55 protein-coding genes and 1 pseudogene (2 of these 56 cut by a window edge) are annotated in these 54,948 nt (G+C 64.0%); 36 read left to right on the top strand and 20 right to left on the bottom strand.

Annotated features, from left to right (window positions below):
* The 5 genes from ACFFP0_RS06430 to ACFFP0_RS06410 form a co-directional block, all read left to right on the top strand.
* Positions 1-545, top strand: partial view of an amino acid ABC transporter permease gene (locus ACFFP0_RS06430; protein ID WP_377258738.1) — the 3' portion only. 112 nt of this gene lie to the left of the window's left edge; 545 of the gene's 657 nt are visible here — the last part of the coding sequence; its start codon lies off the left edge, out of view; the stop codon is at positions 543-545.
* Positions 546-596: 51 nt separating this feature from the next.
* Entirely contained in the window at positions 597-1,400 is an 804-nt protein-coding gene (locus ACFFP0_RS06425) for a transporter substrate-binding domain-containing protein (RefSeq protein WP_377257786.1), read from the top strand.
* Between the two features lie 21 nt (positions 1,401-1,421).
* Entirely contained in the window at positions 1,422-2,213 is a 792-nt protein-coding gene (locus ACFFP0_RS06420; protein WP_377257784.1) for an amino acid ABC transporter ATP-binding protein, read from the top strand.
* Positions 2,214-2,276: 63 nt separating this feature from the next.
* Positions 2,277-3,182, top strand: coding sequence for a 2-hydroxyacid dehydrogenase (locus tag ACFFP0_RS06415; RefSeq protein ID WP_377258735.1), 906 nt, complete (start codon positions 2,277-2,279; stop codon positions 3,180-3,182).
* 14 nt (positions 3,183-3,196) lie between these two features.
* Entirely contained in the window at positions 3,197-3,520 is a 324-nt protein-coding gene (locus tag ACFFP0_RS06410) for a hypothetical protein (RefSeq protein ID WP_377257782.1), read from the top strand.
* Positions 3,521-3,561: 41 nt separating this feature from the next.
* Here ACFFP0_RS06410 and ACFFP0_RS06405 read toward each other — a convergent pair whose 3' ends face one another.
* On the bottom strand, positions 3,562-4,578 hold the full coding sequence (locus ACFFP0_RS06405) for a LacI family DNA-binding transcriptional regulator (protein ID WP_377257780.1): 1,017 nt from the start codon (positions 4,576-4,578) through the stop codon (positions 3,562-3,564).
* Between the two features lie 131 nt (positions 4,579-4,709).
* Between ACFFP0_RS06405 and ACFFP0_RS06400 the strand changes: the two genes are divergently transcribed.
* The 7 genes from ACFFP0_RS06400 to ACFFP0_RS06370 all read left to right on the top strand — a co-directional run bounded on the left by ACFFP0_RS06400 (position 4,710) and on the right by ACFFP0_RS06370 (position 11,529).
* The gene (locus ACFFP0_RS06400; RefSeq protein ID WP_377257778.1) at positions 4,710-5,744 is read left to right on the top strand and encodes a Gfo/Idh/MocA family protein; all 1,035 of its coding nucleotides are present in this window, start codon (positions 4,710-4,712) and stop codon (positions 5,742-5,744) included.
* A gap of 12 nt (positions 5,745-5,756) precedes the next feature.
* Positions 5,757-6,659 carry a sugar phosphate isomerase/epimerase family protein gene (locus ACFFP0_RS06395; RefSeq protein WP_377257776.1) on the top strand — a complete coding sequence of 301 codons (903 nt, stop codon included), beginning with the start codon at positions 5,757-5,759 and terminating at the stop codon, positions 6,657-6,659.
* A gap of 67 nt (positions 6,660-6,726) precedes the next feature.
* On the top strand, positions 6,727-7,959 hold the full coding sequence (locus tag ACFFP0_RS06390) for an ABC transporter substrate-binding protein (RefSeq protein ID WP_377257774.1): 1,233 nt from the start codon (positions 6,727-6,729) through the stop codon (positions 7,957-7,959).
* Between the two features lie 115 nt (positions 7,960-8,074).
* Positions 8,075-8,977: a carbohydrate ABC transporter permease gene (locus tag ACFFP0_RS06385; RefSeq protein ID WP_377257772.1), complete on the top strand. Its 903-nt coding sequence runs from the start codon at positions 8,075-8,077 to the stop codon at positions 8,975-8,977.
* The gene (locus ACFFP0_RS06380) at positions 8,974-9,801 is read left to right on the top strand and encodes a carbohydrate ABC transporter permease (RefSeq protein ID WP_377257770.1); all 828 of its coding nucleotides are present in this window, start codon (positions 8,974-8,976) and stop codon (positions 9,799-9,801) included. Before ACFFP0_RS06385 ends, ACFFP0_RS06380 begins: the two co-directional genes overlap by 4 nt.
* Positions 9,798-10,871, top strand: coding sequence for an ABC transporter ATP-binding protein (locus tag ACFFP0_RS06375; protein ID WP_377257768.1), 1,074 nt, complete (start codon positions 9,798-9,800; stop codon positions 10,869-10,871). The genes ACFFP0_RS06380 and ACFFP0_RS06375 overlap by 4 nt, the downstream gene beginning before the upstream one ends.
* A 307-nt stretch (positions 10,872-11,178) precedes the next feature.
* Entirely contained in the window at positions 11,179-11,529 is a 351-nt protein-coding gene (locus ACFFP0_RS06370; RefSeq protein ID WP_377257766.1) for a hypothetical protein, read from the top strand.
* A 159-nt stretch (positions 11,530-11,688) separates the two neighbouring features.
* Here the strand turns inward: ACFFP0_RS06370 and ACFFP0_RS06365 are convergent, their stop codons facing one another.
* From ACFFP0_RS06365 to ACFFP0_RS06350, 4 genes are all read right to left on the bottom strand, one after another.
* The gene (locus ACFFP0_RS06365; protein ID WP_377257764.1) at positions 11,689-12,309 is read right to left on the bottom strand and encodes a helix-turn-helix domain-containing protein; all 621 of its coding nucleotides are present in this window, start codon (positions 12,307-12,309) and stop codon (positions 11,689-11,691) included.
* Positions 12,299-12,484 carry a hypothetical protein gene (locus ACFFP0_RS06360; RefSeq protein ID WP_377257762.1) on the bottom strand — a complete coding sequence of 62 codons (186 nt, stop codon included), beginning with the start codon at positions 12,482-12,484 and terminating at the stop codon, positions 12,299-12,301. Before ACFFP0_RS06360 ends, ACFFP0_RS06365 begins: the two co-directional genes overlap by 11 nt.
* A gap of 344 nt (positions 12,485-12,828) precedes the next feature.
* Positions 12,829-13,017 (bottom strand): hypothetical protein, encoded by a 189-nt coding sequence (locus tag ACFFP0_RS06355; protein WP_377257760.1) that lies wholly within the window; start codon positions 13,015-13,017, stop codon positions 12,829-12,831.
* A 452-nt stretch (positions 13,018-13,469) separates the two neighbouring features.
* On the bottom strand, positions 13,470-14,519 hold the full coding sequence (locus ACFFP0_RS06350; protein ID WP_377257758.1) for an isopenicillin N synthase family dioxygenase: 1,050 nt from the start codon (positions 14,517-14,519) through the stop codon (positions 13,470-13,472).
* Between ACFFP0_RS06350 and ACFFP0_RS06345 the strand changes: the two genes are divergently transcribed.
* The 4 genes from ACFFP0_RS06345 to ACFFP0_RS06330 all read left to right on the top strand — a co-directional run bounded on the left by ACFFP0_RS06345 (position 14,518) and on the right by ACFFP0_RS06330 (position 19,799).
* A complete protein-coding gene (locus tag ACFFP0_RS06345; protein ID WP_377257756.1) occupies positions 14,518-14,763 on the top strand; it encodes a hypothetical protein in 246 nt (81 codons plus the stop codon). The two genes, ACFFP0_RS06350 and ACFFP0_RS06345, sit on opposite strands and share 2 nt — an antisense overlap.
* Positions 14,764-14,841: 78 nt before the next feature.
* Positions 14,842-15,399, top strand: coding sequence for a TetR/AcrR family transcriptional regulator (locus tag ACFFP0_RS06340; protein WP_377257754.1), 558 nt, complete (start codon positions 14,842-14,844; stop codon positions 15,397-15,399).
* A gap of 105 nt (positions 15,400-15,504) precedes the next feature.
* On the top strand, positions 15,505-16,644 hold the full coding sequence (locus ACFFP0_RS06335; protein WP_377258732.1) for an efflux RND transporter periplasmic adaptor subunit: 1,140 nt from the start codon (positions 15,505-15,507) through the stop codon (positions 16,642-16,644).
* Positions 16,644-19,799 carry a multidrug efflux RND transporter permease subunit gene (locus ACFFP0_RS06330; RefSeq protein ID WP_377257752.1) on the top strand — a complete coding sequence of 1,052 codons (3,156 nt, stop codon included), beginning with the start codon at positions 16,644-16,646 and terminating at the stop codon, positions 19,797-19,799. The genes ACFFP0_RS06335 and ACFFP0_RS06330 overlap by 1 nt, the downstream gene beginning before the upstream one ends.
* A gap of 174 nt (positions 19,800-19,973) precedes the next feature.
* On the opposite strand, the gene ACFFP0_RS06325 is transcribed toward ACFFP0_RS06330, so the two are convergent.
* The 8 genes from ACFFP0_RS06325 to ACFFP0_RS06290 form a co-directional block, all read right to left on the bottom strand.
* On the bottom strand, positions 19,974-20,183 hold the full coding sequence (locus ACFFP0_RS06325; RefSeq protein WP_377257750.1) for a hypothetical protein: 210 nt from the start codon (positions 20,181-20,183) through the stop codon (positions 19,974-19,976).
* Positions 20,184-20,498: 315 nt separating this feature from the next.
* Positions 20,499-20,726: a hypothetical protein gene (locus ACFFP0_RS06320; protein ID WP_377257748.1), complete on the bottom strand. Its 228-nt coding sequence runs from the start codon at positions 20,724-20,726 to the stop codon at positions 20,499-20,501.
* 91 nt (positions 20,727-20,817) lie between these two features.
* Positions 20,818-21,513, bottom strand: a complete 696-nt coding sequence (locus ACFFP0_RS06315) for a TfuA-like protein (RefSeq protein ID WP_377257746.1) — start codon at positions 21,511-21,513, stop codon at positions 20,818-20,820.
* The gene (locus ACFFP0_RS06310) at positions 21,510-22,661 is read right to left on the bottom strand and encodes a YcaO-like family protein (RefSeq protein WP_377257744.1); all 1,152 of its coding nucleotides are present in this window, start codon (positions 22,659-22,661) and stop codon (positions 21,510-21,512) included. Before ACFFP0_RS06310 ends, ACFFP0_RS06315 begins: the two co-directional genes overlap by 4 nt.
* 20 nt (positions 22,662-22,681) lie before the next feature.
* Positions 22,682-22,900 carry a hypothetical protein gene (locus tag ACFFP0_RS06305; protein ID WP_377257742.1) on the bottom strand — a complete coding sequence of 73 codons (219 nt, stop codon included), beginning with the start codon at positions 22,898-22,900 and terminating at the stop codon, positions 22,682-22,684.
* A gap of 26 nt (positions 22,901-22,926) precedes the next feature.
* Positions 22,927-24,741, bottom strand: coding sequence for a peptide antibiotic resistance protein (locus ACFFP0_RS06300; protein WP_377257740.1), 1,815 nt, complete (start codon positions 24,739-24,741; stop codon positions 22,927-22,929).
* Between the two features lie 12 nt (positions 24,742-24,753).
* Positions 24,754-25,194, bottom strand: coding sequence for a helix-turn-helix domain-containing protein (locus ACFFP0_RS06295; RefSeq protein ID WP_377257738.1), 441 nt, complete (start codon positions 25,192-25,194; stop codon positions 24,754-24,756).
* Positions 25,195-25,382: 188 nt separating this feature from the next.
* Positions 25,383-26,297: a hydrogen peroxide-inducible genes activator gene (locus tag ACFFP0_RS06290; protein ID WP_377257736.1), complete on the bottom strand. Its 915-nt coding sequence runs from the start codon at positions 26,295-26,297 to the stop codon at positions 25,383-25,385.
* Positions 26,298-26,508: 211 nt separating this feature from the next.
* Between ACFFP0_RS06290 and katG the strand changes: the two genes are divergently transcribed.
* The 11 genes from katG to ACFFP0_RS06235 all read left to right on the top strand — a co-directional run bounded on the left by katG (position 26,509) and on the right by ACFFP0_RS06235 (position 41,155).
* Positions 26,509-28,692, top strand: coding sequence for a catalase/peroxidase HPI (gene katG / locus ACFFP0_RS06285; protein WP_377257734.1), 2,184 nt, complete (start codon positions 26,509-26,511; stop codon positions 28,690-28,692).
* Between the two features lie 418 nt (positions 28,693-29,110).
* Entirely contained in the window at positions 29,111-30,049 is a 939-nt protein-coding gene (gene pip, locus ACFFP0_RS06280) for a prolyl aminopeptidase (protein WP_377257732.1), read from the top strand.
* Positions 30,046-31,854, top strand: coding sequence for a prolyl oligopeptidase family serine peptidase (locus tag ACFFP0_RS06275; RefSeq protein WP_377257730.1), 1,809 nt, complete (start codon positions 30,046-30,048; stop codon positions 31,852-31,854). Before pip ends, ACFFP0_RS06275 begins: the two co-directional genes overlap by 4 nt.
* Before the next feature lie 27 nt (positions 31,855-31,881).
* Positions 31,882-33,312 (top strand): M20 family metallopeptidase, encoded by a 1,431-nt coding sequence (locus ACFFP0_RS06270; protein ID WP_377257728.1) that lies wholly within the window; start codon positions 31,882-31,884, stop codon positions 33,310-33,312.
* Positions 33,313-33,390: 78 nt separating this feature from the next.
* On the top strand, positions 33,391-35,007 hold the full coding sequence (locus ACFFP0_RS06265; RefSeq protein ID WP_377257726.1) for an ABC transporter substrate-binding protein: 1,617 nt from the start codon (positions 33,391-33,393) through the stop codon (positions 35,005-35,007).
* A 13-nt stretch (positions 35,008-35,020) separates the two neighbouring features.
* Entirely contained in the window at positions 35,021-36,097 is a 1,077-nt protein-coding gene (locus ACFFP0_RS06260) for an ABC transporter permease (RefSeq protein WP_377257724.1), read from the top strand.
* A gap of 7 nt (positions 36,098-36,104) precedes the next feature.
* The gene (nikC, locus tag ACFFP0_RS06255; RefSeq protein WP_377257722.1) at positions 36,105-37,037 is read left to right on the top strand and encodes a nickel transporter permease; all 933 of its coding nucleotides are present in this window, start codon (positions 36,105-36,107) and stop codon (positions 37,035-37,037) included.
* Positions 37,030-37,896, top strand: coding sequence for an ABC transporter ATP-binding protein (locus ACFFP0_RS06250; protein WP_377257720.1), 867 nt, complete (start codon positions 37,030-37,032; stop codon positions 37,894-37,896). The genes nikC and ACFFP0_RS06250 overlap by 8 nt, the downstream gene beginning before the upstream one ends.
* Positions 37,893-38,681 carry an ABC transporter ATP-binding protein gene (locus tag ACFFP0_RS06245; protein ID WP_377257718.1) on the top strand — a complete coding sequence of 263 codons (789 nt, stop codon included), beginning with the start codon at positions 37,893-37,895 and terminating at the stop codon, positions 38,679-38,681. The genes ACFFP0_RS06250 and ACFFP0_RS06245 overlap by 4 nt, the downstream gene beginning before the upstream one ends.
* The gene (locus ACFFP0_RS06240; protein ID WP_377257716.1) at positions 38,678-39,703 is read left to right on the top strand and encodes a serine hydrolase domain-containing protein; all 1,026 of its coding nucleotides are present in this window, start codon (positions 38,678-38,680) and stop codon (positions 39,701-39,703) included. The genes ACFFP0_RS06245 and ACFFP0_RS06240 overlap by 4 nt, the downstream gene beginning before the upstream one ends.
* 93 nt (positions 39,704-39,796) lie before the next feature.
* Positions 39,797-41,155: an MmgE/PrpD family protein gene (locus ACFFP0_RS06235; protein ID WP_377258729.1), complete on the top strand. Its 1,359-nt coding sequence runs from the start codon at positions 39,797-39,799 to the stop codon at positions 41,153-41,155.
* 7 nt (positions 41,156-41,162) lie between these two features.
* On the opposite strand, the gene ACFFP0_RS06230 is transcribed toward ACFFP0_RS06235, so the two are convergent.
* Both ACFFP0_RS06230 and ACFFP0_RS06225 read right to left on the bottom strand, forming a co-directional pair.
* Positions 41,163-42,089: a LysR family transcriptional regulator gene (locus ACFFP0_RS06230; protein WP_377257714.1), complete on the bottom strand. Its 927-nt coding sequence runs from the start codon at positions 42,087-42,089 to the stop codon at positions 41,163-41,165.
* Between the two features lie 239 nt (positions 42,090-42,328).
* Positions 42,329-42,526: pseudogene (locus ACFFP0_RS06225) on the bottom strand (cyclic nucleotide-binding protein); the annotation flags it as partial.
* 2 nt (positions 42,527-42,528) lie between these two features.
* On the opposite strand from ACFFP0_RS06225, the gene ACFFP0_RS06220 reads away from it, so the two are divergent.
* From ACFFP0_RS06220 to ACFFP0_RS06180, 9 genes are all read left to right on the top strand, one after another.
* The gene (locus ACFFP0_RS06220) at positions 42,529-42,819 is read left to right on the top strand and encodes a hypothetical protein (protein WP_377257712.1); all 291 of its coding nucleotides are present in this window, start codon (positions 42,529-42,531) and stop codon (positions 42,817-42,819) included.
* A gap of 49 nt (positions 42,820-42,868) precedes the next feature.
* Entirely contained in the window at positions 42,869-43,903 is a 1,035-nt protein-coding gene (locus ACFFP0_RS06215; protein ID WP_377257710.1) for an ABC transporter substrate-binding protein, read from the top strand.
* A gap of 5 nt (positions 43,904-43,908) precedes the next feature.
* Positions 43,909-44,718 carry an ABC transporter ATP-binding protein gene (locus ACFFP0_RS06210; RefSeq protein ID WP_377257708.1) on the top strand — a complete coding sequence of 270 codons (810 nt, stop codon included), beginning with the start codon at positions 43,909-43,911 and terminating at the stop codon, positions 44,716-44,718.
* Positions 44,718-45,554, top strand: a complete 837-nt coding sequence (locus ACFFP0_RS06205; RefSeq protein ID WP_377257706.1) for an ABC transporter permease — start codon at positions 44,718-44,720, stop codon at positions 45,552-45,554. Before ACFFP0_RS06210 ends, ACFFP0_RS06205 begins: the two co-directional genes overlap by 1 nt.
* An 88-nt stretch (positions 45,555-45,642) precedes the next feature.
* On the top strand, positions 45,643-47,001 hold the full coding sequence (locus ACFFP0_RS06200; RefSeq protein WP_377257704.1) for an FAD-dependent oxidoreductase: 1,359 nt from the start codon (positions 45,643-45,645) through the stop codon (positions 46,999-47,001).
* Positions 46,998-48,158, top strand: a complete 1,161-nt coding sequence (locus ACFFP0_RS06195) for a CaiB/BaiF CoA transferase family protein (protein WP_377257702.1) — start codon at positions 46,998-47,000, stop codon at positions 48,156-48,158. The genes ACFFP0_RS06200 and ACFFP0_RS06195 overlap by 4 nt, the downstream gene beginning before the upstream one ends.
* The gene (locus tag ACFFP0_RS06190) at positions 48,155-48,928 is read left to right on the top strand and encodes an enoyl-CoA hydratase-related protein (protein ID WP_377257700.1); all 774 of its coding nucleotides are present in this window, start codon (positions 48,155-48,157) and stop codon (positions 48,926-48,928) included. The genes ACFFP0_RS06195 and ACFFP0_RS06190 overlap by 4 nt, the downstream gene beginning before the upstream one ends.
* 36 nt (positions 48,929-48,964) lie before the next feature.
* Complete coding sequence (locus ACFFP0_RS06185; RefSeq protein WP_377257698.1) at positions 48,965-49,888, top strand: LysR family transcriptional regulator; 924 nt, start codon at positions 48,965-48,967, stop codon at positions 49,886-49,888.
* Complete coding sequence (locus tag ACFFP0_RS06180) at positions 49,885-51,219, top strand: amidohydrolase family protein (RefSeq protein WP_377257696.1); 1,335 nt, start codon at positions 49,885-49,887, stop codon at positions 51,217-51,219. The genes ACFFP0_RS06185 and ACFFP0_RS06180 overlap by 4 nt, the downstream gene beginning before the upstream one ends.
* Here ACFFP0_RS06180 and ACFFP0_RS06175 read toward each other — a convergent pair whose 3' ends face one another.
* The 5 genes from ACFFP0_RS06175 to ACFFP0_RS06155 form a co-directional block, all read right to left on the bottom strand.
* The gene (locus ACFFP0_RS06175; protein ID WP_377257694.1) at positions 51,220-52,110 is read right to left on the bottom strand and encodes a dihydrodipicolinate synthase family protein; all 891 of its coding nucleotides are present in this window, start codon (positions 52,108-52,110) and stop codon (positions 51,220-51,222) included.
* A 17-nt stretch (positions 52,111-52,127) separates the two neighbouring features.
* A complete protein-coding gene (fdxA, locus tag ACFFP0_RS06170) occupies positions 52,128-52,475 on the bottom strand; it encodes a ferredoxin (RefSeq protein ID WP_377257692.1) in 348 nt (115 codons plus the stop codon).
* A gap of 130 nt (positions 52,476-52,605) precedes the next feature.
* Positions 52,606-53,775, bottom strand: coding sequence for an alpha-D-ribose 1-methylphosphonate 5-triphosphate diphosphatase (locus ACFFP0_RS06165; protein WP_377258726.1), 1,170 nt, complete (start codon positions 53,773-53,775; stop codon positions 52,606-52,608).
* Positions 53,762-54,508, bottom strand: a complete 747-nt coding sequence (locus ACFFP0_RS06160; RefSeq protein WP_377257690.1) for a phosphonate C-P lyase system protein PhnL — start codon at positions 54,506-54,508, stop codon at positions 53,762-53,764. The genes ACFFP0_RS06165 and ACFFP0_RS06160 overlap by 14 nt, the downstream gene beginning before the upstream one ends.
* A gap of 14 nt (positions 54,509-54,522) precedes the next feature.
* Positions 54,523-54,948 carry the 3' portion of an ATP-binding cassette domain-containing protein gene (locus tag ACFFP0_RS06155; protein ID WP_377257688.1) on the bottom strand. 402 nt of this gene lie beyond the right edge of the window, so 426 of the gene's 828 nt are visible here — the last part of the coding sequence; its start codon lies beyond the right edge, outside the window — the gene reads right to left on this strand; its stop codon occupies positions 54,523-54,525.

Genomic DNA, 54,948 nt, shown 5'->3' with positions numbered 1-54,948 from the left:
TCGCGCTGGCGCGTGTTTCGGATGTGAAATGGCCGCGGCGTCTCGCGACGGGCTTCATCCGCGTCTTCCAGGGCACGCCGCTGCTGATGCAGCTTTTCCTGGTCTTCTTCGGGCTGAACATCTTCGGCTTCGGCATCAATCCGTGGATCGCCGCGGCGATCGCCCTCACGCTGCATGCGAGCGCGTTTCTCGGCGAAATCTGGCGCGGCTGCATCGAGGCGGTGCCGTCCGGCCAGCGGGAGGCGGCGACCGCGCTCGGGCTGCGCTACTACAACCGCATGCGCTACGTGATCCTGCCGCAGGCAAGCCGCGTCGCGGTGGCGCCGACAGTGGGTTTCCTGGTGCAGCTCATCAAGGGCACCTCGCTCGCGGCGATCATCGGCTTTACCGAGCTGACGCGCCAGGGCCAGATCATCAACAACGCGACCTTCAGCCCCTTCCTCGTCTTCTCGACGGTGGCGGCGGTCTACTTCGTGCTGTGCTGGCCGCTGTCGGTGCTCGCGCGGCGCATGGAACTGAGATTTTCCCGGGCGACGACACGCTGACGGGACCCCAGCCGGAGGGAGGCAGCCGGCACAACAGAAAGGGTAGGAAAGATGAATATTTCCAGACGCATGGTGGTGGCCGCGATCGGTGTGGGCCTGATGGCCGGCGCCATGGCCTCGACGGCGGCCGCGCAGACCGTCGAAAGCATCAAGTCCGCAGGCACGGTGAAGATCGGCATGCTGGTCGACTTCCCGCCGTTCGGCATCATGAATACCTCCAACGAACCGGACGGTTATGACGCGGACGTCGCCAGGCTGCTCGCCAAGGAATGGGGCGTGAAGGTGCAGATCGTCCCGGTCACCGGCCCGAACCGCATTCCGTATCTGCAGAGCAACCAGGTGGACCTGCTGGTCGCCTCGCTCGGCATCACCGAGGAACGTGCCAAGAGCGTCGACTTCTCGCAGCCCTATGCCGGCATCTCGATCGGCGTGTTCGGCGCCAAGGACATCAAGGTTTCCAAGCCGGAGGACCTTTCCGGCAAGACGATCGGCGTCGCCCGCGCCTCGACGCAGGATACCGGCGTGACCAGCATCGCGCCTCAGGACGCCAGGATTCAGCGTTTCGACGACGATGCGACCGCTATTCAGGCCCTGCTGTCCGGCCAGGTGCAGCTGATCGGTGTCTCGAACGTCGTCGCCGCCCAGATCGAGAAGGCCGCGCCCGGCCGCTTCGACCAGAAGCTCCAGCTCAGCCAGCAGGTCCAGGGCATCGCCGTCCGCAAGGGCTCGGCCGGGCTGTTGACTGCTGTCAACGCCTTCGTCGACAAGGTCAAGGCCGATGGCGAACTTGGCAAGATCCACGAGAAGTGGCTCGGCACGCCGCTGCCGGATTTCGTGGCCAACGCAAAGAAGTAAGGACCGGAGGGAGTTCCTCGCATGACTGAGGTAAAGGCAGACGCACCGGCCGCGGCCAAGCGGGGAGCTTCCGACACCGTTTCCCCCTGGGCCGTCCGCATGGAAGGCGTCAACAAGTGGTATGGCGAATTCCACGCGCTGAAGGATATCGAGCTTTCGGTGAACCCGGGGGAGAGGATCGTCATCTGTGGTCCCTCCGGTTCCGGCAAGTCGACGCTGATCCGCTGCATCAACCAGCTGGAGACGATCCAGAAGGGCCGGATCGTCGTTGATGGCCATGACTTGACCGCCGGCGGCAAAAATGTCGATATCGTGCGGCAGGAGACCGGCATGGTCTTCCAGCAGTTCAACCTCTTCCCGCATATGACGGTGCTGGAGAACTGCACGCTGGCGCCGATGAAGGTGCGCGGCGCTTCCAGGGCCGATGCGGAAAAGACCGCCCGCAAGTACCTCGAACGGGTGCGTATTCCCGAACAGGCGGAAAAATATCCGGCCCAGCTTTCCGGCGGCCAGCAGCAGCGGGTCGCGATTGCCCGTGCGCTCTGCATGAACCCCAAGATCATGCTGTTCGACGAGCCCACCTCGGCGCTCGACCCGGAAATGGTCAAGGAAGTGCTCGACACGATGATCGACCTCGCCCGCGAAGGCATGACCATGCTCTGTGTCACCCACGAGATGGGCTTCGCCCGCCAGGTGGCCGACCGGGTGATCTTCATGGATCGCGGCGAGATCCTGGAGGTCGGCGCGCCGGACGAGTTCTTCGGCAACCCGAAGAACGAGCGCCTCAAGGTCTTCCTCGGCCAGATCGCCTGAGCCGTGCAATTTTCGAAAGACGGAGTTTTGGACGTGAAACCAGATATCCTCCTTGTGGAGCCGATGATGCAATTCGTCGAGGACCGGCTCGAGGCCGCCTATACCGTTCACCGGCTGCACGATCCCGCCGGCCGGGCGTCTCTGGAAGCCGCGCTGCCGGATATCCGGGCCGTCGCGACGGGCGGCGGCTCGGGCCTCTCCAACGAGTGGATCGGGAAGATGCCCTCGCTCGGCGTGATCGCCATCAACGGCGTCGGCACCGACAAGGTGGACCTGGCATTCGCCCGCGGCCGCAATATCGACGTCACGACGACGCCGGGCGTGCTGACCGACGACGTGGCCGATCTGGGGATGGCGCTGACGCTTGCCGTGCTGCGCCACGTCGCCAAGGGCGACGGTTTCGTGCGCGAGGGCAGGTGGGGCAGGGAGCCGTTCCCGCTCGGCACGAGCCCCAAGGGCAAGAAGGTCGGCATTCTCGGCCTCGGCCAGATCGGCAAGGCCTTCGGCCGCCGCGCCGAGGCTTTCGGCATGGACGTTCGCTACTGGAACCGTTCGCCGGTGGCCGATACGGCGTGGAAATCCTGCGCCTCGCCGGTGGCGCTGGCCGAAGACAGCGACATCCTGTGCGTCTGCATCGCCGCGAGCGCGGCCACGCGGAACATCGTCGATGCCGGCGTGCTGAAGGCGCTGGGCGGCAAGGGCGTGCTGGTCAATGTCGCCCGGGGCAGCGTCGTCGACGAGAACGCGCTGCTCGCGGCGCTGAACGACGGCACGATTGCCGCCGCCGGCCTCGACGTCTTCCTCGACGAGCCGAATATCCGGGCGGATTTCCTCACCGCGCCGAACACGGTGCTGATGCCGCATCAGGGCAGCGCCACGGTCGAAACCCGCGTGGCCATGGGCGAGCTGGTGCTTGCCAACATCGCGGCTCATTTCGCCGGCGAAAAGCCGCCGACCACCGTGAACTGACCGGAGAGCATGTCATGATCATCCGTCAGGCCTTTTTCGAAGGTGCGATCCATGCGGGCAAGGAAGAGGAGTTCAGGACCTACGTCGCCTACAAGCTGATGCCGCTATGGCTCTCCTTTCCCGGCGTCAGGGAAGTGCGCGTGCTCTACAATATCGAGCGGGACGAGGGCGCGCCGGCTTATCCCATGGTGCTCTCCACCATGTACGACAGCCGCGAGGCGCTTGCCGCCGCGCTCGAATCCCCGGTGCGCTACGAGAGCCGGGAGGTGACCAGGGGGCTGCTCGAAATGTTCGACGGCCGTATCCACCACCATGTTTTCGATCTCGCGCTGAACTGAGCGCCTGAAAGCGCCGGTCGACGCGGCGGGCTCCCGCCGGTTCAGGCGCTTTCGCCCTCGACCAGCGTCATCGGCCAGAGCTTCCGGCGCACCGCCTGCGGGTAAAGGTCCGCATAGGCGGGCATGGTCGACAGCAGGCTTTCGGCAAGCGCGATGCCGAGATCCCTGAGGGACAGTTCGAAGCCCGTCAGGCTCGGCGAAAGGAACCGCGCCTGCGGGCTTTGCCGGCCGATGATGGCGATGTCGCGCCCTGGCTTGAGGCCGACCTCCTCCAGCCCGCGGTAAAGCCCCGCGACGAGCGTTTCGTTGATGAGTATGATGGCCGTCGGCGGCTCGCCGCTGTCCCTGATCCGCCGGGCGACCGCATAACCGCCGGCCTCGTTCGGAGTGGTGCGGAAGACATATTCGTCGGAGAGCGCCAGCCCGTGACGCGCCAGGGCCTCCCTGCAGCGCGCCAGGAAGACGTAGCCGAGATTGAGGTCGCCGTGCGGCCAGACGAAACCGATCTTGCGGTGGCCGGCCTTCGCCAGGCGCTCGACGGACATGTCCGCCATGCCCTCGAAATCCAGATCGATCCATGGCTGGCCGACATCGGTGAGGCTGCGTCCGAGGCTGATGAAGGGAAGCTTCTGCCGGGCCAGGAACTCGAAACGGGCGTCATGGCGGCGCGTCGCCGACAGGATGATGCCGTCCGCGAAACCGCGCGCGACCATCCGTTTCAGATAATCGTCCGGGTCCTCCTCCGACGAACACAGCAGGGCGACGAGATCGAGCTTGTGGCGGGCGAGCACGGTCTGCACCCCGTCGAACACGCTCATGAAAAAGATGTCGCCCTGGCCGGTGATCTCGCGGCCGGTCTGCATCATGAACCCGATCACCCCGGTCGCGCCCTTGCGCAGCGCCCGGCCGGACTGGTTGGCGACATAACCGAGCCGCTCGGCGGCTTCGAGGACGCGCCGGCGCGTTTCCTCGTTCACGTCCGGCTTGCCGTTCAGCGCGCGGGAGACCGTGCCGATCGAAATGTCGAGATGTTCTGCCAGCCGCCGAATGCCCTTCATGAAGCCCGTCCTATCAGACCGTAATCGTTTTCGGAAATCCTATTGACAAGGACCATGGCCTGTAAATAGGATCGTAAACGTTTACGGAAGCCAGTGAAGGAGTGCTGGCTGCCGCCGGCGAGGAGGTTGTCGTGACATTGAAGGCCGCTCTATGCGGGTGCGGAGCCATGGCGCATGGCTGGATGCGGGCGTTGAAGACGACGCCTGCGCTTGCCAAAGCCATCTCGATCGTCGGGCTGGTCGATCTCGACCGTTCGGTCGCCCTGTCGCTCGCCGAGGCTTTCGACCTGACGGACGCGGTTGTCGGGACGGATCTCGACCGGGTGCTGGACGAGACCGGCGCCGATCTGCTCTTCGATGTCGTCGTGCCGCCCGCCCGCCGCGCCGTCGTCGCGTCCGGACTCAGGCACGGCTGCCATGTGCTCAGCGAGAAGCCGATGGCGGCCTCGCTCGAAGAGGCGCGGGAGCTGGTCGCGCTGGCCGGGACGGCCGGGCGGATACATGCCGTGGTGCAGAACCGCCGGTTCATTTCCGGTGTCCGCCGCATGCGCCGCCTTGTCGAGAGCGGCGCGATCGGCGAGCTGACCGGCATCCATTGCGATTTCTTTCTGGCCCCGCATTTCGGCGGCTTCCGCGAGCGGATGGACAACGTCCTGCTGCTCGACATGGCGATCCACACGTTCGATGCGGCCCGTTTCGTCAGCGGCAAGCGCCCGCTCTCGGTCTATTGCCTCGAAACCAACCCCGCCGGCTCCTGGTATGCCCATGGCGCTTCCGCGAACGCGATATTCCGGTTTTCCGACGATGTCGCCTTCACCTATCGCGGCTCCTGGTGCGCCGAGGGCCGCCGCACGAGTTGGGAAAGCGCCTGGCGGCTGGTCGGCTCGAAAGGCATGCTCACCTGGGACGGCGAGGAGACCTTCGAGGCGGCGGTTGCCGGCGAAGGGGAGGGGCTGCTGCGCGGCCACCGGCCGGTCGAGGTGCCGGCGCCGCCGCGCGAGGCGGAAACACACGGCCATGCGAGCGTGATCGCCGGTTTTCTGGAGGCGGTCCGGTCCGGCCGGCCGCCCGAAACGGCCGGTTTCGACAACATCAACAGCCTGGCCATGGTGTTCGGCGCCATCGAGAGCGCGCGCACCGGCCAGCCCGTCACCATTCAAGTGTGAGGATCAGCAACAGTGAGCAACCCGGCCAAATCCATCCGTATCGGCACCATGATCCGCGGCACCAAGGGGGGCGCGGCGGAGCGCATCGCCCAGATCGCCGACATGGGGTTCGAGAGCTTCCAGCCGTTCTTCTGGCAGACGACCAACGGTCAGGACCTTGCCGAACTCGGCAAGCGCTGCCGTGACGCCATCGGCGACCGCGACATCGCCATCCAGGCGCTCGGCATGTTCGGCAATCCGCTGGAGGAGACCGACATCGACCGGCAGACGCTGCAGGGCTGGAAGGATTGCATCGACAACGCCCACCATTTCGGCGCCACCTGCGTCGCGGGCTTCACCGGACGATTGCGGGGGCGGCCAATCCCGGAAAGCCTGCCGCGCTACCGCCAGGTCTGGAGCGAGCTGGCGCGGCGGGCGGCGGACAAGGGCGTCAGGATCGCCTTCGAGAACTGCGCCATGGACGGCAACTGGCAGACCGGCGACTGGAACATCGCCCACAATCCGGACGCCTGGGAGTTGATCTTCAACGAGACGCCGGACGACAATATCGGCCTCGAATGGGAGCCGTGCCACCAGATGGTCTATCTCATCGAGCCGCTGCCGCAGATCCGCAAATGGGCGCCGAAGATATTCCACGTCCATGGCAAGGACGCGACCATCCGCCGGGACGTCATCCGCGAGCACGGGATTTTCGGCAAGCATCCCTTCGTCTTCATGCGCACGCCGGGTTTCGGCGATACGAACTGGACCGACGTCATTTCCGAACTGCGCCTCGCGGGCTGGTCGGGCTCGATCGACATCGAGGGCTGGCACGATCCCGTCTACCGCGACGAGCTGGAAATGACCGGGCAGGTGCATGCGCTGAACTATCTGAAGTCCTGCCGGGGCGGTGATTTCGTCATCGACCCGGTCTGACGCAACCGCTCGCCTGTTGCGGCCTGGAGGAGGCCGCCGCCGGGAGCACAACCTGAAGGAGGAGAGCATGGGTATTCGCAAATTGGCCCTGATCGGCGCGCTCGCGGTTGCCGGCGTGTCGGCGTCTTATGTCTCGGCCCGCGCCGAGGATGTGAAAATCACCGTCTGGTCGCTCGACCGCGACATTCAGCCGGCTCCGAACCTCATCAAGGATTTCAACACCCTGAAGACCGGGATCACGGTGGAATATCGCCAGATCCAGTTCGACGACGTGGTGAGCGAGGCGATGCGCGCCTATTCGACCGGGCAGGCGCCGGACATCATCGCCGTGGACAATCCGGAACATGCATTGTTTTCGTCACGCGGCGCGTTCCTCGACCTGACGGACATGATCGCGCAGTCGAGCGTCGTGAAACCGGCCAGCTATTATCCCGGCCCGCTGAAGTCGGTGACGTGGAACGATCGTTATTTCGGCGTGCCGAAGGCGACCAACACCATCGCGCTCTACTACAACAAGGACATGTTCCGGGCGAAGGGGCTCAATGCGGACAAGCCGCCGCAGACCTGGGCGGAACTGGTCGATATGGCCCGCAAGCTCACCGATCCGGCGAAGAATGTCTACGGCATCACCTTCTCCGCCAAGGCGAACGAGGAGGGAACCTTCCAGTTCCTGCCCTGGGCGCAGATGGGCGGCGGAGGCTATGACAAGATCAACGCGCCGGGCGCGGTGAAGGCGCTCGAGACCTGGAAGACGATCATCGACGAGAAGCTTGCTTCCCGCGACACGCTCACACGCAGCCAGTGGGATTCGACCGGCACCTTCAATTCCGGCAATGCGGCGATGGCGATTTCCGGCCCCTGGGAGCTGGACCGCATGGTGAAGGAAGCGAAGTTCGACTGGGGCGTGGCGCTGTTGCCGCTACCGGAGCCGGGCGCCAGGCGTTCGTCGGCCATGGGCGACTTCAACTGGGCGATCTTCGCCAACACGAAGCACCCCAGGGAAGCCTTCAAGGTGCTGGAATATTTCGTCTCGCAGGACAACCGGATGTTCAAGGACTTCGGCCAGCTTCCGGCCCGCTCCGATCTCGCCATCCCGCCGACCGGGCAGCCGTTGAAGGACGCCGGCCTGAAGGTCTTCCAGGAGCAGTTGAAATACGCCCAGCCGCGCGGGCCGCATCCCGCCTGGCCGAAGATCTCCAAGGCGATCCAGGACGCCATCCAGGCGGCGCTGACCGGCCAGATGAGCGCGCAGGAAGCTCTCGACCAGGCCGACAAGAAGATCAAGGCCGTGCTTGGTTAAGCCATCGGGCCGGCTTGTCGTGAGACAGGCCGGCACCTGACCTTTCCTCCCGGCCGGGGTCGTCGCGCTTGCCGCGCGGCTCCGGACCGGAAGGCGGCGCCGATCCGGAGGTTTCATGAGACGATTGCTCCTTTCCATCAGCGACGGACGCGGTTTCGATATCGGCCTCGTCTCCGTGCCGCTTGCCTTCCTGTTCGCGATGGCGGGCCTGCCGCTCATCTACAACATCGTGATGAGCTTCCAGGAGGTGGACATGTTCAGCCTCGGGACGTTCGCGCGGCCGTTCGTGGGGTTCAGGAACTACGTCACCCTGTTTTCACTGCCCGAGACCTGGCCGATCCTCGGGAATACGGCGATCTTCGTGGTCGCGTCGATCGCCGGCCAGTTCACCATTGGTTTCGCGCTGGCGCTGTTCTTCTGGACCGGGTTTCCCGGCTCCTCCTGGCTGCGCGGGCTGTTCCTCGTGTCCTGGGTGATGCCGGGGCTGGTCGTCGGCGCCCTCTGGAACTGGATTCTCTCCGGCGATTTCGGCGTGCTGAACTACCTGCTGCGGGACTGGGGCGTCATTTCCGGCAATATCTTCTGGCGGTCCGATCCTGCCTTCTCCCTCTGGGCCGTGGTCATCGCCAATATCTGGCTCGGCATTTCCTTCAACATGATCCTGCTTTCGGTTGGCCTCTCGGCCATTCCCCAGGACCTTTACGAGGCGGCCGAGCTCGACGGCGCCAACGTCATCCAGCGGTTCTTCACCATCACCCTGCCGATGATGCGCTCCACGATCGGCGCGATCGTCTCGCTCGGCCTGATCTTCACGCTGCAGCAGTTCGACCTGTTTGCCGCGATCACCGCCGGCGGTCCCAACAATTCGTCCAACGTCGCGCAATACTGGGCATGGGACCTGTCCTTCCGCCAGTACGACTTCGCGCAAGGGGCGACGATCTCCGTCATCATGATCGTCTTCGTGATGTTCGCGTCGGTCGTCTATGTCCGTTCGACACGGCACGAGGTGCGCGGATGAGCCTTGCCCTTCGCGACAAGTTCATGCTGGTGGCCGCCCTCCTGCTCGCGGCGGTCTACCTCTTCCCGCTCTACTGGATGTACGCGACCGCGCTGAAGACCGGGTCGGCGATGTTCGCCTCGCCGCCGTCGTTCTGGCCCTCCGATCCGCAATGGAGCATCTACGGCTCGGTCTGGGAAAGCCGCAATGTCGGCCGCTATCTCTGGAATTCGCTGGTCATCGCCTCCGGCGCCGTTTCGCTGATCGTCATCCTCGGCACCGGCTGCGCCTATGTTCTGGCCCGCTATCGCAACGTCTGGGTGGATATCGGCCTGTTCCTGATCCTGATGCTGCAGGTGCTGCCGGCCTCGCTGATGATCACGCCGATCTTCGTCGGCTTCTCGCAGCTCGGATTGCTGGACTATCCGCGCACCGCCGTCATCCTGGCGATCGCGGCGAAAAGCATGCCTTTCTTCGTCGTCCTGGTGCGGGCGACCTTCATGAGCGTGCCGATGGAGCTGGAGGAGGCGGCGCTGGTCGACGGCAATTCCCGCTTCGGGGCTTTCTTCCACATCGTCCTGCCGCTCGCCCGCAACGGCATCCTCGTCAGCGCTATCCTGATCTTCATGCAGGCCTTCGGCGAGTTCGTCTATTCGAAGTCGATGATCCAGGCGATCGAATTCCAGCCGGCGAGCGTCGGGCTCAATTCCTTCATGGGGCCGAACACCAACGAGTGGAACAACATCATGGCCTATGCCGCGATGTATGTGACGCCGATCCTTGCCATTTTCGTTCTCTTGCAACGCCGGATCGTGTCCGGCCTGACGTCGGGAGCCCTCAAATGACCGAGCACCAGATCGAGTTGACAGGTGTCAACAAATATTATGGAGCCTATCATGCCCTGAGGGATATCGACCTGAAGATCCGCAAGGGCTCCTTCGTGGCGCTCGTCGGCCCTTCCGGCTGCGGCAAGTCCACGCTGCTGCGCTCGCTGGCCGGGCTCGAAACCATCTCCGCCGGCGACCTTGTCATCGCCGGCGCCCGGATGAACGGTGTGCCGCCCCGCAAGCGGGATCTCGCCATGGTCTTCCAGTCCTACGCGCTCTATCCGCACATGACGGTGGAGGAGAACCTGACCTACAGTCTCAGGATGCGCGGCGTCGGCAAGGCGGAGGCGAAGCGCAAGGCGGAGGAGGTGGCGACGACGACTGGCCTTTCGAACCTTCTCGGGCGTTATCCGCGCGAGCTTTCCGGCGGCCAGCGGCAGCGCGTGGCGATGAGCCGGGCGATCATCCGCAATCCCAAGGCCTTCCTCTTCGACGAACCGCTCTCCAACCTCGACGCGGCCCTGCGCGTCCACATGCGCAAGGAGATCCGGGCGCTTCACGACCGGCTGGGCGCGACATCGGTCTATGTCACCCATGACCAGATCGAGGCGATGACCATGGCCGACCACGTGGTCGTCATGCGCCAGGGCGTCATCGAGCAGCAGGGCGCGCCGCTTGAACTTTACGACCGGCCGGCAAACCAGTTCGTGGCGGGCTTTATCGGGTCGCCGGCGATGAATTTCGTGCCCGCCGTCGTGGCGGAGGACGGACATTCGCTGATCCTCGATCTCGGAACGCCGCACAAGGTCGACGCGCCGGCGGCGATCGCGCCCGGCCGGGCGCTGGTCGTGGGCATCCGGCCGGAGCACCTGCAGCTTGCCGGCGAGGCGGACGCGACGCTCCGCCTGCCGGTGGGGGGCGTGGAAAGCACCGGCGCCGTGACCTATGTCGCGACCGCGACGCAGCCGGAACTGGTCGTCGTGCTCAACAGCCGCGTGCCGCTCCATCCGGGAGAGGCGATTCCCCTGCATCTCGACCCGTCCCATCTGCACCTTTTCGACAAGGAGACGCAGGCGCGCCTCAATTGAAACGCCGACGGCCGCACCGGCTGGCGCAGACGGGTGGCTGTCCGGGGACTTCCGCGCGCGGATTCGTTTTCTCGCGGCCGCGGCCCGGCGCCTTGCCGGAAACGAGCCGGCGAGGGCGGAGGCTTTCCAACATGGTGGAGGGAAATCCGTTATAACAGCGGGATCGAACAGGTTTCGGTGTCGGTAATCCGTTCTATTGGAGGAAAAATATCAGGTATGTTTTTCTCTGTTGATCGGATTCCTTGGTTCTTTTATCGCCATCTCAGCCGATGCTTGAAATCAATCGATGCTGATCCGGAGAGAGACCATGAACCCCGCCATGAACATGATGCCGATGATGAATGCCATGAACCCGATGATGGGCGCGATGAACCCGATGATGGGTGGAATGATGCCGATGATGGGCATGCCCATGATGAACAACATGATGATGCCGATGATGGGCGGCATGCCCATGATGATGCCGATGATGATGATGGGCATGATGAAGTGCACCATGACCGCCGAGGGCATGGTCTGCGAAATGAAGCCGATGGAAGGCATGGACAAGGACATGTTCATGGATTGCTGCAAGCGCATGATGTCCATGATGTCCGGCGGCATGCCGATGATGATGATGTGCGGCGGCATGATGATGTGCTGCACGATGGCCGCCTGAGAAGCGAAGCCTGCCGTTGGAGCGCGCGCGTCCGGATGGACGAATGAAGGACGCTCCAGCCTCTTGAATCGACGCAGCGTGCTTTCCGAAAGCCGGTTCCGGTTTCCGGGCCGATGCCGCCAGTCTCAGAAAGCCCGCTCCCGAGCGGGCTTTTTCGCATCACACGCGGACTTCTTCGGGGTAGGTCGTCACGAGGTAGAGGATCGCTTCGGTGCCTGTCATGTTCCGGTAGATATGCGGCACGTCGGCTTCGAAGAGGATGGCGTCGCCTTCGCCGAGGATATGCGGCGGCTGCCTTCCCGCGATGATTTCGACCGTGCCCTGGGCGACGACCAGGTTCTCGACCGTGCCGGGGTGATGCGCATCGGCATTTTCGGCATGGTGGGGGGAAATCCTGAGTTCGTAGAATTCCACCTTGCGTTCGCCCTCGAAGGGAAAAAGCGCCCGTGTCTGGAACCGGCCCTCGGAGGACGAGAGGATTTTCGATCTGGCCCGCGTTATGCAGATGATCGGGCTGCTTTCGCGGTCCGCGATGAGGGCGGCGCAGGGAATGTCGAGGGCGGCGGCGATCTTGGACAGGATGCTGAGGGTGGGGCTGCTCTTGCCGGTCTCGATCTGGCCGAGCATCGCGCGGCTGACGCCCGCGATCTTCGCCAGCCTGTCCAGGGAATAACCGCGGCGGGTGCGAAGACGGCGGAGGTTCTGCCCGGTACGGGTGGTGATTTCGTCGGCGCCGTCCCGGCTATCGCTTTCGAAGGAAAGCGGCCGCTCAGGCACCATGTGCCGCAACACCCATGGCCATGACCGGGACGATCCCCCAGAAAGGCACCCACATCAGCACTGGATGCATGACGAAAGACGCCTGCGTCTCCGTGGTCCGCGCATCGTGCGCCGGTTTGTTGCGTGATTGCCGGTAGGCCTGCAAGTCGATGATTTCCGCCGTCTGCGCTGGCATCGTGGACTCCGAGAAAACTGTAGAAAGACTATACATTTGCTGGGCGGAAGGGCAGGCCGTGTCATCCAATCGTCACCGCCCGGGGGAAATCTTATACCAAGGATGAGCCCCGCCGCGGGAAAGCCTTTTAGGCCGTTCCATCGACGCTCCGGTCAGGCCGGCATGCGCCGGATTCCGGAGAGCGGGAGCCGGTTTCCTCTCACCCGTCGCAGGCATCGGAGCCTTCCTGCCGGAAGGCGGCTTTCCGGTGCCATGCCCGATGGACGATACCGTTTCCGGCCGGCCTTGCGGTCAGCCCTGCCACCGTTGCCGGATGCGATGTTTCACGCACCGGCATCCAGCCGCTAGGCGGCAAGTGCCGCGAGGGGATTGAGATGGTCGTGGATGGCGGCTTTCAGTTCGCCGACGCTTGCAAAATGGCGGTTGTCCAGGTCGATGACGTGGAATTTCACGGCGATGAACCGAAGCCTGCCGTTGCTGGGAACGGCGATTCCGACCGGTATGCCGCCGTGTTCAATGACTTGTCTGTGCATTTTCGCTTCTCCGCCCTGTGGGGCCTGATCTCGGAATGTTTTCGGGGCTCGCGCCGGAGGCCCGCATTCGGGACATGGAGAAGCGACAACAAGCTGCGCGCGAAAGGTCGATACGGCTTCCTGCCGAGAATGTCGGTAATGTGGAAAATCCAGCCATATCATTGGTCCCTTGCGACCTTGTTTTCTACAAAAAGCATATATTAATCTGTGGGAAGATCAACCTGCGGATTGTCGGTTTCGAGAAGAAAAATCTATAATTTTAGTATTACGGCCCCGCGATGGGATAAAAAACCCGCGGTGCGGCTTTGGTCAGGATGGATTTTCCCTGTCCTGGAGATCGGGGCATGGTGGCGACGGCGCCGGCAATGTCGAACGGGGCCTTCCGGCCCCGGCCCCGTTCCTGTTATTGTTCCAAAGCTGTGTCCGGATTGCGCCTCTCGGCCGCGACCCCGTCACGCCGGTGGCTGTTCCGGCGGCAGGAGGTCGGCGTGGTGCGCGCGCGCCACGTCCGGGTGGGAGCGCAGGCGGCTTTTCAGATGGTTCTGGCCGACCTCGCGGAAGATCGGGTTCAGCGGATCGACCGAAATGCCGCGCTCGGCACGCTTCAGCTCGTCCGGCAGTTCGATGACCGGGATGACCGCGTCGTAACGCGAGCCCAGGAAGAAGGCGACGGAGAAGCGCTCGACACCGGCCGGCGGGGCCACGACATCGTGCACGTCGGCGCGCACGAAGCCGTTGGTCGCGAGTTCCAGCAGTTCGCCGGTGTTGACGACGAACGTGCCGGGGATCGGCGGGACGTCGATCCAGACGCCGTCTTCCGTGCGGACGCGCAGGCCCGGCGTCACGTCCTGAAGCAGGACGGTGACGAAGCCGCCGTCCTTGTGGGCGCCGACGCCCTGGTCGCTCCCGGCGACGTCGCGGCCGGGATAACGGATGATCTTCAGGAGTTGCGAAGGCTGCGGTTCGTAGATTTCGGCGAAGGCGTTTTCCGGCTGGCCGAGCGCGGTGGCGATCGCTTTCAGGATGTCGATACCGATCCGGGTGACCTCGGCCTGGTAGGCCAGCAGCAGGGGCTTGAGCTCCGGCAGGGCCTCCGGCCACTGGTTCGGCCCGAGCAGGCGTTTCCAGGCGGGCGTATCGGGGCCGATCTCGACGGCCGTTCCCTCCGTGTTGATGTCGAGCTGTTCCCGCCAGTCCTGTTCGCCCCGCGTGCGCTCCTGGCCCGCGCGGTTGTAGCCGCGGAAATGGCGTGACTTGACCATTTCGATCTTCAGCTTCTCCTCCGCCGGCAGGGCGAAGAAGCGCTTTGCCGTCGCGGTCACGTCATCGATCAGCTTCGGATCGACCCCGTGCCCCCTGAGGTAGAAGAAGCCGTGGTCATGGAGCACCGTGCGCAGTTCGGCAACGAAGGCCTGCCGCTCGCCCGGCGAGGCACGGAATCGGGAGAGGTCGAGCACCGGCAGCGATGCCTCGGTCTCGACCGGCGTTGCGTGAATGGTCATGAGCCTGTTCTCCATGCGCAGCTTCATCGGACGTTCCGCGGCGGCGGCTTCGCGCGGGCGGATCGTGGCCTACACGCTAAAGTCTATGAAATTTCTGGACAAAGAAGATAATGGCAAAGATCGCGGCGCCCTTAGAATGGTTTTGCCGCGCCGGCTGGAAAAACGGGAACGGGGCCGGAAAGCCGGCATGCGCTCCGCGCGGGTTTCCTATGCCACACAGCGGAAACGCGAAATTTCCACTTGATAAAAGATCGAACGTTCGTATAAGTATCCAAATTACAGAACGATCGTACAGGAACCCCTTTCCATCGAAGGAGCGGCTTTGGCGCGGGACAGGAAGATCACGGTTGACGACATACTCGATGCGGCGGAGCGGGTCGTAGTGCGGCTCGGCGCGGCCGGGCTGTCGATCGACGCCGTCGCCAAGGAGGCGGGCGTCAGCAAGTCGCGCGTCGTCTACGATCACAAGTCCAAGGCAGGCCTGCTCGAGGCCCTGATCGACCGGAAGATCGAGGCGGAGAAGGTGAAAACGCTCGCGGCCGTGGAGGCTTGCAGGGATACGCCGCACCCGGAACTCTTCGGAAGGATTGCGCTGGCGACGGATGTTCCGAGCGAGACGGACACCGCCGTGGCGCTTGCCGTCAGCGCTGCGATGTCGAGCGAGGGGGAGCTGCGGGATCATACGCGCGCATGGTTCGCGGAGGACCTGAACGCGATCCGGGCGACGGACAGGCCGCAGGCGGCCCTGCTCGCCTATCTCTGTCTCACCGGGTTCACCTGTCTCGAACTGTTCAACTTCCATCGCTGGGACGAGGCGGAGCGGGCCGTGATCCTCGAAGGCATAAGGATGATTTTCACCAGCCTTCCCGAACCCGGCTGATTTCCACATATTGCGACCCGCCACCGGCGGGTTCGAACCCCAACTGACCTGCAGGTGATTGGAATGAAAGAGTTTGCCAGATTGCGGCCGTGGCGTAGCGCCTGGATGCTGGTCGCATCGATGTTGATGATGACGGGCGGTCCCGCCTTCGGGCAATGGGGCGAGATGCCGCCCCCGGCCGTCAGCGTCCTGACCCTGCAGGAGCGCGCCGTTCCGGTGGTCAGCGAATTGCCCGGCCGCATCGCTGCGACGCGGGTTTCGGAAGTCCGCGCGCGCGTTTCGGGCATTCTGCAGGAACGCGTGTTCGAGCAGGGCGCGCTCGTCAAGGAAGGCGACGTGCTCTACCGGATCGATCCGAAGCTGTTTCGCGTTCGCGTCGCCAGTGCCGAGGCGGCGCTGCAGAAGGCGAAGGCGACGCGCGCCAACGCCCAGCAGCAGCTCGAGCGGCAGAAGACGCTCCGGGAGCGCAATGTCGCAAGCGGCATCGAATACGACACGGCCGCGGTGACGCTCGCCCAGGCCGAGGCCGACGTGGCGGCGGCCGAAGCCGCGCTCGACGAGGCGAAGATCAATCTCGACTATACCGAGGTGCGTGCGCCGATCACCGGGATCATCGGGGCGGCGCTCGTCACCGAAGGCGCGCTGGTGACCGCCGACGGCACGCAGAATCTCGCGCTGATCCAGCAGATCGATCCGGTCTATGCGGATTTCACCCAGTCCTCGTCGCAATTGCTTTCGCTCAAGCGCGCCGTGGATGAAGGCAAGCTCGAAAGCCCGGCTCCGGGCCAGGCACGCGTCGAGCTCGTCTTCGATGACGGAAGCGTCTATTCCCAGCCCGGGCGGCTTCTCTTCGCCAGCGCCATGGTCGACGCGACCACCGGCCGGGTGACCCTGCGCGCGGAATTCCCCAACCCGAAGGGCGATCTGCTTCCCGGACTGTATGTTCGCGTCAGGGCAGAACAGGCGGTTCGCCAGGGGGCGATCGCCATTCCGCAGCGCGCCGTCGTCCGCTCGCCGGATGGCAAGGCCCAGGTCTATGTCGTGACCAAGGATGCGACCGCCGAGCTTCGCAAGGTCGAACTCGGCGAGGCGATCGGCAATGAATGGGTGGTCGAAGCCGGGCTGAAGAACGGCGAGCAGGTCATCGTCGACGGGGCCCAGAAGGCGCAGCCGGGCGGCAAGGTCGTTCCCGAACCGCTTGCCGCCGACGCTTCGCCCGCACAGTCCGACAAGCAGGTGAAGTGATGGCCCAGTTCTTCATCGGCAGGCCGATCCTGGCCTGGGTTTTCGCGATCTTCATCTCGCTTGCGGGCGTCATCGCCCTGCCTTTCCTGCCGGTCGCGCAATATCCCAAGGTCGCGCCGCCGCAGCTTACGGTCTCGACCAACTATCCCGGCGCCTCGCCGCAGGAAATCTATCAGGGCGTGACGCGCCAGATCGAGGAAGAGCTGAACGGCGTGGACGGCCTGATGTATTTCGAATCCACGTCCGACGCCTCCGGCTACATCACCATCACCGTGACGTTCGCGGCGGGAACGGATATCGACCAGGCTTCGGTGGACGTGCAGAACGCCATCCGCCGCGTCGAACCGCGCCTGCCGCAGTCGGTGAAGTCGCAGGGCATCAATGTCGAGGAGGCCGGGGCCGGCTTCCTGATGGTCGTGTCGCTCAACTCGGCCGACGGCCAGCTCGATGAAGTCGCGCTCGGCGACTACATGACGCGCAACGTGCTCGGCGAGCTTCGGCGCATCGAAGGCGTCGGCCGCGTGCAGCTTTTCGCCGCGCAGCGCGCCATGCGCGTCTGGATCGATCCCGACAGGATGGTCGGCCTCAATCTCTCGACGGCCGATATCAGCGCCGCGATCGCAGCCCAGAACGCGCAGGTGGCCGCCGGCCAGATCGGCGCCGCGCCCAACCCCGTCAGCCAGGATCTGACGGCGACCGTGCTGGTGCAGGGGCAGTTGAGCAATCCGCAGCAGTTCGGGGACATCATCCTGCGCGCCAACCCGGACGGATCGACCGTTCGCCTCCGCGATGTCGCCCGTATCGAGGTGGGCGCGGAGACCTATACCTTCGCCAGCCGCCTGAACGGCCAGCCCACCGCGGCTGCCGCCGTCCAGCTCTCCTCGACGGGCAATGCCGTCGCGACCGCAGCGGCCGTGAAGGCCAAGATGGCGGAACTGTCGCGGTTCTTCCCGCAGGGTATCGAATATTCCGTGCCCTACGACACGAGCCCGTTCGTCTCGGCTTCCATCGAGAAGGTCATCCACACCCTGATCGAGGCGGTCATCCTCGTCTTCGTGGTGATGTTCGTGTTCCTCCAGAACTTCCGGTACACGCTCATCCCGACGCTGGTGGTGCCGGTCGCATTGCTCGGCACGCTGGCGGTCATGCTGGCGACGGGCTTCTCCATCAACGTCCTCACCATGTTCGCCATGGTGCTGGCCATCGGCATTCTCGTCGACGATGCGATCGTCGTCGTCGAAAACGTCGAGCGCATCATGGCCGAAGAGGGCCTGTCGCCGAGGGAGGCGACACGCAAGGCCATGGGGCAGATCACCGGCGCCATCCTGGGCATTACGCTGGTCCTTGCCTCCGTCTTCGTGCCGATGGCGTTCTTCCCCGGCTCGACCGGCATCATCTATCGCCAGTTCAGCCTGACGATGGTGGTCTCGATCCTGTTCTCCGCCTTCCTGGCGCTTTCGCTGACGCCGGCGCTCTGCGCCACGCTGTTGAAACCCATCCCCAGGGGGCACCATGAAAAGGGCGGCATCGCCGGCTGGTTCAACCGGAGCTTTACCCGCCTGACGAACGGCTATTCCAACCGCGTCATGGGCATGGCCCGCAGGGCCGGACGCATGATGGTGGTCTATCTCGCGCTCGTCGTCGGGCTCGGCTACATGTTCGTCAATCTTCCGGGCGGCTTCGTTCCGAACGAGGACCAGGGCTTCCTGATCGTCGACGTGCAGGGCCCGCCGGAGGCAAGCCGCAACCGGACCCTCGCCTCGCTGGAGCAGATCGAGAAGGTGTTTCGAGCCGAACCGGCCGTCGAGAACATCGTCGCGATCCAGGGGTTCAGCTTCTCCGGCACAGGCCCTAATGCGGCGCTGGTGTTCGTGACGCTGAAGGACTGGGCCGAGCGCGGCGAAGGCAACAGCGCGCAGGAGATCGCCAATCGCGCCAACATGCAGCTCTTCGCGCTGAAGGATGCGACGACGTTCGCGCTTTCCCCGCCGCCGATCGAGGGCTTCGGCACGTCGAACGGCTTTACCTTCCGCCTGCAGGATCGCGGCGGCAACAGCCAGGCCGCGCTGAATACGGCGGCCGGAGAACTGATGGCGAAGGCTTCGCAATCCGGCCGGATCGTCGGTGTCCGGCCGGAGGGAATGCCCGACGCCGCGCAGCTTCTGCTGGTCATCGACCGCGAGAAGGCCAATACTTTCGGCGTCACCTTTGCCGATATCAACGACACCATCACCGCAAACCTCGGATCGGCCTATATCAACGACTTTCCGAATACGGGCCGCATGCAGCGCGTGATCGTGCAGGCGCAGGACAATGACAGGTTGCAATCCGAGGACCTCCTGAAGCTGAACGTTCGCAATGTGCATGGCGGAATGGTGCCGCTGTCGTCCTTCGCGATCTCCGAATGGCAAAAGGGGGCGGCCCAGATCGTCGGCTATAACGGCTATCCGACCGTGCGCATCTCCGGCGAACCCGCGCCGGGCGTCTCCTCGGGCGCCGCGATCGCGGAGATGGAGCGGCTCGCCTCCGAGCTGCCGGAAGGCTTCGGCTTCGAGTGGACCGGTCAGTCGCTGGAGGAGATCACCTCGGGCAACCAGGCGCCGATCCTGTTCGGGCTCAGCATCCTGTTCGTCTTCCTGCTGCTGGCGGGGCTCTACGAGAGCTGGTCGATCCCCCTGTCGGTCATGCTCGTGGTGCCGCTCGGTGTCATGGGGGCGGTGCTTGCGGTGATGCTGCGCGGCATGCCGAACGACATCTACTTCAAGGTCGGCCTGATCGCGATCATCGGGCTCTCGGCAAAGAACGCCATCCTGATCGTCGAATTCGCCAAGGACTACTTTGCGGAAGGCAAATCGCTGGTCGATTCGGCGGTGGAGGCCGCGCGTATCCGGTTCCGGCCGATCATCATGACGTCGCTCGCCTTCACGCTCGGCGTCGTCCCGCTGGCCATCGCCACCGGGCCGAGCGCCGCCAGCCAGAACGCGATCGGCACCGGCGTGCTCGGCGGGATGATCTCGGCGACGGTGCTGGCGATCTTCTTCGTGCCGGCTTTCTTCGTCTTCGTGCTGAAGCTGTTCCGGGTGAAGTCGCAAAAGACCGGGGCCGGCGCGGAAAACCCGGCCTCGCAACCCGCCTCGCTCCCCCACTCGACCTGAGTGGGGGCCGATCCCGTGCGGCAGAACGGGCCGAAGCCGCCGAAGGTCCGACGCCGCTCCGGGTGGCCTTGGCTGGCGCGTCAAGCGCCGGCCAAGGCTCGTCCAGGCACAGGGAAGCGCGTATCGTTTGTAAATTCAATATGTTATGGCGCGCTCATCCGTTCGCGCGGCGACTCAGGTCAGCAGGTAGAGCAGAATCCCGATGCCGCTTGCCCAGAGCCCGCTCAGAAATACCAGAGAGACGAGGATCGTCTTCATGTTCACTCCAAGCCACCGCATCGGGCGCGAATTGTAAGCTCCTGCCAGCGATGCGAGCGCAGGCAGCCGAAGGACATAGGACGACGGCCCCCCTTCGGCGGAAGCCGTCTCTGATATTCCGGCCATCATGCCAGTCTCATCCGACTTCATTTGTGAGCCCTTCGCTGCCGCGACCTCTCATCGGCCCCGGCGACGTTCCGGTGATTTGACGGGCAACTGTGGAAATTTACTGACCATTCGCTAAACTTGCCAACCGAACTGGACCTCGGCACAGCCATTATGACAGTTCCACTGCCGCAGGTCCGCCCCAAGCGGTTACCCCACACTGCGGTAAGGGCTCGACGCGCTCTGCCCATGACGCTCGTCGAGCCCTTCGTGTGCCGCCCCTTGTACGGTTTGGCAGCAGCAACAACCGGGCTGGCCCCGAACGCGGTATTCGCACTACTGGTAGCGCCGGCCGGTCGGTTCGCCTGATTTCCCTGCTGCGGCGACGTCCATATCGATATCACCGGTCAGCTCCTTGGTGATTGCTTCCAGCGTGACGGAAAGCCCCGCCTCCACCTCGCCCGATCTCAGGCCGCGCGCCGTTTCACGCGCATAGATCACCAGTCTCGCCAGGGCGACGAGCTCTGCTTCCCTGTCAATGTTCTGCAATTCCACGCATGCCATGCCATCACCCCCGAAGCGATGCACATAACCTAAAGCTATTTTAGTACCATATGGCGTGACAACACCGTGACACAACGTACGGCTGATAAAATCACCCATCGCGCCAGAGGGACGTCCGGTTGAACGTGAAGGCGGGTTCGCCGGAATGCCCGGTCGCCCGGCCCAGACCGTCGAGCAGCGCAATGGCGTCCGCCCGCTTCTGGTCGACGTAGTTGTCGCGGAGAATGCCCGGCAATTCGGAGGCGCGGGGGGCATCGATCTCCGCACAGCCCGCCACGACCGCTTTCCAGGAGCGATCCTTGAAAAACAGGGATCGCGCGCTTTCCGCGAGCCAATGCGTCTCCCGGGCGGAGGCAAGGCCGCGGTCGCGGAGCCGCGCGAGCGTTGCGGACGCGTTGACCATCGGAACGGTGATCGCAACGTATCCCAGCTCCTCCGGCCCGTGCAGCAGAGCCACGTCCGCGTCATCGACCAGGGTTCCGGCCAGGTAGGCGTCGAATATGGCGCCGACGCCGGTCATTCCGAAAGCGTGACATTCCGCGGCCCTGAGGGCGCCCATGCTCGCCGCGCCGAACATCGCGACACCCTTCGAAAGGCCATAGAGAATTTCCTTGTGCCATACCGGGGCGGCATATTCGAAAGCGCCGTCGATCAATCCGATGGCCTCGGCGCCTTCATCGACCGCCAGCCGCACGTCTCCCTGCAGCGCCGGCGGCCTGATGACGATATCATGCGCGACGAAGCGGTTCGCGTCCGGGAGGCTCGGACCGACGAAGACGACCTTCATGATGCAAACGACGCCGCGATCGCCCTGTCGCCGAATCGCTGCCGCCGCTCCCCTTCCGGATTTTCCAGTTCGGGCACCAGTATCCTGGCGACTGCGAAGGGCAGATCCGGCCCGCTCAATCGAACTGCGATCGCCCGCGTCACGCCGGCGCGTTTCAGGTTCAGGCCGATCCCCTGGAGATCTTCGGGGCCGGGCGCGGGCGGCCTGCCGGAAGGATCGGCGCAAAACAGCCGCCGCAGCCGCTCGGGCAGGGACCGCCTGTAGGTTTCGTGGAACACATCGTCCCGTGCACCGCTGATATGGGTGACGCGGGATTGCGCCGCTTCGGTCAGCGCGCGCACGGCCGCGCGTTCGGGGAAAGGATGGGCGCCGCAGCCGAAGGTCACGTCCACATAGCGGGGCGCACGGGATGCCAGTGCGTTTTTGGCCGCAAGGAAAGCGGCGATGCAGGGTATGCCGATATCGCTCGTGACGTCGAACAGGCGCAGTGCGACGCCCGCATCCTCGATCATCGCGACGAGCGCGTTGACGTCGTCGTCTTCCAGCGCCTTCGGATCGAGGCATCTGGAATGCTGCCTGGCTTCCGGAAGCACCTGCCAGAGGACATGGGCATCGCGTTCTATCCGCTCGAGGAGACCGTGGAAAACCGCCTCGTCGTGGGTGTTGCCCGATGCGAGGCCATCGGAAGACTGCCAGTACCGGCAGTTCGGCAGGGTCCGGTCCAGCGAAACGGCTTCGAAGGGAACATGGACGCTGTCGCCCGTCAGGAGATCCTCGCCGGCCGCGAATGCAACAGGCTCGCCGTCCGACGGGAGCGACCCGTTCCGGGCAAGAAGCGGCGCGAGCAACTCCACCCGCCCGCCGGCATTCCGAAGAGCCGATGCGGACGTCCGATTCGTCGATATCCGGGGATCGCAGGCGACGGCCCGTTCGAGAGCCTCCATGGCGGCCGAGGTTCTCGCGGCTGAGTCGGTCAGTCCCTTGCCCTGTGCGACGACGATCGATTTGGCGTTTGGCGTATAGGCGCACCAGACCGGAATGCCGATGTTATCGAGGCCGGTCTGACGGCCCAGGCGGGTGATCCCGAACGTTTTCAGCCAGGGACGCACCCGCTCGAAGGTCTCGTCAGGAGAGCATATGCGCTCCATGACGTCATGCCGTCAGTTTCTCAGCCATCGAATACGCCGGAGAAAACCTGTTCGGAGGAGGAAACGGCGACGGCCAGGTCGACATCCTTGACGACGGTCCCGCCTGCCTTCCTGAGATCGTTCGCCGCGGCGAGCGGTCCGGAAGAGGGCGGCTGGATGGGCTGTACGGTTCCTGCGTCGATATCCGCCAGATAGAGCTGATCGTCTCCGGGCAGTCCAATCACTACAACTTTTGCCATAACTTTGATCCCTATTGGTTAGGCACTTAAAACCCAGCTTTGAGAAGGCCCTCGCGATAGAGGTCCTTTTGCCATTGCTCCCTTACCGGAAGCACTGAAAGCCATTTGTCCAGATCGAAATGAGGATTCAGTTCCTGCGCCTTGCGGCGATGGGCGCGCGCCTTCCCGGCATCGCCGGCCATCGCATAACTCGCTGCGAGCAGCCGCCGGGCCGAAGAGGAGTCGCCCATACGGTCGATATAGCTGATTGCCTGATGGAATTCACCCAGGAAATAGCTGGCGCCCGCCGCAATCCAGAGATAATCGTCGGGGCATATCGGATTGAGGGCGATCGCCTTGGTGATCTTCGCCAGCCCGTCGGCGGGCCGCGATGCGTGAACCAGGGCATCGGCATATCCGCAAACCGCGTCGGCAAGATGCGGGCTCAGTTCCTCCGCCCGGTCGAATGCCTCGAGGCTTCTGTCGACGTCGCCGAGATAGAGCCTCGACAATCCGAGCTCCCTGTGGGCCGACGCCAGTTCGGGCTCCAGCACCACCGCCTTTTTCGCGGTCTCCTCCGCCTGGACCAGAAGTTCGCTCTCGCCCTGCGCGGTCAGGACCCATTCCCAGGAATAGGTCCTGGACAGGCCCGCCAGCGCGGGCGCGAAATCGCGGCGCATCCTCAGCGTCTCCCTGAAAGCGTTCCGCGCCCGGCGCACGTCGGGAAGCGTGAACCTGTGGAGGTGCTGCGAGCTTGCGAGATAGGACCGGTAGACCTCCGGGTGAGCCCGGTAGTCGGCGAGCATGATCTCGGTATGCTGCAGGTGGCTGCCGATCGCCGCGACGATCATCTGCGCCACCTGCTTGCGATGGGAGGCCAGCGAGCCGGGCCTGAGGCTGAAGCGCTCGGCCCAGAGAACATTGTCCGACGGAAGGAAGATCATCTGGACGAAGAGGCCTTCGCTGCTGATGCTCGTATCGATGACGTAGGAGATGGAATGTCTCTCGAGCTGCGCGATCTTGTCTCCGTCCTGCCGGATGCGGGCGGCCGTGTAGGGGGCGACGACCGCCACCGTCCTCAGGGAGCAAAGGCTGATGGTGATGTCTTCCAGCAGCGCGCGGGCGGGATAGGCGGAATTCTCTTCCGCTTCCGGGGGCGGAAGCAGAACCAGCCGGGGCAGTTCCGGCGACATTGCCGGGGGCGCAACCGCCGTGGCGACGGGCAGGGCAAATTCGGCGCCGCCGGCATAGCGCGCGATGCTGTTTACCCCTCCGCCGTTCCGGTGGGCCTCGACCAGCAACTCGCGAATGGCGACATCGTTCGGGTCGCGTTCGAGAAGCTGCTTTGCGCTGTCCTTGATGATGGCCCAATCGGGCCGGCCGGCCGCTGCGGCCTGCGCGTCGATGGAGACCTCCCGGAAGATCTCCCATTGCGCCGACCTCTGCTTCTCGGCCCATGCCCTCAGCCCGGGCGGCAGGTTGGGTTCGTCCAGGAACTGACGCGTCAGGAGCTTCGAAATCGCCCTCAGCCGGGACAACGGTTCGGGACCGGCGGAAAAGACGGAGAAATCCGCCTCGACAGGCTCTGCGGAGAGGCCTGCGGTCGAGGCGGTGAAATCGAGCGGAACCGGCCAGCCGTCCGCGGTGCATTTACGCACCCGCTCGATCATCTTGCGGAAGTTGATCTTCGCGGATTCCTGATCGCCTGCCCAAAGCAGCCGCGCGAGATAATCCCGAGGCAGCTGGGCTTCGCCGCTTGCCAGTATGTAGCACAGGGCAAACAGCGCCTTCTGTGGTAAAGGCACTGTTCCCTTTTCGTCATCGGCCAGCCAGAGGCCGCCGAATGTCACCAGCCGAAGCAACGGAAATATCCGCTAACCCGCGGAGCGTGGGTCCGTTTGATCGTGATCCACTTCCGTCGGACGTCCCAGGGACTTGACCAGCTGGACGATGTTCTGGCGCAGTTTCGCATTCGCGACCCTCTGGAACGCGAGATTGAGCTCCATTCCCTCCTTGGTCGCCAGGAAGGCGGCCACGGCATCCTCCGCTTGCATCGCGGGCTTGCCATCGGCCAGCGGCGAGCCGTTCGGCGCATCGGTGAAGAAGTAACTGACGGGTACGCCCAGAATGGAGGCGATGTGCTGGAGGCGGCTGGCACCGACCCGGTTGCTTCCCTTCTCGTATTTCTGCACTTGTTGAAAGGTGATCCCAAGACCGTCGGCCAGTTTCTCCTGAGACATCCTCAACATGGCGCGTCTCAGCCGGATTCTTGAGCCGACGTGTACATCGATTGGGTTCGGTTTCTTTTGATCCATTGCGGTAGCCTCCAATATGAACACACACTGATATAAACTAAGGGCACATGCAACTCTTGCTGGAGAATTTTCGCTTAGGAGAAATACGTAGCGACACGCCGCCACGGCCGGGGTCCCGATCCGTGCGGGAACGATCGGCGGCATGGCGTTTCAATTGATTCCCGATTCCGTGGTGATCCCTTGGCCTGTCATCGGGCGGCAGGCCGTCCGCGCATGGTGTCGGCCGACTGGCGGACCACGTCCGAGATCCGCAGGAACTGTTTGACCAGGGGCGTCGAATTGCGCCAGATCATCCCGACCGTCCGCGATGGCCGGGGAGGCTCGAAGCGGGAGATCGAAACATGCGCCGAGCGCATTTCCATCGGCACCGCGATTTCCGGGATCAAGGTGATGCCGATGCCGGCGCTGACCATCTGGACCAGCGTGGACAGGGAACTGCCCTCCATGACCTCGCGCGGACGGGCCGCGCCTATCTTGCAGAACGACAGGGCCTGGTCGCGAAAGCAATGGCCTTCCTCGAGCAGAAGCAGCCGCATTTCGCGCAGCGCCTCGCGTTCCGGGGTCGGCTTGCCCTCGTCCTCGCGCCGGCGGACCAGCACGAACTCCTCCTCGAACAGCTTGAGCTCGCTGAGCGAGGGTTCGGACACGGGCAGGGCGACGATGGCCATGTCCAGCTCGCCCTGCACCAGTTCCTGGACCAGCTTTCCGGTCAGCGTCTCGCGTATGTCGATCTGAATACCCTCGAATGTCCTGTTCAGGTCGTTTATGATCGCCGGCAGCAGGTATGGCGCGATCGTTGGAATGATGCCGATGCGCAGGTGCGCCAGGAAAGGCGCCCGCGAGGCACGCGCCAGGTCTCCCAGTTCGTCCACGGCGCGGAGAATGTCGCGGACGCGCAGCGCGAAAGTCTGGCCGAAGGCCGTCAGCTTCACCTCTCTCGCGCTTCGCTCGAAGAGTTCGCTGCCCAGCTCCTGCTCGAGTTCCTTGATCTGCATCGACAATGCAGGCTGGGAAATCGCGCATGCCTCGGCCGCGCGCCGGAAGCGTCCGCCCCGCGCCAGGGCTTCAAAATAACGAAGCTGTTTCAGTGTAAGGTTTTTCATAACTCCAGCTTATCGCAGCGATCAGTAAATCCAACTTAAATTTATGGACGCCTTCCGATATGAAAGTTGCAGGGGAGGATATGCGCTGGCTTGATCGTGCCTTCAACGAGGTGGGGCGACAGCCGAAGCGGCGCAGCTGAACCGGGCAAATTCGGGAGGCGGCGCTTCCTTTTGGACGGCAGACAATCGAAGCAACGAAGGAGATAAAGTCATGGATGCGAAATCTAGCGAGAATGCCGGCAAATGTCCCGTGGCGCACGCGCCCGGCGGCAGAACCAACCGCGACTGGTGGCCCAACCAGCTGAACGTCCAGATCCTTCACCAGAATTCCGGCCTCGCCGACCCCCTGGGGAAGGCGTTCGACTATGCCGAGGAGTTCAAGAAGCTCGATCTCGACGCGGTGAAGAAGGACCTTCATGCGCTGATGACGGATAGCCAGGACTGGTGGCCGGCCGACTTCGGTCACTACGGCGGCCTCTTCATCCGCATGGCCTGGCACAGCGCCGGCACATACCGCATCACCGACGGCCGCGGCGGCGCCGGCCAGGGCCAGCAGCGTTTCGCCCCGCTCAACAGCTGGCCGGACAACGCCAACCTCGACAAGGCCCGCCGCCTGCTCTGGCCGATCAAGCAGAAATACGGCAACAGAATTTCCTGGGCCGACCTTCTGATCCTCACCGGCAACGTCGCGCTCGAATCCATGGGCTTCAAGACCTTCGGTTTCGCCGGCGGCCGTGCCGACGTATGGGAGCCGGAAGAGCTGTTCTGGGGGCCGGAGGGCACCTGGCTCGGCGACGAACGCTATAGCGGCGAACGCGAGCTCGCAGAGCCCCTCGGCGCCGTGCAGATGGGCCTGATCTACGTCAACCCGGAAGGCCCGAACGGCAATCCCGATCCGATCGCCGCCGCCCGCGACATTCGCGAGACCTTCGCGCGCATGGCGATGAATGACGAGGAGACCGTGGCGCTGATCGCCGGCGGCCACACCTTCGGCAAGACGCATGGTGCGGGCGATCCGTCGCTCGTCGGCGCGGAGCCGGAAGGCGGTGCGATCGAGGACCAGGGCCTCGGCTGGAAGAGCACGTTCGGCACGGGCGTCGGCAAGGACGCGATCACGGGCGGCCCGGAAGTCACCTGGACGCAGACGCCGACGAAATGGAGCAACTACTTCTTCGAGAACCTGTTCGCCTACGAATGGGAGCTGACCGCGAGCCCGGCCGGCGCCAAGCAGTGGGTTGCGAAGAATGCCGAGGCCTCCGTTCCGGACGCTTTCGACCCGTCGAGGAAGAAGCTGCCGACCATGCTGACGACCGACCTGTCGCTGCGCTTCGACCCGGTCTACGAGAAGATCTCGCGCCGGTTCCTCGAAAATCCGGACCAGTTCGCGGATGCCTTCGCCCGCGCCTGGTTCAAGCTCACCCACCGCGACATGGGTCCGAAGGCCCGTTATCTCGGCCCGGAAGTGCCGGCCGAGGACCTGATCTGGCAGGACGTCATCCCGGCCGTCGACCATCCGCTCGTCGATGACAGGGATGTGGCCGACCTGAAGGCCAAGGTTCTCGCAACCGGTCTTTCCGTGCAGGAACTGGTTTCGACGGCCTGGGCTTCCGCCTCGACCTTCCGCGGTTCCGACAAGCGCGGCGGCGCCAACGGCGCGCGCATCCGCCTTGCCCCGCAGAAGGACTGGGAGGTCAACCAGCCGGCCCAGCTCGCCAGGGTTCTCGGCGTTCTCGAAGGCATCCAGCGGGGCTTCAATGCCGCCCAGGCCGGGGGCAAGAAGATCTCGCTCGCCGACCTCATCGTGCTTGCCGGCGCGGCCGGTGTCGAGAAGGCGGCGAAGGCAGGCGGACAGGACGTCACCGTGCCGTTCACGCCGGGTCGCACGGATGCGTCCGACGCGCAGACGGATGCCGCATCCTTCGCGGCGCTGGAGCCTCGCGCCGACGGTTTCCGCAACTATGTGAACGGCAGCCGCAAGCAGTTCATGAAGCCGGAAGAGGCTCTCGTCGATCGCGCCCAGTTGCTGACGCTGACCGGACCGGAACTCACGGTCCTCGTCGGCGGCCTGCGCGTGCTGAAGGCCGGGCAGCCGGAACATGGTGTCTTCACCTCACGTCCCGAGACGCTGACGAACGACTTCTTCGTCAACCTGCTCGACATGGGCACTGTATGGGCTCCGGTGGCCGGCAAGCAGGGCGTCTACCAGGGGACCGACCGCAAGACGGGCGCCGCCCGGTGGACCGGCACCCGCGTCGACCTGATCTTCGGCTCGCATTCGCAGCTTCGCGCCTTCGCGGAAATCTACGGCCAGTCCGACGCCGGGGAGAAGTTCGTGAAGGACTTCGTCGCCGCCTGGAACAAGGTCATGAACGCCGACCGTTTCGATCTCGCCTGATCGACAAGGCTTCTTGCCCGGCCGCAGCCCATCAGCCGCGTCCGGGCATTTTATGGGAAATTCCCTCCTGCCGGGCATTGCTGCGGAGGCATGGTGCTTGTTGCCCGGTTTGCCGTCATAGGCATCGTCCATGGTGAACTATCCGATCCGGGCCGCCAATCGGGTCGAGCGAAGAGGTCTCCGCATCTCGGTCGATCCGGCAATCGGCGATGATCTCCGTCGCGCGACCCCGACGCCTTAAAACTATTCCGATTTGGAATGGGGTATTTGCATTTAGCATTAGACGCCTCGGCTGATCTGCACCATCATGCCCAAAATATCGCCTTGCCTAATTTGTGGGCGATCTGCGACCTGTTGCGTATTTGTGGATGGTGGGCGTCTCGCAATGCAGGAACCACAAGCAAGACTCAGCTTTTCCTTGAAGGTTGATGACATTCATCATCTCCATGTCGAGGAATATGGCGCCCGCGATGGCGTTCCGGTCGTCATTCTGCACGGCGGGCCAGGTGCCGGCATCTCTCGCAGGCAGGTCGAGACTTTCGATCCCTCGATATTTCGCATCGTCGCCTTCGACCAGCGCGGGGCGGGGCTGTCCATCCCCCATGCCAGTATCGTCAACAACACGACTGCCGCGCTTGTCGCCGATATCGAAGCCGTTCGCAGCAGGCTGGGCATCGACCGCTGGCTTGTGGCCGGCGGCTCCTGGGGCAGTTGTCTGGCGCTCGTCTATGGCCAGACCCATCCGGAGCGCTGTCTTGGTTTCCGGCTGCACGGCATATTCCTCGGCGGGCAGGACGACATCGACTGGTGGTTCAACGGCGTCCGTGCGATCTTCCCGGATCAATGGGAGGAATTCGCCGGCTTCATTCCGGAGGAGGAACGCGGAAGCCTGCTCTCCGCCTATTACCGGCGGCTGACCAGCGGCAATCCCGCCGAAGAGGCCGCCGCCGCCCTCAGCCTCAGAGGCTTCTCCGCAAAGACGCAGACGTTCCTGCCCGACCCCGTCCACGTTGCGGCTCTCATGGAGCCCAAGGCGGCACTCGCCGTCGCGAGGCTGTTCACCCATTACTGCATGAATGAAGCGTTTCTCGCTCCCGGCCAATTGCTTCGCGACCTTGACAGGATTCGTCATCTTCCGTGCCAGATCGTGCACGGTCGCTATGACACGGTTACGCCCATGCTTTCGGCATGGCGTCTGCATCGCGCCTGGCCGGAAGCCGGCTTTTCCATCGTCACGGAAGCCAATCACCAGTCCACCAAGGGTCCGATCTTCGATGAACTGAGGGCTGCAGCGGAACGGCTGCGCGACCGCCTGGTTGCTGAGCCGTCCCCGAAGGGGGAGCATCTGTCGCGATGACGCAGACTTTTGACTCCGCGGCGATCATGCCCTTTCTTGATATCGGTTCGGCGAAGTCGCCGGCCGTGTCGCCTGATGGGAAATGGCTCGCCTGTCTCGCCGACACGAGTGGCTTCAGTCAGATCTGGATCAGGCCGTTTGTGGGCGGAGAGGCGCGGCAGATCACGGACATGCCGGAGCCGGTCGGCGCCTTTGCCTTCAATCCGAAAGGGACTGAAATCCTCTTCACCATGGATTGCGGCGGCGACGAGCGCCATCAGCTCTGGTTTCTGCCCGATATCACCATGCCGCCTGTCGCGCTGACCGAAGCGCAGGGCGTGGTACATCTCTGGGGAGCATGGTCTCCCGACGGCCAGAGCATAGCCTATGCTTCGAACGCGCGTTCGCCCCATGACATGGATATCCACGTCATGGAGATCGCGACGCGGGAGACGGCTGTGATCCATGCCGGCCGCGGCATGCGGGAGGTCCTTGCGTTTTTCCCGGACGGCAAGTCGTTGCTCGTGCGGGAATCGCTGCGCTCCGGAAACGATCAGGACATGTATCGCCTGGACATCGAAAGCGGAGCGCTGACGCCGCTCATGCCGCATGGGGGAAGGGCGCGCTATCTTGCTGCACGTCTCTTCAAGGATGCTAGCGGCGGGCTCACGGTCTGCGATCAGGGCAGCGACCGCATGGGTATCCGCTTCTTCCCGGCGGAGGGTGGTGAGACTACGCCTGTCATTGACATGCCGGAGCGCGATGTCGAGGCGCTGGCGCTGTCGCCCGATCAGCAGCGCATTGCGTTCCTGGTCAACGAAGAAGGCTGGACCCGCATTGGCCTCTGCAATCGCGACGGCAGCGAATTGCAGGTCTTCGAAAGGCAGCCGGCCGGCGTTATCGCATCCGTGGCATTCACGCCCGATGGCCGGGCCCTCGTTTTCCCCCTTGAAAGCGCCGTGTCGCCGCCGGGCATCTGGAAACTGGACCTGGAGAGCGGGCAGGTTGAGTCGCTTGTTGCGGCGGATACCAAAGGTCTGGAGACGCGCTCCTTCCCGGAGCCGGTCGTGGAGCGTTTTGAAAGTTTCGATGGACGCATGGTTCCCGCCTGCGTCTACCGGCCGGCGGCGCCGCCGCCGGCCGGGGGCTACCCGGTACTTTTCATCGTGCATGGCGGCCCCGAGATGCAGTGGAAGCCGGATTTTCGCGCGGATGTGCAGTTCCTGCTGTCACAGGGCGTCATGGTTGTGGCGCCCAATGTACGCGGCAGCACCGGTTATGGACGCGCCTGGCACGAGCTCGACGACCGCGAAAGGCGGATGGACGCCGTGGCCGACCTGCGCGCCATCCGGCTCGCCATCGGTGCACGCGGCGATGTGGACGACAGGCGCATCGGTGTCTTCGGCCGATCCTATGGCGGCTTCATGGTGCTTTCCGCCCTGACCGAGGACCCGGACCTGTGGGCGCTTGGCGTCGATTTCTACGGCATCGGCAATTTCCTCACCCATCTTCTCGCCACCGGCCCCTGGGGGCGTCAGCAGCGTGTTGCCGAATACGGCGATCCGGCCGTGATGCGTCAGGCGCTGGAGCGATTCTCTCCGATCAACCGGATCGGCCGCATGAAGGCGCCGCTGCTCATCGTACACGCCAATCGCGATCCGCGCGTGCCGATCGGCGAGAGCGAGAACATCTATTCCTGCCTCAGCGGGCTTGGACATCAGTGCGAATACCTGCGGATCGATCATGAAGGACACGGTTTTGCCCGCCGCGAAAACCGCCTGAAGGTCTTTTCGGTCTTCGCCCGCTTCCTTGAAGAACACCTTTGACAGCAAGCGTACTGGAGAATTTGAGCAATGCAGAACAGTGAGCCTATCTGGGATCTCGTCGATCAGCACAGGGCGGAGTTCGAAGCCTTGAGCGACCGCGTCTGGGGCATGCCGGAGATCGCCTACACGGAATACCGCTCCGTAGTCGAACATGCCGCCATGCTGCGCCGGCAGGGTTTCCGCGTGACCGAAAACGTAGGCGGCATTCCGACGGCGGTGATGGGAGAGGCCGGCGAGGGTGGTCCGATCATCGCCATTCTGGGTGAATACGACGCTCTGCCGGGGCTGAGCCAGGAGGCGGGTGTCGCTGAGCCGCGTCCGCTGCCGGGCAATGGCCATGGCCACGGTTGCGGTCACAACCTGCTCGGGTCGGCCGCCATGCTGGCCGCAACGGCGATCAAGGACTGGCTGGCGCAATCCGGCAAGCCAGGCCGCGTGCGCTATTACGGCTGCCCGGCCGAGGAGGGTGGCGCCGCAAAGTCCTTCATGGCCCGTGAGGGTGCCTTCGACGGCGTGGACATTGCCATCACCTGGCATCCGAGCGCCTTCACCGAGGTCGCGCGGGCGTTGTCGCTCGCCAATACGCGCATGGACTTCCGATTTACCGGCCGCGCCTCGCATGCCGCGGCGGCGCCGCATCTCGGTCGCTCCGCGCTCGATGCCGTCGAACTGATGAATGTCGGCGTCAATTACTTGCGCGAGCATGTGCCGGCCGACAGCCGTATCCACTACGCGATGCTCGATTCCGGCGGCATCGCGCCGAACGTCGTGCAGGCGACGGCTGCTGTCCGCTATGCCATCCGCTCCCGCGACCTCAAGGGCATGATGGATCTCAACGAGCGTGTGAAGCAGGTGGCGCTTGGCGCCGCCATGATGACCGGCACCAAGGTCGACATCTCCATCATGAGCGCTGTGTCCAATCTGCTGCCGAACCGGCCGCTGGAAGAAGCGATGCAGAGGAACCTGGAGCGTCTCGGCCCGGTCCCGTTCGATGCCGGGGACAAGGCCTTTGCGGCCAGGATTCAGGCGACGCTGAGCGAGGAGGATATCGACAACGCCTATCTTCGCGTCGGCCTGCCGCGCCGTGAAAACACCCCGCTCTGCGATTTCGTCGTGCCGCTCGATGTCGATGGCGAGCCGATGATCGGCTCGACGGATGTCGGCGATGTGAGCTGGGTCATGCCGACCGTTCAGGCGCATGCCGCGACGATCGCCATCGGCACGCCGGGCCATTCCTGGCAGGTGACGGCACAGGGCAAGATGCCGGCCGCCCACAAGGGCATGACCCATGCCGCCAAGATGATGGCCGCGACGGCGATCGATGTCCTCAGCGACGGCGATCTGCTCGCCGCGGCAAAGAAGGATCATCAGGCGCGTGTCGGCAAGACGCCGTACGTATGCCCCATTCCGCCCGAGGTGAACCCGCCGCTCCAGCCGCGGCCGAAGGAGGCCGCCTGACAAGGAAAATACCGGGGCGGCCAATGCCCTCGGACAATCTATCAGAGCTTGAGATTCAAAAAAAGGGGAACTGAAAGCATGATTACGAAGAACTTTGCCAAAGGCCGTACTATCGCCGCCGCCGCGGCTGCAACCCTCCTCTCCTCGATCAGCCTGCCTGCCTTGGCGGCCACGCCGGATTCGGCGCTTGTCGTGGCCTGGAATATCGATGCCATCAGCACGTTCGATCCGGCGCAGGTCGGTGAGGTCGTCACCAACGAGCTGATCCAGAACACTTGCGATTCCCTGGTGGATTTCGATCCGAAGGACGAATCCAAGGTCGCGCCGCTGCTGGCGAAGAGCTGGGATGTCTCGGAGGATCGCGAGCAGATCACCTTCCATCTCAACGGGAACCTGAAGTTCCCGGACGGCTCGCCGGCGACCGCCAGGGAACTCGCCTGGTCCATGCAGCGCGTGGTCCTGCTGGGATACGGCAATGCCTCGACCCTGACCGAATATGGGTTCAGCAAGGACAATGTGAAGGATCGCATTGTTGCGTCCGACGACAGCACGCTGGTCCTGAAGCTTGACAACCCCTATCCGACCAATCTCATCCTGCAGGCCATCGGCGCGAACCGCGTGTCGGCGCTCCTGGATATGAAGACGCTCGTGTCCAAGGAGATCAACGGCGACATGGGCAACAAGTACCTGGCGACCAACACGGCCTGCGTCGGCCCCTACCGCCTGGTCCAGTGGAATGCTGCCGAGTCCATCGTTCTGCAGGCCAACGACGAGTACTACGGCGAAAAGCCGAAGCTGAAACGTGTGTTGATCCGCCATGTGGCGGAACCGGGCACCCAGCGCCTGCTGCTGACGCAGGGCGACGTCGACATTGCCCGTGACCTGTCGCCGGACGATCTGGCCGACCTCGACGGCAAGCCGGGCCTCAAGATCGAGCGCGTGCTGAAGCCGCAGCTCTTTTTCTGGACCTTCAATGCGGCCGACCCGATCTTCAAGAACGACAAGGTACGCCTCGCCATGCGCTACCTGATCGATTACGACGGGCTTGCGAAGTCGGTCATGACCTATCTCGGCGTACCGCGCGCCAGCTTTGCCCAGCTCGGCGCCGTCGGCGCCCTGGATGCCGAGGAAGGCCAGCCTTTCAAGCTTGATCTGGAAAAGGCCAGGGCTCTCCTGGCGGAAGCCGGTTATCCCAATGGCTTCGAGGCCAGCGTCCTGTTCGGCACCTTGCCGCATTCCGCCCCGATCGCCCAGAGCATCCAGCAGAACGCCTCGAAGGTCGGCGTCAAGCTCAACCTGGAGCGCATGGCCAATGCCCAGCTTTTCAGCCGCATTCGCGGCCGCGAATTCCAGACCGGCATGCTGGCATGGCAGACCGGTGTTCCGGACGCGCACGGCAATGCATCCCGCCTCGTTTACAATCCGGACAATCGCCCGGAAGCCAAGCTGACCCAGATTCCGGCCTGGCGCTCCGCCTATCAGAACGAAGAGTTCAACAAACGTATCCAGCAGGCGCTTCTTGAAGGCGATCCGGACAAGCGCAACCAGATCTACTACGCGCTGCAGAAGGATGTCATGGAACAGGGTCCGATGGCCATCATGTTCCAGATGTATAACATTCTCGGCATGAGCGACAAGGTCAAGAACTGGACCTGGAACGGTTTCCGCGTCTACTACGACGTCGTCTCCAAATAAGGGAGGCAGGCTCATGGCGGACATCGTCCACTCCGTTCCCCGCAGCGATGCGGGGGACGTGGTCAAACCAAATCCCCTTGTCGTCGCGCTGAAGATTGCGGGCAGGACGCTGCTGCCGGTCTTCGTCACCCTGTTCGGTCTTGCGGCCCTGACCTTCTTCATCGGCAGAATGCTGCCGATCGATCCCGTCGCCTCCATTCTGGGCGACAATGCGACCCAGGAAGCCTATGAGAAGATGTCCCGTGCGCTCGGCATGGACAAGCCGCTCTGGTACCAGTTCGGCGTCTACGTGAAGGGCATCCTCTCGCTCGATTTCGGCCAGGCGCTGACCACGGGCAAGCCCGTGGTCGAGGATATCGCGCGGGTATTTCCGGCCACGATCGAGCTTGCGACCCTGGCGATCATCATCGGCACCGGGCTCGGTATTCCCGCCGGTGTCGTCGCTGCGATGTATCGCGGTTCCTGGATCGACCAGGCGATCCGGTTCACCGGCCTGATCGGTTATTCGGCGCCTAATTTCTGGCTCGGGCTCATGGGGCTGGTGCTCTTCTACGCGACGTTCGGCTGGATAGGCGGTCCCGGGCGGATCGACTTCATCTACGAATTCGACATCGAGCCGATCACCGGCTTCTACCTGATCGACACGGTGGTCCAGGGCAAGTGGGAAGTCTTCCGCAACGTCTTCGGCCACATCATCCTGCCGGCTTCCATCCTCGGCTTTGGCGCCCTTGCCTATATCAGCCGGATGACCCGCAGCTTCATGATCGAGCAGCTCGGCCAGGAATATATCGTGACCGCCCGCGTGAAGGGCCTCTCCTGGGGGCGGACCGTCTGGGTGCATGCCTTTCGCAACGTCGCCGTCCAGGTCGTGACAGTGGTCGCCCTGTCCTATGCCTTCCTCCTCGAAGGCGCCGTGCTGACCGAGACCGTCTTTGCCTGGCCCGGTTTCGGCCGGTATCTGACCAACGCGCTGCTGGTCGGCGACATGAACGCCGTCGTCGGGTGCTCGCTGCTGGTCGGCATCATCTTCGTATCCCTCAATCTCTTCTGCGATCTCCTCTATCGCGTCTTCGACCCCAGAACCCGGTGAGGCAGCCATGACCGACAAAGCCATGACGTCCCCGAACGTCCCTTCCTCCGGCCTCCTCGCATGGCTGCAGGCGCCGGTTCCCACATCGCCATTTCACGCGCGCATGCAGCAGCTCTGGCAGAAGGCCTGGCGGCTGCGATCCAACGTGCCCGCGTTGTTCGGCATCTGCGTCATTCTGGCCATTCTCACGGCCGCGCTTCTGGCGCCGCTGCTTGCGACCCATGACATCTACGAGCAGAATCTCGCCATGCGCCTCCTTGCTCCGTCAGCGGAACACTGGCTCGGCACCGACGAACTTGGCCGCGACGTCTACAGCCGCCTGATATACGGTGCGCGCATCACGCTCTACATCGCGCTTCTGACGACCGTCATCGTCGCGCCGATCGGCCTTCTGGTCGGCACGACCGCGGGTTACCTCGGCGGCTGGGTCGATACGGTGCTGATGCGTATCGTCGATGTCTTTCTTGCCTTCCCGAACCTCATTCTCGCACTGGCTTTCGTGGCGGCTCTCGGACCTGGCATCCAGAACGCCATCATCGCGATCTCGCTTGCGTCCTGGCCGCCGATCGCGCGTCTTGCACGCGCCGAGACGCTGACCATCCGCAAGTCGGACTATATCGCGGCCGTTCGCCTGCAGGGGGCTTCGAGCCTGCGGATCATCTTCGGCCATATCATGCCGATGTGCATTCCCTCGGTCGTCGTGCGCGTGACACTCAACATGGCGGCCATCATCCTGACCGCCGCGGGGCTTGGCTTTCTCGGCCTCGGCGCGCAGCCGCCAAGCCCGGAATGGGGCACGATGCTCTCGTCGGGTCGCGAATTCGTCATGACCAGCTGGTGGATCGCCGCTATTCCCGGCTCCGCAATTCTCCTGACCAGTCTCGCCTTCAACCTCTTCGGCGACGGACTGCGCGACATTCTGGACCCCCGCCATGGATAAACCGCTCATCGATGTGAAGGATCTCAGAATCCGGTTTGAAAGCGCCCATGGAAGCCACGAGGCGGTGAGGGGCATTTCCTTTACCATCGGCCGCGAGAAGGTCGGCATCGTCGGCGAATCCGGTTCCGGAAAGTCGCTGACGGGGCGCTCGCTGCTCAAGTTGACTCCGAAGGGCGCGAAGATCAGCGCCACGCACATGCGGTTTCGCGATATCGATCTGCTGGAAGCCAGCGAAAGGAAGATGCGGACGATCCGCGGCAACCACATTTCGATGATCCTGCAGGACCCGAAATATTCGCTGAATCCCCTGATGCGCATCGGCAACCAGATCGTCGAGGCCTATCGCCTGCATCACAGGGTGCAACCCGCCGAGGCGAAGACCAGGGCGCTTGCCATGCTGGAAGCCGTTCATATCCGCGACCCGGAGCGCGTCTTCCACCTCTTCCCGCATGAAGTCTCCGGCGGCATGGGACAACGTATCATGATCGCCATGATGCTGATCCCGGAACCGGACCTGATCATCGCCGACGAGCCGACCTCGGCGCTGGACGTGACGGTGCGCCGCCAGGTCCTGACGATCCTGGATGAACTGGTCAGCCGGCGAGGCACGGGCCTGATGTTCATCAGCCATGATCTCAACCTCGTCGCCAGCTTCTGTGACCGGGTTCTGGTCATGTATGCCGGCAGGATCATGGAGGATCTCCCCGCCGGCGATCTGCACAAGGCACGCCACCCCTACACGCAGGCGCTTCTCGAAAGCCTGCCGCGTCTCGATCATCCGGTCGAGGAGTTGAAGGTGCCGGTGCGGGATGCGGCCTGGCTCAATGGACCTGTCTATCGAAACGGAGTTCTGGCATGAGTGACGTCAGTCGGTTCCTGATAGAGGCGGTGGGGCTGTCCGTCAGCTTCGGTTCGCAGACGGCTCGCACGCGTGTTGTTGATGACGTGTCGTTTCACATCCGCAAGGGGGAAGCCTATGGCCTGATCGGTGAATCCGGCTGCGGCAAATCGACGATCCTGCGCGCGCTTTCCGGCCTGAACGGCGAATATGACGGGGCTTTCCTCCTGCGCGACCGCGAGCTGCCCAAAAAGCGCGACAAGGATTTCTTCCGCCGGGTGCAGATGGTTTTCCAAGACCCCTACGGCAGCCTGCATCCGCGCAAGATCGTCGAGCGGGTGCTGGCCGAGCCGCTTGCCATACATGGTTTCGACAGGCATTCCGAACGCATCGCCGAGACGCTGGATGCCGTGGGCCTCGGTCCTTCCTTCCGCTATCGTTATCCGCACGAGCTTTCCGGTGGCCAGCGGCAGCGCGTGGCGATTGCCCGGGCGCTCATCATCGAGCCGGAGATCCTGCTTCTCGACGAGCCGACCTCGGCGCTCGACGTTTCGGTGCAGGCCGAAATCCTCAACCTGCTGAAGCGGTTGCGGTTGGAGCGGGATCTCACCTATCTGATGGTGTCGCATGATCTCGCCGTCGTTGCGCATATCTGCGAGCGCGCCGGCGTCATGCATCAGGGGCAGATCATCGAGGAGCTTAGCGCCCAGCAGATCCGCCAGTCGCAGGCAAGGGAGGACTATACGCGGAAGTTCCTGCAGGCCAGCATCGAGGCCGTCGCCCGCCGCACGGAGGTCGAGGCATGAATGTGGGGGCGATACCGAAAGCAGGCCGCGCGGACAATCCCGGCGAGACATGGGGATGGCACGCCGGCGAAGGCGAGGCAGGGTTCCATCCGCGAGGGCTGGAGGCCGTTCGCGCTTGCGCGGCGTCGCAGCCGACCGACATGCTGCTGGTCGTCCGTCACGGCAAAATCGCCCTGTCGCTCGGCGATCCGGCGAGGAAATTCCTTTGCCATTCCATGCGCAAGAGTTTCCTGGCCGCGCTGATCGGATTCGAGGTCGAAAGCGGCCGGATCGACCTGTCCGCGACGCTGGAGAGCCTTGGCATCGACGATCGCGAGGGCTTGAGCGAGGTTGAGAAGCAGGCGACCGTCTACGATCTCCTGACCGCTCGTTCGGGCATCTACCACGCGGCGGGATACGAAACCCCGTGGATGCGCCGGATCAAGGAAAAGCGCCATTCCCATGCGCCTGGGACCTTCTGGTGCTACAACAACTGGGATTTCAATGCGCTCGGAACGATTTTCAACCGGCTGACCGGCGAGACGGTTCATGAAGCTTTCGACCGGCGTATCGCAGGTCCGATCGGCATGGAGGATTTCTCGCTTTCCGGCGATCGGCCGGACGGGTGGCATGAGACGTTCGAGATCAGCGATCATCCCGCCTATCCGTTCCGCATGTCGAGTCGTGATCTTGCGCGTTTCGGACAGCTTTTCCTGCAACAGGGCTTCTGGAGCGGCATGCCGGTGCTGCCGGCGGGATGGGTGCACGAATGCGTCATGCCCTATTCCCACGCAGGCACGCGGGGCGCCTATGGCTACATGTGGTGGCTGGAGCGTGACGGTGTTTTCCTTCCCGGTGTGGTGACGCCGAAAGGCAGTTACGCGGCGCTCGGCGCCGGAGGGCATTATTGCCTGGTCATGCCCGTGCTGGACATGGTCGTCATCCACCGCGTCGATACCGAGACGCCGGGGCGCGAGGTCGGGAACTTCGGTATGGGGCGCCTGTTGCGGCACCTGCTGGCCGCGCTGAACGACACATCCTGACGCCTCGCTTCTTCCTTTCCACCTCCTGCCGCTGCGGTCCGTCGGGCCGCGGCAAGACCTTGCTTTTCCTATTTTCCACCAGTGAGCCTTCACATCATGAGCATTATCGAGACCATTGCGGCGTGGTGCGCCGCTCCACCTCCGGCGAGCGATACGGCCCGCCGGCTTGCGCGCGAAGCGATCGCCGACACGCTTGCCTGTCTTTATGCGGGCCGGGACAATATCAGCACGCTTGCGGTCAGCCGCGCTTTCGGCACGTTGGTGTCCGGCGAGGCGCCACTCGTCACCGGCGGGCGGCAATCGCCATCCGTGGCGGCCCTCGTGAACGGTACGGCCGCGCATGCGCTCGATTATGACGACAATTTCAGATCCGGCATGAGCCATGCCTCGGCCGTCATCGTGCCGGCGCTACTTGCGGTCGCGGATAGAGCCGGGGCAAGCGGGCGCGGGCTGGTGGATGCCTATCTCGTTGCGTTGCAGGCGCAGGCCTTTGTCGGCAGCGGAGTCGCCGGTTCGCATTACACTGCAGGCTGGCACGGCACGTCGACGGTCGGCAGCATCGGCACTGCGGCAGGCGTCGCAAAACTGCTTGGACTGGATGCCGGGGGCACGGCACGGGCGCTGTCGCTCGGCGCAAGCATGGCATCGGGCACGAAGGGCCAGTTCGGCACGCCGGTCAAACCGTTCCATGCCGGCATGGCCGCCCGCAACGCCGTCGAGGCCGCCATGCTGGCAGCGGAAGGGCTGCGCGGCCGTTTCGACATTCTCGAAGGACCGCAGGGGTTCCTTGAAATGTTCGGCGGGGCAAAGCCCAAGGGGTATGACATCGCGGCAATCGCGGCCACCCGTGAACATGTGATCGAAACCGTGGGAGTGATGCCGAAGCTGCATCCCTGCTGCGGCTCCACCCATCTGATCGTCGATGCAGCCCTTGACCTCCTGCAGGAAATCCCGATCGATCCGGAGGCGATCGCGTCCGTCGAGTGCCATGTGGGCATCGCAAACTACCGCAACCTGTCCTATCCCAGGCCGGCCGACGAGATGGAAGCGCGTTTTTCCATGCAGTACTGCCTCGCGCAGGCGCTTCGGAAGAGGGCTCTCTTGCTTTCCGATTTCACGCCGGCGAGCGTCGAGGTTTTCGCCAAAGACCCGCTGCTCCCGAAGATAACGATGACGCATTACAGCGCGGCGGAGGAGGAACGGGCGACGGCCTATCTGCCGCACAGATTGCGGATTGCCTTGAATGACGGTCGTGTCCATGAGCGCGAGCGCACTTTCGCGCGCGGCGGCTTGGCCGACCCTTTTTCCGATCAAGACCGGGCGACGAAGTTCCGCGATTGCCTTGCGGGGATTGGGGAGGTCGACGCCATCCAGGCGCGTCTGGAGGGTCTGGACAAGCAGCAGGACCTTCGTTTCCTGGATGGCCTGTTTGACGGGTATGCCGCCGCGTGACGGCGAGCTACAGGGCGACGCGGTCGGCAAGCATGCCGACCTCTTCAGCCCGCTTCCAGAAGCGTCCCACGCTTTTGCAGCGCAGCCGGAAGGATCGATACAGTCTGATTTCCACGATCATGTCGAAGGTCGGTTCGGCTGCCCTGACCAGTTGTCCGCTGTTCATCTCGTTGATGGCCAGGCTCTCCGGAATCCAGGCGACGCCATGGCCTGCGACGGCCATGGCCTTCAGGGCGGCAGACATGGCGTTTTCGTAAACGGTGTTCAGTTGGAAGGGCGCTTTCTGGAAAACGGTCTTGGGCAGCGCCTGGGCGAAAAAGGAACTGTCCCGATAGCTCAGGTAGTTCACAGGGGCCTGGTCGATACCGAGCTGGTGGATGGGCTGGCCGTTGTCGTTCGGGGCGGAAATGGCGATGACGCGTTCTGATCCGAGGGTGAGATAGGGATACCGGGCCAGTTCCGTGATCGCCGGCACGCATTCGTGCGCATAGGTCAGCAGGAAATCGCATTCGTTGTGCAGGAGCTTCGAGACATTGCCGGAAAAGGATGAATAGGCCTCCGCAAAACGCGTGCGGAACGATCCGCCATTCGCCTCGATCTTTTCCATCCACACCGGAAAGAAGGTGAGAACCAGCGTGCTCATGGTCGCAAAGGAAAGGACTTCTTCGGGAGCCGTGTGCCGCTCCAGAGTTTCTTCGCGCAGCGCAGTCAGCATATCGACGGCCTGGCGCGCGCGGGGCAGGAAACTTTCGCCAGCGGGCGTGAGGCGGACCGGATAGGTCGAACGGTCGATCAGCGGCAGCCCCACCCATTGCTCAAGCTGCCGAATACGGCGGCTCAACGCGGATTGCGTGATGTGCCTGTCATTGGCGGCGAGCGTGAAGTTCATACAATAGGAGAGACTCAGAAAATCTTCCAACCATTTCAGCTCCATGGAAGCGTCTCCCGATCTCCGGCCAACGCGAGCCACGAGGTGGCGCGAGGCGGCGCAAGCAAGTTAGAAGACATACCATGCGGCTTGAGCAGGCACGTTGCAAGCATGTGGCTTTCCGCATTGCCGCGGTCGACCGTCGGTTGCCTTCTTGAGGCCGGTCGGGAAGAGCGACGGCGCCGTTCACGTCGTTCCGAATATGAAAAGTCTCTTCAGGAGCTTGGGGCTTCGACTTTCCAGGGCTACCGGTCCGTTTGCGACAGAACCAGTTCGGCAGTGGTCTGGTTCAGCCGTGCGGCAAGCATGCGCATGATCTCCACGGCCACCGCCGGGAAATCGTTCACCAGCTCCAGGAAATGTTCCTTGCTGATCCGCAGGGCTTCGAGCGGCGAAGTCGCGCGCACGGTCGCGGTGCGGCGGACGCCGTACAGGACGGCGAGACATGGCGAACGATCTGATCTTGGACGGGTTGATCGAGCGCGGACTGAGGGCGGTTGAAGATGAAGTGGTCCGAGCGCTTCAGCAGTGCGTGGGCGAGATTGAGCTTCTGCCGCTGCAGCATGGGGAGGCGCTTTGGATGGCGGATTTTACCCGGAATGACATGGGCGTCCACCTCAAAGGGTGCCGCGTGAGTGGGGCCGCGCCCTTCCGCAAGGCGGAGCGCAGCGTTGCCTTTTCAGCAAGGAGTTGCGCTAAAAATTGTTCTTTATGCGAACGCCTGCTTCGGCGATGATCCGGCCAACGAAAAAATCTCTTACGGTAACGAAGAAGAGGGGAATGCAATGTCGGAATTTTCGATGAACAGGCGCGGCTTCGTGAAAGGGGCCGTCGCGGTCGGCGGCCTTGCGGCCGCGCAAACGTTTCTGTCCGTGCGTCCGGGCTCGGCGGCATCGCCCGCCAAAATCCGCATGCAGCTCGGCTGGCTTGCCTCGAACGGCCTTCTCGGCGAGGTCGTCGCCGTCAAGAAAGGCTTCTATGCCGAACAGGGCGTGGAGATCGAAATCGTCCCGGGCGGGCCGAATGTCGATGGCGTCGCCGGCGTCGCAGCCGGTCAGTCGGCCGTCGGCCAGATTTCCTCCAGCCCTTCGGTGATGCTGGCGCGCGGCGCGGGCATGCCGGTCAAGGCGATCGCGGCCGGTTACCAGAAGCATCCCTATGCCTACTATTCGCGCAAGACGAAGCCGGTGGCCAAGCCTTCGGATATGATCGGCAAGACCGTCGCCATCCAGCCGACCGGCGCGATCCTGTTGCGCGCCCTGCTGGCGAAGAACGGCATTCCGGAGGATCAGGTCAAGGTCGTCAACATGGGCTCGGACATGAACCAGCTCATGACCGGGCAGGCCGACGTGGTGGTTGGCTGGCTCACCAATGTCAACGCGCTCAAGGTGCTTGGCGACGATCGCGTCGACCTGATGCTCTGGGATACGGGCATCCAGCTCTACGCCAACGTCTACTACACGACGGACAAGGAGCTTGCGGACCATTCCAGGGAGCTGAGCGGCTTCCTTGCGGCCACGGCGAAGGGCTGGGGCTATGCGCGCGACCATCAGCAGGAGGCGGTCGACATCCTTGTCGAGACCTATCCCAACCTCGACAAGGCAAGCGAGCTCGAGGCGATCGGCCCGCTGATGAAATTCGCCTTCAACGAGACCACCAGGGCGAACGGCTGGGGCTCCATGACCAAGGAAAACTGGGCCGCGCAGATCAAGACCTATGCGGATCTCGGCCAGTTCAAGGAAAAGGTCCCTGCCGTCGATGACGTCATGACCCTCTCGCTGCTGGAGGCAACCACCGATATCCGCAAGCAGGTCGGGTGACCGTCATGCTGGATGTTGTCGACAGAAGTCCTCTCCCGCCCGGCGGTGATACCAGCTCTGCCGTCTCCGTTCGCAACCTTCACATCCGCTTCGGGGACAGGGCGTCCGAGTTCACGGCCCTGCAGGATGTTTCCGTTGAAATTCCGGCGGGGTCGCTGGTGACCATGCTCGGTCCGTCCGGCTGCGGGAAATCCACGCTTCTGCGCGCGGTCGCCGACCTCGTGCACGTTTCTGACGGCTCCATTTCCGTGCTCGGCCAGCCACCCCGCAAGGCGCGCGAAGGCCGTGACTTCGCATTCGTCTTCCAGGAGGCGACGCTGCTGCCATGGCGCAGCGCCATCGACAATGTCCGCCTTCCCATGGAGGTCGGCAAACGCGATTCCGGGGTCACCTATGCCGATCCCGAGCGGCTTCTGGCGATGGTCGGCCTGAAGGGACGTGAGAAGGCATTGCCCCACGAACTTTCCGGCGGCCAGCGGCAGCGCGTGGCGATCGCACGGGCTCTCGTCACGCGGCCGCGCATCCTGCTGATGGACGAGCCGTTCGGAGCGCTCGACGAGATCACGCGAGACAAGCTGAACGAGGAACTTCTGCGGCTCTGGCAGGAGACCGGCACGACCATTCTCTTCGTGACGCACTCGATTCCGGAAGCGGTTTTCCTCGGTCAGTATGTGCTGATGCTGGCTTCCCATCCGGGACGGGTCAAGGAGTTCATGAAGATCGACCTTCCCCATCCACGCTCCCTGCCCATGCGGGACACGGTGGAGTTCATCCGGATCACGGCGCATCTACGCGCGCTCCTGGAGGAATGCTGATGACCGATGCGACCCATTCCGTCCAGGACGGCGCGCGCACAGCGCCAGCCAGGAAGCCCCCGTCCCCCAACGCCGTCCTCGATGCCGTTTTCGACAACCTTCCGGCCATCCTGGCGATCGTCGGCTGCATCCTGCTGTGGCAGCTTGTCATCTGGGCGTTTTCCGTTCCTACCTTCATGGCGCCCGGCCCGGTCGATGTCCTCTTCGCGTTCAAGGAGAATGCCGGTCTTCTGTGGAAGAACGTGCTTCCGACCCTGATGGAGGCGGCGCTCGGATTCGTCTTCGGCAATCTCGTGGCGATCCTGCTGGCGGTCTGGTTCGTCTACAGCCGGACGGCGGAAAAGGCGTTCTATCCGATCGCGGTCATCGTCAAGTCCATTCCGATCATCGCGCTCGCGCCGATCCTCGTCCTTCTTTTCGGCAACGGGGTGGCGCCGAAGATCATCATCGCGGGGCTGATCTGTTTCTTCCCGACGCTGGTGAACATGGTCCAGGGCCTCAAATCGGCGAGCCCCGCCATGCTCGACCTCATGCGGGTCCTCTCGGCCAGCAACGCGGAAATATTCTGGAAGGTCCGCCTGCCGGCTTCGCTGCCGTTCCTCTTCGCGGCGCTGAAGATCGCGGCGACGAGCAGCGTCATGGGAGCGATCGTCGCGGAATGGATCGGCTCGAGTTTCGGCCTCGGCGCCCTCATCATCGAGGCGACCTATAATTTCCGCTCCCCGCTGCTCTACGCGACGGTGGTGATCGCAGCGGCGCTTGCGGTGGTGCTCTTCTTCGCGGTCTCGATCATCGAGAAGAAGGTGATCCGCTGGAAGCCGGTTGCCCCGGACTGATCCCTTCGCGGCATTCGATTTGAACACGCATGCGGCGGATGCCGCCGCGGCGTCGCCAGTGCGTCGGCTTGTCCGACAGGAGGAAAGAATGAACGATATAATCAGAATACCCCAAGGACATGCCACGATCGTTGACCGCTCCGATGTCGTGGTGGTCGGCGGCGGGCCGGCCGGCATCTCCGCCGCGGTCTCCGCGGCCCGCAACGGCGCGAGCGTGACCCTTCTCGAACGTTATCCCTATGTGGGCGGCCTTGCCGCCGGCGGCATGGTGCTCGTTCTCGACGACATGGTGAACGGGCTCGAGATCACCGTGCAGGGCATCTGCACCGAGATGATCGAGCGCATGCGCAGGAAGAACCTGTGCATGGTTCCCGACGAGAACGATCGCCAGATCGACAGGCGCGACCTGCCGGAAAGCTGGCGGCGCTGGGCGCGCTGGGGCCTCTTCGACTTCCACACGCCGACCGCGCCGCACCCGATCTGCTACGCGGCGGCCTTCGATCCCGACGCCTTCAAGCAGACGGCCTACGATCTCTTCGCCGAGACACGCGTCAAGCTGCGCACCCATAGCTGGTTTTCCTCGGCGATCGTCGAGGACGGCACGGTCAAGGGCGTGGTCTGCCAGACCAAGGAGGGATTGCAGGCCGTCATGGGTGGCGTGGTGATCGACGCCACCGGCGATCTCGACGTCGCGGCAAGCGCCGGCGCGTCCCATGTCGAGGACAGCTTCATCCTGACGACGGTCTCGCGCTGGGGCGGCGTCGACACGGAAGCCGCGGAGCGTTTCGAGTTCGAGGAGCCGGAATTGTTCAAGCGGCTCGACCATGAGGCCAAGCGCCTGCTTGGCGGCTGCTGGGCCTATTGGTGGCTGAAGACACCGCTTCCGGGGGTCGTCTGGCTCAACTGCCCGCATATGCCGAAGCTCTCGGGAATGAAGGTCGAGGATCTGACAGCAGCGGAACTCGAAGGCCGAGCCCGCATGGGCCGCTTGCTTGAATTTGCGCGTGAAAAAATCCCGGGTTTCGAGAATGCGTATGTCGTCGACTTCGCGCCACAAACTGGCGTGCGCCAGACGCGCATGCTGCAGGGCGAATACGTCGTGACAAAGGATGACGTTATGAGCCGTCGTCACTTCACCGATACGGTTTGCCGTGGCCGCGACTATTACACGCCCTATCGCGCCCTTCTTCCGAAGGAGGTCGATCAGCTTCTCGTGGCAGGCCGGCATTATTCGGCGACGCCGCAGGCGCAGAAATCGAGCCGCGAGATCCCGCCCTGCATGGCGATGGGCGAAGCGGCTGGCATTGCCGCCACCGTGGCGCTCAATGCCGGGACGACGGTGCACAAGGCCGATGTCAGGGCCATCCAGAAACAGATGCGGGCGCAGGGAGCCGACCCCGGCGATATCCCGTCCGCCAATGCGACCTATTTGGAGGCAGCAGAATGACGACACTTCCCCTCGACGGCATCCGCGTGATCGATTTCACGCAGGTCATGCTCGGCCCCTGCTGCACCCAGATGCTGGCCGATTACGGCGCCGACGTCATCAAGGTCGAGAAGGAGAAGATCGGCGACCTGTCGCGCTGGTCGCTCGGTTCCGATCCGGATGGGCTCAACAATCCCGTCTTCTGCTCGCTCAACCGGAACAAGAGAAGCCTGGCGCTCGACCTGAAACGCGAGGACGTCCGGGCAGCGGTGCTCTCCCTTATCGACAAGGCCGATGTCGTCGTCAACAATTTCCGGCCCGGCGTCATGGAACGCATGGGATTTGGCTACGAGGAGCTGCGCAGGCGCAATCCCCGCCTGATCTATGCGGTCGGCACGGGGTTCGGTCTCTCCGGTCCCTATGAGCACAAGGGCGGCCAGGACGTGCTGGCCCAGGCGCTTTCCGGCGTGATGCGGCGCAAATCGGACGCCGGTCACCCGCTGTCGATCTACGCCACGCCGCTCGCGGATTTCTCGGCCGGCATGCATCTGGTGCAGGGCATCCTGCTCGCGCTTCTGCAGCGGCAGAAGACGGGTGAAGGACAGCAGGTCGCCGTGAACCTCTACAGTTCGATGCTCGCCATGCAGATGCAGGAGGGAACCGTGCAGATGATGCGCGACAGGGAGCTGAACTGGGGTGCATTTCCGCTGACCGGCGTCTTCGAGACGACGGACGGGGCCATCGTGATGGTTGGCGCCTTCAAGCCGAATCCACTGCGCGACATCTGCACGGCGCTGGAAATCGAGGACCTTTCGCTGCAGCCGCGTTACGCCAATTTCGACGTCCAGATGCAACATCGGCCCGAACTCCAGGCGATCTTCCGGGAGAATTTCGCGAGGAATTCGACCGGACACTGGATCGGACGCCTGGAAGAGGTCGATATCCTCTGCGCGCCGGTGCGTTCCATCGCCGAGGCCCTGGCCGACGAGCAGACCGTCATCAACAAGATGATCCTCGAAGCGGGCAGGACCGATGCCGGTCCGGTCCGTCTCATCGGTTCGCCGATCGACATGTCGGCGGCCGAGGTCGTCGTCCGCATTCCGCCGCCCCGGCTCGGGCAGCACAATGACGAGATCCTCGGCCCGGTGCTGGGCGCAGAGCGGGACGATGCGGCATGAGCGTCGAGTTCAGCGTTTCCAATCGGGTCGCCCGCGTGACCCTCAACCGGCCGGAGCGCCTGAATGCCGTCGACGTAGCGACCGAACGCGAGCTCGATAGGATTTGGCGGGAGATCGAGCAGCGTGACGACGTGAGTTGCGTGGTGCTCACCGGCGCCGGATCAAAGGCATTCAGCACAGGTGCTGACTTGAAGGGGGTCGAAAAGTCCAGCATCGACTACTGGGCGGAAGCCCCTATTGATGGTTTCGGTGGTCTTGCCTTGCGGAGATCGCTGGACGTACCGGTGATCGCACGGGTCAATGGCTATGCGCTCGGGGGCGGTTTCGAGATGGTGCTCGGCTGCGACATTGTGATCGCTGCGGAGACCGCAAAATTCGGCCTGCCGGAGGCCCGCGTCGGCCGGATGCCGCTCGCCGGCGGCATGGTGCTGCTTCAGCGCAAGATCCCGTTCAATCGCGCCATGGCCGTCCTCATGACCGGCAGACAGTTCACGGCCGGCGAAATGTTCGACTTCGGCATCGTCAATGAGATCGTGCCGGCCGAACAGCTCGACGAGGCCGTCGAACGCTGGACCATGGAGATCGTCGCATGCGCGCCGTTGTCGCTGCGGGCCATCAAGCAGACCGTGAACCGCACCGGCCACCTCTCTCCGGCGGAGGCGCAGGCGCTGCGCACGCCGGCACTCGTCAGGGCGCTCAAGAGCGAGGATGCGCTGGAAGGCGTGGCGGCTTTCCAGCAAAAACGCGCCCCCGTCTGGAGAGGCCGATGATCATGCGCTAGATGATCGGTCGAACCGGGAGGCTTCATGCACGCCAGTATCCTGAAATACTTCGCGGCCGTCGCGCGATTGGGGTCGATCCGCAAGGCCTCGGAGGAGCTGCATATCGCGACGTCGGCTCTCAGTCGCCAGATCAAGAAGCTGGAAGACGAACTCGGGATCACGCTGTTCGAGCGCCTGCCGGAAGGGCTCCGGCTGACCGGCGCGGGGCGCATCGTCCTGCGTCATGCGCGTTCCACGCTGCAGAATTACGAGGTGATGCGGGGCGAGCTGGGGGATCTTGAGGGCAAGATCACCGGCCGCATCCCGATCGCCTGCCTCGACAGCCTCGTCATCAGCTTCCTGCCCCAGTATCTGATGGAATTCATCCGTCGCCATCCGGCGGTGGATTTCCGGGTGCGCACGGAAAATTACACGAACATCTTCCGTCTGGTCGCCGATGACGAGGTCGACATCGGAATTACCTTCGACATCGCCCGGCCCGGAGACATCAAGCTCCTGTCCTCGGTCAGGATGCCCATCATGGCGATCGTCGCCAGGGGCCATCCGCTGGCCAGGATGAGCAGCGTGACGCTGGAGCAATGCGCCCAGTTCAAGCTCCTGCTCCAGCTCGACAACAACGTCACCAGCCGGATGTTCTCCCTGGAACTGGGCACGCTTGAGCGCAATGCGCGGGCCCTGATCGCGACGAACAACCAGATGCTGTTGAAACCCCTCATCATCTCGGGAGAGGGCGTGGCCTTCTACACGCCGCTCGGTTTTCATGAGGAATTGCTGAAGGGCGATGTCGTTGCCGTGCCGATAGCCGGCGTGCGGACGGAAGAAGCCCGTCTCGGAGTGGTCGTGCCGCGCGTCCGCAAGCTGCCCCATGCATCCGAGGTCATGGCGGCCTTTCTTGCCGACCGGCTGGCCGCCTTCGCGGCGAAGATCGACGAGATCGTCGCCAGATGACTCGGGCCGCACGTTTCCCCTTTCGCGAGGCGCCCGGCATTGCGCTGCGGTCCGGCGAGCGCGCCGTCGTGTCGCCCGTCAACGCGCACGACCACGGCTACGGCATCCGCCCTCTGGATTTCGGCGGGCTCGACGACGCTCTCGAGGTCTGGATTCCGTCGCTGCGGCTGCGGCCGCGCACGGACCCGTATCTGGAGGCGTTGGTTGCCTTTTCCCGCCTGGCAATGACCGGTATCGGCGCGACGATGCACTGCCACAACTCGCTGAATGTCGACCGTCTGGCCGGCGAGGCGAAAGCCGTCATTCGCGCGGCGGCGGATGTGGGGATCAGGCTCGGTCTTTCCTGCCCGCTGCTGGACCATGATCCGTGGGCCTATGGAGGCGGGCCGGAACGGCTGAGACGGTTCCTCGGCGAGGCCGACTGGGCGGCGCTGTCTCCGTCGATCCCGGACTATGCGCCGGTCGTGCGTCAGATCGAGGCGGTCGAGCAGGTCGCCGCGGAGAATGCCGGGCCGATGGTCGACGTTCAATTCGGGCCGATCGGCCCGCAATGGTGCTCCGACGCGCTTCTCGAAGCGATCGCCGAGGCATCGGCCCTGAGCGGCCGGCGCATCCATATGCACCTGCTCGAAAGTCCGCGCCAGCGCGCATGGCTGGACCGCCGTTTCCCGCAGGGCGTGGTGCGTCATCTGGACGGGATCGGTTTTCTCTCGCCACGGCTTGCCGTCGCGCATGGCGTGCAGCTTCGCGAGGACGAGCTGGAGCTTCTTGCCGAGCGGGGCGTGCAGGTGGTGTCCAATCCATCGGCCAATCTGCGGCTGCGGTCCGGCGTCGCGCCATTGCCGCTCATGGCGCGGAACGGGCCGGAATTCGCGATCGGGCTTGACGGAACCGGTTTCGGCGACGACCAGGATCTCTGGAGCGAGCTGCGGCTGGCCTATCTGCTGCATGGTGGACGGGAGCTTTGCCGTTCCTTCACGGCGGAAAGGCTCTTCGATGCCGCGATCCATACCGGTGCGAAAGTTCTCAACATGCCCGCCGCGGCGGATTTCGCGGTGATCGACTACGCGGCGCTCACCGCCGACAGTCTTTTTGAAGATATCGACGGGGCGGAAGTCATCCTGACCCGGATGCGCGCCGCCCATGCCACGGGCCTTTTCGTCGGCGGGAAGGAAGTCATGCGGGACGGGCGGCTTCGAAATGTCGACTTCGCGGCTGCCCGCCGGGAACTTCTGGAACAGGCGCGGGCCGACCTGCCCAGGCTTCAGCAGGAGCGCCCGCGTGTCAGGGCGCTCGCCGAGGCGACACGGCGGTACTATGCGGGGTGGTGATCAGGCCGGGTGAACAAGCCGGCCGGCGATGGCGTCGAGCCGCGCCAGGGCATCGCCGTCGCCGATGGCCATGTTCGGGGCCGTGATGTTGTTCCAGACGGGATTGCCGGTGCGCCTGCCCACCAGATGCTTGACCGCCGCCACCAGCGGGTAGGCGGCGACGCCCTGCCGGAGCGCGCGGACATTTTCCTGCAGCGCCGTATCGCTCTGGTTCGTCCACAAGGCGGCGGAGGAGGCGGGGTCGATGTTGACGGTCGCCGAGATGCAGCCGGCGTAATTGTCCCGGCCGGCGTCGGCCAGCGACACTTCGTTGCTCGGAAACACGGCAAAACCCGGAATTGTCGCGAGCTGGCGGGCATAGTCGAGATTGCCGGAACTGTCCTTCGCGCCCCTGATGCGGTCCGGGAAGGCGGATTGCAGCCGCGCGGCGAGGGCGGGGCTGAATTCGATGCCCGTAAGCTGCGGGAAGTTGTAGAGATAAAGATCGATCGGCCTGGCCTGCGTCTGCCCGACGAGTTCGCCGAACCATGCGAAGAGCCCGTCTTCCGGAATCGGCTTGTAATAAAAGGGCGGCAGGACGAGGGCTGCCGCATATCGGAGTTCCGAGGCGCGCCGCGTCAGCGCCACCGTGGTCGCCAGATCGGGCGTTCCCGTGCCGACCATCAGGCGGTCGGCGTTGAGGCTGGAGGCGGCAATCTCCATGACGAGGCTTCTCTGCGTAAAGGAAAGCGAATTCGCCTCGCCGGTGGTGCCCAGCACGTTCAGGGCATCGCAACCGTTGTCGAGGCACCATCGGCAATGTTCGACGAATGCGTCGGCGTCGATCTCGCGCGAGGCGGAAAAAGGGGTCGGTACGGCGGCGATGACGCCTTTGACAGGGTGTTCGGACATAGGACGCCTTTGCTGGATCAGAGATGGAGTGCCGAAGCAGGGCTCCGGGGATGAGCAGCCACCAGGGCGTGGTCCTTGTCGGTGGAACGGCTCTTGTCCCACCCGCCGGGAGAGCCCATCCCCGTCACCGACGGTTCGAAGAACTCCCGATTGACGTCGAGGAAGATGCGCCTGTCGTCGGGGATTTCCTCGTCCCACGCGATCGCATCCACCGGACAGATGGACAGGCAGAGGCCGCAGTTTATGCATTCTCCGGGATGGATGTAGAACATGCGCCCGCCCTCGTAGATGCTGTCGACCGGGCACGCCGCCGTGCAGGCGCCGTCCTTGATGTCGATGCAAGGCGAAGTGATGACATAGGCCATCCGGGCAGCCTCCTTCCGGAATCCGGGAAACCGGAGGCAGATTGCCTCCGACGGCTTTTGTCCCAGAAATCCGCGTCGCAAGGAAGTTCAGAGTTTCGCCCGGGTGATTGCCGTTATGGCAACGGGGTCATCATGCGGCGGCCTTGCGGGCGGCGCCCATGACGCCGTCGGACCAGACCTTGCGGCCACCGCAAATGGTGGCGCGCAGGCGGGGAATGCGGCCGCGTTCGGCGATCACCAGATCGGCCCGCAGGCCTTCCTCGATCCGGCCGCGATCCGAAAGCCCAAGCGCTGCGGCCGGGTTTGCGCTCGCGAGCGCCACGGCGGCGGGCAGGCCGCCATCGCCGATTTCGGCAAGCGCCAGCACCGCCGGCAGGATCGCCGAAGGATGGTAGTCGCTGGCAAGGATATCGAGGGCGCCGGCCTCGAAGGCTTCGCGCGCCGAGAGGTTGCCGGAATAGGAAAGGCCACGGAGCGCGTTCGGCGCCCCCATGGCGGTCGCAAGGCCAAGCCGGCGGGCCTCGGCGGCCACTTCGAGCGTGATCGGGAATTCGCTGATCGCCACCCCGAGGCCGTGCATCAGCGACACCTTTTCGAGGGTGTCGTCGTCGTGCGAGGCAATCGCGACGCCCTTCTCCCTGGCCAGTTCCGCCAGCCCCGTGACGACATGCGTGGCATCGCCATGGGCCTCGCGCTGGGCCATTCGCTCCTTCACCATCTCCACGGCGGTCGCGTAGTCGATCTTCCTCGTCTTCGCCATGTTGCGGGTGTGGATTTCGAGATCGCGATACTGGCCTTGGCCCGGGGTGTGATCCATCAGCGAGATCAGGCCGAGCGCGCCGGCCGCCATCAGCTTTTCGGCGACTTCCACCGCGGACGGGAAGGTGATCTCGAAACGGGCATGGACCCGATGGTCGACGAGGAGTTCGTCGCGCATTTTCCCCAGGGTCTCGATCATCACGGTCGTATGCTCGACCGAGCGGACATGGCCATAGGTCGCGGGCGTGAAGGCGAGTGCCGCATAGGCGGTGGTGACGCCGTTGGTCGCGAGTTTCTTGTCGAGATCGTAGATGCCGAGTTCGAGCGGCATGCGGACATTCGCGCGCGGCTCGACTTCCTTCTCGATCATGTCGCCGTGCATGTCGACGAAGCCGGGCAGCAGGAGGCGGCCGTCGCCGGCGATGTCTGCCTCCGGCACGGGCGTCTCGCGGATCTCGGCGATCACGCCATCCTCGATCCGCACGGCGCCGCGCTCTATGATCCTGTCTTTCAGGACGATCTCGAAGTCACTCAGCCACATCGTCTGGCTCATCTGCAATCCTTATGGTTTCCAGTTGGATTTCCCGGTCGATCAGGCCGGCGACGTCTTCCGGATGGTGGAAGACCCCGATCATCGCCACGCCGGAGGCCTTGAGTTCGGCAAGCCGCTCGACCAGCGCGCGGCGCGCCGAGCGGTCGAGCGAGGCCGTCGGCTCGTCGAGAAGCAGGAGGCGCTGCGGCAGGATGAGCGCCCGTGCCAGGTTGACCTTCTGCTGCTCGCCGCCGGAGAAGGTGGATGGATAGGCCGGCCAGAGCTGCGGCTTCACGCCGAAGGCGGCAAGCCAGCGGCGGGCTTCCGCCAGCGCCTGCCCATGCGGCATCCCGGCGAGCCGCAGGGGCTCCGCGACGATCTCCTCGGCGGCGACGCGCGGCCGGGCGTTGAGGAACTGCGTGACGAAACCGATCTCCCGGCGGCGCAGCACCGCGATATCGACGTCCGCGGCGGAGGCGAGGTCGATGACGCCTTCCTTCGTATGGTAATAGGCGTGGCCGGCGCGCGGCAGGTAGGAACGGTAGAGGGTCCGCAAGAGGGTCGACTTGCCGGCCCCGTTTTCGCCTTTCAGAAGGATGAATTCGCCTTCGCCGAGATCGAAGCCGATATTCTCGAATGCGAACAGGGTTCGCTTGAGATGATGCATCTCGAACTGCTTCGAAAGGCCTTCGACGCGCAGCACCAGGGCAGGAGCTTGCGGAGCGGATACATGAGCGTTCATTGTCGCATCTTCCTTCAGAGCTTGGCGTGAACGAGCTGCTGGGTATACTCGTGCTGCGGGTCCTGGAATATCTGGTCCGCAAGCCCCTGTTCGACCACCTCGCCCCGGCGCATGACCATAACCCGGTCGGCCATCGTGCGTATGACACCGAGATCGTGCGAGACGAGCACCATGGTGATCTTGCGGTCGCGCTGCAGCCGTTTCAGCGTGTCGAGCACCAGCGCCTGGACACTGACGTCGAGCCCCGTCGTCGGCTCGTCGAGAAGCAGCACGGCGGGTTCGAGGGCGATCGCCTTGGCGAGCTGGACGCGCTGCTGCATGCCGCCGGAAAGCTCCCGCGGCCGGGCGTCCATGCGCTCGATCGGGAATTCCGAGGCGTCGAGCGATTCCCGGGCGCGGGCGCGCAGTTCGGCGAAATTGCGCTTTCCGGCGATCAGCAG

The sequence above is a fragment of the Neorhizobium puerariae genome (assembly GCF_042429745.1).
Classification (GTDB): domain Bacteria; phylum Pseudomonadota; class Alphaproteobacteria; order Rhizobiales; family Rhizobiaceae; genus Neorhizobium; species Neorhizobium puerariae.
This window is presented reverse-complemented; position numbering and strand designations above follow the sequence as displayed.

What these genes read in the sequence shown, in the direction of transcription:
- ACFFP0_RS06345 (WP_377257756.1), top strand. Translation starts at nt 14,518, where the DNA reads ATGAGCCTGTTCTCCATGCGCAGCTTCATCGGACGTTCCGCGGCGGCG.
- ACFFP0_RS06410 (WP_377257782.1), top strand. Translation starts at nt 3,197, where the DNA reads ATGATCATCCGTCAGGCCTTTTTCGAAGGTGCGATCCATGCGGGCAAG.
- ACFFP0_RS06195 (WP_377257702.1), top strand. Translation starts at nt 46,998, where the DNA reads ATGACGACACTTCCCCTCGACGGCATCCGCGTGATCGATTTCACGCAG.
- ACFFP0_RS06415 (WP_377258735.1), top strand. Translation starts at nt 2,277, where the DNA reads ATGATGCAATTCGTCGAGGACCGGCTCGAGGCCGCCTATACCGTTCAC.
- nikC (WP_377257722.1), top strand. Translation starts at nt 36,105, where the DNA reads ATGACCGACAAAGCCATGACGTCCCCGAACGTCCCTTCCTCCGGCCTC.
- ACFFP0_RS06160 (WP_377257690.1), bottom strand. Translation starts at nt 54,508, where the DNA reads ATGAACGCTCATGTATCCGCTCCGCAAGCTCCTGCCCTGGTGCTGCGC.
- ACFFP0_RS06390 (WP_377257774.1), top strand. Translation starts at nt 6,727, where the DNA reads ATGGGTATTCGCAAATTGGCCCTGATCGGCGCGCTCGCGGTTGCCGGC.
- ACFFP0_RS06305 (WP_377257742.1), bottom strand. Translation starts at nt 22,900, where the DNA reads ATGGCAAAAGTTGTAGTGATTGGACTGCCCGGAGACGATCAGCTCTAT.
- ACFFP0_RS06205 (WP_377257706.1), top strand. Translation starts at nt 44,718, where the DNA reads ATGACCGATGCGACCCATTCCGTCCAGGACGGCGCGCGCACAGCGCCA.
- fdxA (WP_377257692.1), bottom strand. Translation starts at nt 52,475, where the DNA reads ATGGCCTATGTCATCACTTCGCCTTGCATCGACATCAAGGACGGCGCC.
- ACFFP0_RS06325 (WP_377257750.1), bottom strand. Translation starts at nt 20,183, where the DNA reads ATGGCCGGAATATCAGAGACGGCTTCCGCCGAAGGGGGGCCGTCGTCC.
- ACFFP0_RS06175 (WP_377257694.1), bottom strand. Translation starts at nt 52,110, where the DNA reads ATGTCCGAACACCCTGTCAAAGGCGTCATCGCCGCCGTACCGACCCCT.
- ACFFP0_RS06350 (WP_377257758.1), bottom strand. Translation starts at nt 14,519, where the DNA reads ATGACCATTCACGCAACGCCGGTCGAGACCGAGGCATCGCTGCCGGTG.
- ACFFP0_RS06295 (WP_377257738.1), bottom strand. Translation starts at nt 25,194, where the DNA reads ATGGATCAAAAGAAACCGAACCCAATCGATGTACACGTCGGCTCAAGA.
- ACFFP0_RS06380 (WP_377257770.1), top strand. Translation starts at nt 8,974, where the DNA reads ATGAGCCTTGCCCTTCGCGACAAGTTCATGCTGGTGGCCGCCCTCCTG.
- ACFFP0_RS06180 (WP_377257696.1), top strand. Translation starts at nt 49,885, where the DNA reads ATGACTCGGGCCGCACGTTTCCCCTTTCGCGAGGCGCCCGGCATTGCG.
- ACFFP0_RS06420 (WP_377257784.1), top strand. Translation starts at nt 1,422, where the DNA reads ATGACTGAGGTAAAGGCAGACGCACCGGCCGCGGCCAAGCGGGGAGCT.
- ACFFP0_RS06385 (WP_377257772.1), top strand. Translation starts at nt 8,075, where the DNA reads ATGAGACGATTGCTCCTTTCCATCAGCGACGGACGCGGTTTCGATATC.
- ACFFP0_RS06240 (WP_377257716.1), top strand. Translation starts at nt 38,678, where the DNA reads ATGAATGTGGGGGCGATACCGAAAGCAGGCCGCGCGGACAATCCCGGC.
- ACFFP0_RS06375 (WP_377257768.1), top strand. Translation starts at nt 9,798, where the DNA reads ATGACCGAGCACCAGATCGAGTTGACAGGTGTCAACAAATATTATGGA.
- ACFFP0_RS06310 (WP_377257744.1), bottom strand. Translation starts at nt 22,661, where the DNA reads ATGGAGCGCATATGCTCTCCTGACGAGACCTTCGAGCGGGTGCGTCCC.
- ACFFP0_RS06365 (WP_377257764.1), bottom strand. Translation starts at nt 12,309, where the DNA reads ATGGTGCCTGAGCGGCCGCTTTCCTTCGAAAGCGATAGCCGGGACGGC.
- ACFFP0_RS06185 (WP_377257698.1), top strand. Translation starts at nt 48,965, where the DNA reads ATGCACGCCAGTATCCTGAAATACTTCGCGGCCGTCGCGCGATTGGGG.
- ACFFP0_RS06360 (WP_377257762.1), bottom strand. Translation starts at nt 12,484, where the DNA reads ATGCCAGCGCAGACGGCGGAAATCATCGACTTGCAGGCCTACCGGCAA.
- ACFFP0_RS06165 (WP_377258726.1), bottom strand. Translation starts at nt 53,775, where the DNA reads ATGTGGCTGAGTGACTTCGAGATCGTCCTGAAAGACAGGATCATAGAG.
- katG (WP_377257734.1), top strand. Translation starts at nt 26,509, where the DNA reads ATGGATGCGAAATCTAGCGAGAATGCCGGCAAATGTCCCGTGGCGCAC.
- ACFFP0_RS06245 (WP_377257718.1), top strand. Translation starts at nt 37,893, where the DNA reads ATGAGTGACGTCAGTCGGTTCCTGATAGAGGCGGTGGGGCTGTCCGTC.
- ACFFP0_RS06190 (WP_377257700.1), top strand. Translation starts at nt 48,155, where the DNA reads ATGAGCGTCGAGTTCAGCGTTTCCAATCGGGTCGCCCGCGTGACCCTC.
- ACFFP0_RS06230 (WP_377257714.1), bottom strand. Translation starts at nt 42,089, where the DNA reads ATGGAGCTGAAATGGTTGGAAGATTTTCTGAGTCTCTCCTATTGTATG.
- ACFFP0_RS06270 (WP_377257728.1), top strand. Translation starts at nt 31,882, where the DNA reads ATGCAGAACAGTGAGCCTATCTGGGATCTCGTCGATCAGCACAGGGCG.
- ACFFP0_RS06275 (WP_377257730.1), top strand. Translation starts at nt 30,046, where the DNA reads ATGACGCAGACTTTTGACTCCGCGGCGATCATGCCCTTTCTTGATATC.
- ACFFP0_RS06315 (WP_377257746.1), bottom strand. Translation starts at nt 21,513, where the DNA reads ATGAAGGTCGTCTTCGTCGGTCCGAGCCTCCCGGACGCGAACCGCTTC.
- ACFFP0_RS06215 (WP_377257710.1), top strand. Translation starts at nt 42,869, where the DNA reads ATGTCGGAATTTTCGATGAACAGGCGCGGCTTCGTGAAAGGGGCCGTC.
- ACFFP0_RS06355 (WP_377257760.1), bottom strand. Translation starts at nt 13,017, where the DNA reads ATGCACAGACAAGTCATTGAACACGGCGGCATACCGGTCGGAATCGCC.
- ACFFP0_RS06370 (WP_377257766.1), top strand. Translation starts at nt 11,179, where the DNA reads ATGAACCCCGCCATGAACATGATGCCGATGATGAATGCCATGAACCCG.
- ACFFP0_RS06330 (WP_377257752.1), top strand. Translation starts at nt 16,644, where the DNA reads ATGGCCCAGTTCTTCATCGGCAGGCCGATCCTGGCCTGGGTTTTCGCG.
- ACFFP0_RS06320 (WP_377257748.1), bottom strand. Translation starts at nt 20,726, where the DNA reads ATGGCATGCGTGGAATTGCAGAACATTGACAGGGAAGCAGAGCTCGTC.
- ACFFP0_RS06265 (WP_377257726.1), top strand. Translation starts at nt 33,391, where the DNA reads ATGATTACGAAGAACTTTGCCAAAGGCCGTACTATCGCCGCCGCCGCG.
- ACFFP0_RS06200 (WP_377257704.1), top strand. Translation starts at nt 45,643, where the DNA reads ATGAACGATATAATCAGAATACCCCAAGGACATGCCACGATCGTTGAC.
- ACFFP0_RS06425 (WP_377257786.1), top strand. Translation starts at nt 597, where the DNA reads ATGAATATTTCCAGACGCATGGTGGTGGCCGCGATCGGTGTGGGCCTG.
- ACFFP0_RS06210 (WP_377257708.1), top strand. Translation starts at nt 43,909, where the DNA reads ATGCTGGATGTTGTCGACAGAAGTCCTCTCCCGCCCGGCGGTGATACC.
- ACFFP0_RS06250 (WP_377257720.1), top strand. Translation starts at nt 37,030, where the DNA reads ATGGATAAACCGCTCATCGATGTGAAGGATCTCAGAATCCGGTTTGAA.
- ACFFP0_RS06220 (WP_377257712.1), top strand. Translation starts at nt 42,529, where the DNA reads ATGGCGAACGATCTGATCTTGGACGGGTTGATCGAGCGCGGACTGAGG.
- ACFFP0_RS06405 (WP_377257780.1), bottom strand. Translation starts at nt 4,578, where the DNA reads ATGAAGGGCATTCGGCGGCTGGCAGAACATCTCGACATTTCGATCGGC.
- ACFFP0_RS06260 (WP_377257724.1), top strand. Translation starts at nt 35,021, where the DNA reads ATGGCGGACATCGTCCACTCCGTTCCCCGCAGCGATGCGGGGGACGTG.
- ACFFP0_RS06335 (WP_377258732.1), top strand. Translation starts at nt 15,505, where the DNA reads ATGCTGGTCGCATCGATGTTGATGATGACGGGCGGTCCCGCCTTCGGG.
- ACFFP0_RS06290 (WP_377257736.1), bottom strand. Translation starts at nt 26,297, where the DNA reads ATGAAAAACCTTACACTGAAACAGCTTCGTTATTTTGAAGCCCTGGCG.